The sequence below is a fragment of the Acinetobacter sp. NS-4 genome (genome assembly GCF_037402435.1).
Taxonomy (GTDB): domain Bacteria; phylum Pseudomonadota; class Gammaproteobacteria; order Pseudomonadales; family Moraxellaceae; genus Acinetobacter.
Genome location: NZ_JBBEUE010000007.1, coordinates 1 through 57,671, shown reverse-complemented (window position 1 = coordinate 57,671; position 57,671 = coordinate 1). Strand labels below are relative to the sequence as shown.

The 57,671-nt window shown below is 42.9% G+C and carries 47 protein-coding genes and 1 riboswitch (1 of these 48 running past the window's edge); of the genes, 17 read left to right on the top strand and 30 right to left on the bottom strand.

Annotated features, from left to right (window positions below; all coding sequences use genetic code 11):
• Both uvrA and WAE57_RS07325 read left to right on the top strand, forming a co-directional pair.
• Positions 1-527, top strand: partial view of an excinuclease ABC subunit UvrA gene (gene uvrA, locus WAE57_RS07330; protein ID WP_337709657.1) — the final stretch only. It extends 2,305 nt beyond the left edge of the window; only the last 527 of its 2,832 coding nucleotides appear in the window; its start codon lies off the left edge, out of view; the stop codon is at positions 525-527.
• A gap of 111 nt (positions 528-638) precedes the next feature.
• Entirely contained in the window at positions 639-1,484 is an 846-nt protein-coding gene (locus WAE57_RS07325) for a hypothetical protein (RefSeq protein WP_337709655.1), read from the top strand.
• A 287-nt stretch (positions 1,485-1,771) separates the two neighbouring features.
• On the opposite strand, the gene WAE57_RS07320 is transcribed toward WAE57_RS07325, so the two are convergent.
• On the bottom strand, positions 1,772-3,475 hold the full coding sequence (locus WAE57_RS07320) for a GGDEF domain-containing protein (RefSeq protein WP_337709653.1): 1,704 nt from the start codon (positions 3,473-3,475) through the stop codon (positions 1,772-1,774).
• Between the two features lie 1,376 nt (positions 3,476-4,851).
• On the opposite strand from WAE57_RS07320, the gene omp33-36 reads away from it, so the two are divergent.
• On the top strand, positions 4,852-5,751 hold the full coding sequence (gene omp33-36 / locus WAE57_RS07315) for a porin Omp33-36 (protein ID WP_337709651.1): 900 nt from the start codon (positions 4,852-4,854) through the stop codon (positions 5,749-5,751).
• A 193-nt stretch (positions 5,752-5,944) separates the two neighbouring features.
• On the opposite strand, the gene WAE57_RS07310 is transcribed toward omp33-36, so the two are convergent.
• From WAE57_RS07310 to WAE57_RS07300, 3 genes are all read right to left on the bottom strand, one after another.
• The gene (locus WAE57_RS07310) at positions 5,945-6,637 is read right to left on the bottom strand and encodes an ion channel (protein WP_237786902.1); all 693 of its coding nucleotides are present in this window, start codon (positions 6,635-6,637) and stop codon (positions 5,945-5,947) included.
• A 193-nt stretch (positions 6,638-6,830) separates the two neighbouring features.
• The gene (locus WAE57_RS07305; RefSeq protein ID WP_237786903.1) at positions 6,831-8,546 is read right to left on the bottom strand and encodes a cation acetate symporter; all 1,716 of its coding nucleotides are present in this window, start codon (positions 8,544-8,546) and stop codon (positions 6,831-6,833) included.
• Between the two features lie 4 nt (positions 8,547-8,550).
• Positions 8,551-8,880, bottom strand: a complete 330-nt coding sequence (locus tag WAE57_RS07300) for a DUF485 domain-containing protein (protein ID WP_237786904.1) — start codon at positions 8,878-8,880, stop codon at positions 8,551-8,553.
• A gap of 184 nt (positions 8,881-9,064) precedes the next feature.
• Here WAE57_RS07300 and WAE57_RS07295 point away from each other — a divergent pair, with 184 nt between their 5' ends.
• Positions 9,065-12,556, top strand: coding sequence for a PAS domain-containing hybrid sensor histidine kinase/response regulator (locus WAE57_RS07295; RefSeq protein WP_337709644.1), 3,492 nt, complete (start codon positions 9,065-9,067; stop codon positions 12,554-12,556).
• A gap of 415 nt (positions 12,557-12,971) precedes the next feature.
• Entirely contained in the window at positions 12,972-13,739 is a 768-nt protein-coding gene (locus WAE57_RS07290) for a hypothetical protein (protein ID WP_337709642.1), read from the top strand.
• Between the two features lie 115 nt (positions 13,740-13,854).
• Here WAE57_RS07290 and WAE57_RS07285 read toward each other — a convergent pair whose 3' ends face one another.
• Positions 13,855-14,505, bottom strand: a complete 651-nt coding sequence (locus tag WAE57_RS07285) for a response regulator transcription factor (RefSeq protein WP_086174782.1) — start codon at positions 14,503-14,505, stop codon at positions 13,855-13,857.
• Between the two features lie 378 nt (positions 14,506-14,883).
• On the opposite strand from WAE57_RS07285, the gene msuE reads away from it, so the two are divergent.
• The 5 genes from msuE to WAE57_RS07260 all read left to right on the top strand — a co-directional run bounded on the left by msuE (position 14,884) and on the right by WAE57_RS07260 (position 20,129).
• Entirely contained in the window at positions 14,884-15,618 is a 735-nt protein-coding gene (msuE, locus tag WAE57_RS07280) for an FMN reductase (protein ID WP_337709640.1), read from the top strand.
• A 35-nt stretch (positions 15,619-15,653) separates the two neighbouring features.
• Positions 15,654-16,760, top strand: coding sequence for a dimethylsulfone monooxygenase SfnG (sfnG, locus tag WAE57_RS07275; RefSeq protein WP_337709638.1), 1,107 nt, complete (start codon positions 15,654-15,656; stop codon positions 16,758-16,760).
• A 345-nt stretch (positions 16,761-17,105) separates the two neighbouring features.
• The gene (locus WAE57_RS07270) at positions 17,106-18,521 is read left to right on the top strand and encodes a sorbosone dehydrogenase family protein (protein ID WP_337709636.1); all 1,416 of its coding nucleotides are present in this window, start codon (positions 17,106-17,108) and stop codon (positions 18,519-18,521) included.
• A gap of 545 nt (positions 18,522-19,066) precedes the next feature.
• Positions 19,067-19,468 carry a hypothetical protein gene (locus tag WAE57_RS07265; protein ID WP_337709634.1) on the top strand — a complete coding sequence of 134 codons (402 nt, stop codon included), beginning with the start codon at positions 19,067-19,069 and terminating at the stop codon, positions 19,466-19,468.
• 139 nt (positions 19,469-19,607) lie between these two features.
• Positions 19,608-20,129 (top strand): hypothetical protein, encoded by a 522-nt coding sequence (locus WAE57_RS07260; protein WP_337709632.1) that lies wholly within the window; start codon positions 19,608-19,610, stop codon positions 20,127-20,129.
• Positions 20,130-20,379: 250 nt separating this feature from the next.
• Here WAE57_RS07260 and WAE57_RS07255 read toward each other — a convergent pair whose 3' ends face one another.
• Both WAE57_RS07255 and acs read right to left on the bottom strand, forming a co-directional pair.
• The gene (locus WAE57_RS07255; RefSeq protein ID WP_337709631.1) at positions 20,380-21,561 is read right to left on the bottom strand and encodes an acyl-CoA dehydrogenase family protein; all 1,182 of its coding nucleotides are present in this window, start codon (positions 21,559-21,561) and stop codon (positions 20,380-20,382) included.
• A gap of 132 nt (positions 21,562-21,693) precedes the next feature.
• Positions 21,694-23,637, bottom strand: coding sequence for an acetate--CoA ligase (gene acs / locus WAE57_RS07250; RefSeq protein WP_337709629.1), 1,944 nt, complete (start codon positions 23,635-23,637; stop codon positions 21,694-21,696).
• Between the two features lie 292 nt (positions 23,638-23,929).
• On the opposite strand from acs, the gene WAE57_RS07245 reads away from it, so the two are divergent.
• Both WAE57_RS07245 and WAE57_RS07240 read left to right on the top strand, forming a co-directional pair.
• Positions 23,930-24,511 carry a DUF805 domain-containing protein gene (locus tag WAE57_RS07245; RefSeq protein ID WP_086174678.1) on the top strand — a complete coding sequence of 194 codons (582 nt, stop codon included), beginning with the start codon at positions 23,930-23,932 and terminating at the stop codon, positions 24,509-24,511.
• Positions 24,512-24,621: 110 nt separating this feature from the next.
• Positions 24,622-25,599, top strand: coding sequence for a mechanosensitive ion channel family protein (locus tag WAE57_RS07240; protein ID WP_337709626.1), 978 nt, complete (start codon positions 24,622-24,624; stop codon positions 25,597-25,599).
• Here WAE57_RS07240 and WAE57_RS07235 read toward each other — a convergent pair.
• The 5 genes from WAE57_RS07235 to prfB all read right to left on the bottom strand — a co-directional run bounded on the left by WAE57_RS07235 (position 25,582) and on the right by prfB (position 30,638).
• Positions 25,582-26,295 (bottom strand): 16S rRNA (uracil(1498)-N(3))-methyltransferase, encoded by a 714-nt coding sequence (locus WAE57_RS07235; protein WP_337709625.1) that lies wholly within the window; start codon positions 26,293-26,295, stop codon positions 25,582-25,584. The genes WAE57_RS07240 and WAE57_RS07235 overlap by 18 nt on opposite strands.
• 204 nt (positions 26,296-26,499) lie before the next feature.
• A complete protein-coding gene (locus tag WAE57_RS07230; RefSeq protein WP_337709623.1) occupies positions 26,500-27,780 on the bottom strand; it encodes a 3-deoxy-D-manno-octulosonic acid transferase in 1,281 nt (426 codons plus the stop codon).
• Positions 27,781-27,890: 110 nt separating this feature from the next.
• On the bottom strand, positions 27,891-28,967 hold the full coding sequence (locus WAE57_RS07225; protein WP_337709620.1) for an alkene reductase: 1,077 nt from the start codon (positions 28,965-28,967) through the stop codon (positions 27,891-27,893).
• A gap of 39 nt (positions 28,968-29,006) precedes the next feature.
• Positions 29,007-29,309 carry a metalloregulator ArsR/SmtB family transcription factor gene (locus WAE57_RS07220; RefSeq protein ID WP_086174683.1) on the bottom strand — a complete coding sequence of 101 codons (303 nt, stop codon included), beginning with the start codon at positions 29,307-29,309 and terminating at the stop codon, positions 29,007-29,009.
• A 233-nt stretch (positions 29,310-29,542) separates the two neighbouring features.
• Positions 29,543-30,638, bottom strand: a protein-coding gene (gene prfB / locus WAE57_RS07215; RefSeq protein ID WP_337709617.1) for a peptide chain release factor 2 whose coding sequence is annotated in 2 segments (ribosomal slippage) — positions 29,543-30,565 and positions 30,567-30,638 — 1,095 coding nt in all. Because the reading frame shifts where the segments join, the coding sequence is not laid out codon by codon here.
• A gap of 391 nt (positions 30,639-31,029) precedes the next feature.
• On the opposite strand from prfB, the gene WAE57_RS07210 reads away from it, so the two are divergent.
• The 3 genes from WAE57_RS07210 to WAE57_RS07200 all read left to right on the top strand — a co-directional run bounded on the left by WAE57_RS07210 (position 31,030) and on the right by WAE57_RS07200 (position 33,499).
• On the top strand, positions 31,030-31,383 hold the full coding sequence (locus tag WAE57_RS07210) for a putative porin (RefSeq protein ID WP_337709615.1): 354 nt from the start codon (positions 31,030-31,032) through the stop codon (positions 31,381-31,383).
• A gap of 324 nt (positions 31,384-31,707) precedes the next feature.
• Entirely contained in the window at positions 31,708-32,496 is a 789-nt protein-coding gene (locus tag WAE57_RS07205) for a putative porin (RefSeq protein WP_337709613.1), read from the top strand.
• Positions 32,497-32,665: 169 nt separating this feature from the next.
• Positions 32,666-33,499 (top strand): putative porin, encoded by an 834-nt coding sequence (locus WAE57_RS07200; protein ID WP_337709611.1) that lies wholly within the window; start codon positions 32,666-32,668, stop codon positions 33,497-33,499.
• A 43-nt stretch (positions 33,500-33,542) separates the two neighbouring features.
• Here WAE57_RS07200 and recJ read toward each other — a convergent pair whose 3' ends face one another.
• The 10 genes from recJ to WAE57_RS07150 all read right to left on the bottom strand — a co-directional run bounded on the left by recJ (position 33,543) and on the right by WAE57_RS07150 (position 47,192).
• Positions 33,543-35,246 (bottom strand): single-stranded-DNA-specific exonuclease RecJ, encoded by a 1,704-nt coding sequence (gene recJ, locus WAE57_RS07195; RefSeq protein WP_337709800.1) that lies wholly within the window; start codon positions 35,244-35,246, stop codon positions 33,543-33,545.
• The gene (gene pdxH, locus WAE57_RS07190) at positions 35,246-35,902 is read right to left on the bottom strand and encodes a pyridoxamine 5'-phosphate oxidase (RefSeq protein ID WP_337709609.1); all 657 of its coding nucleotides are present in this window, start codon (positions 35,900-35,902) and stop codon (positions 35,246-35,248) included. The genes recJ and pdxH overlap by 1 nt, the downstream gene beginning before the upstream one ends.
• 9 nt (positions 35,903-35,911) lie before the next feature.
• On the bottom strand, positions 35,912-37,243 hold the full coding sequence (gene glmM, locus WAE57_RS07185) for a phosphoglucosamine mutase (protein WP_337709607.1): 1,332 nt from the start codon (positions 37,241-37,243) through the stop codon (positions 35,912-35,914).
• Positions 37,244-37,368: 125 nt separating this feature from the next.
• The gene (guaB, locus tag WAE57_RS07180; protein ID WP_086174690.1) at positions 37,369-38,835 is read right to left on the bottom strand and encodes an IMP dehydrogenase; all 1,467 of its coding nucleotides are present in this window, start codon (positions 38,833-38,835) and stop codon (positions 37,369-37,371) included.
• Positions 38,836-39,008: 173 nt separating this feature from the next.
• Positions 39,009-39,374, bottom strand: coding sequence for a YkgJ family cysteine cluster protein (locus WAE57_RS07175; RefSeq protein WP_237786924.1), 366 nt, complete (start codon positions 39,372-39,374; stop codon positions 39,009-39,011).
• A gap of 96 nt (positions 39,375-39,470) precedes the next feature.
• On the bottom strand, positions 39,471-40,268 hold the full coding sequence (locus WAE57_RS07170; protein WP_086174783.1) for an MBL fold metallo-hydrolase: 798 nt from the start codon (positions 40,266-40,268) through the stop codon (positions 39,471-39,473).
• Between the two features lie 179 nt (positions 40,269-40,447).
• A complete protein-coding gene (locus WAE57_RS07165; protein ID WP_086174692.1) occupies positions 40,448-41,026 on the bottom strand; it encodes a TMEM165/GDT1 family protein in 579 nt (192 codons plus the stop codon).
• Between the two features lie 74 nt (positions 41,027-41,100).
• A riboswitch (yybP-ykoY riboswitch) is annotated at positions 41,101-41,245 on the bottom strand.
• A 243-nt stretch (positions 41,246-41,488) separates the two neighbouring features.
• The gene (locus WAE57_RS07160) at positions 41,489-43,501 is read right to left on the bottom strand and encodes a 2-oxo acid dehydrogenase subunit E2 (protein WP_337709600.1); all 2,013 of its coding nucleotides are present in this window, start codon (positions 43,499-43,501) and stop codon (positions 41,489-41,491) included.
• Between the two features lie 2 nt (positions 43,502-43,503).
• Entirely contained in the window at positions 43,504-46,218 is a 2,715-nt protein-coding gene (gene aceE, locus WAE57_RS07155; protein ID WP_337709598.1) for a pyruvate dehydrogenase (acetyl-transferring), homodimeric type, read from the bottom strand.
• Positions 46,219-46,502: 284 nt separating this feature from the next.
• On the bottom strand, positions 46,503-47,192 hold the full coding sequence (locus WAE57_RS07150) for a M23 family metallopeptidase (protein ID WP_086174695.1): 690 nt from the start codon (positions 47,190-47,192) through the stop codon (positions 46,503-46,505).
• A 107-nt stretch (positions 47,193-47,299) separates the two neighbouring features.
• Between WAE57_RS07150 and WAE57_RS07145 the strand changes: the two genes are divergently transcribed.
• The gene (locus WAE57_RS07145; RefSeq protein ID WP_086174696.1) at positions 47,300-47,740 is read left to right on the top strand and encodes a DUF721 domain-containing protein; all 441 of its coding nucleotides are present in this window, start codon (positions 47,300-47,302) and stop codon (positions 47,738-47,740) included.
• A 97-nt stretch (positions 47,741-47,837) separates the two neighbouring features.
• Here WAE57_RS07145 and lpxC read toward each other — a convergent pair whose 3' ends face one another.
• The 8 genes from lpxC to gshB form a co-directional block, all read right to left on the bottom strand.
• Complete coding sequence (gene lpxC, locus WAE57_RS07140; protein WP_237786928.1) at positions 47,838-48,740, bottom strand: UDP-3-O-acyl-N-acetylglucosamine deacetylase; 903 nt, start codon at positions 48,738-48,740, stop codon at positions 47,838-47,840.
• A gap of 124 nt (positions 48,741-48,864) precedes the next feature.
• Positions 48,865-50,055, bottom strand: a complete 1,191-nt coding sequence (gene ftsZ, locus WAE57_RS07135; RefSeq protein WP_086174698.1) for a cell division protein FtsZ — start codon at positions 50,053-50,055, stop codon at positions 48,865-48,867.
• 160 nt (positions 50,056-50,215) lie between these two features.
• Complete coding sequence (ftsA, locus tag WAE57_RS07130) at positions 50,216-51,478, bottom strand: cell division protein FtsA (RefSeq protein WP_337709594.1); 1,263 nt, start codon at positions 51,476-51,478, stop codon at positions 50,216-50,218.
• A gap of 71 nt (positions 51,479-51,549) precedes the next feature.
• Positions 51,550-52,404: a cell division protein FtsQ/DivIB gene (locus tag WAE57_RS07125; RefSeq protein WP_337709592.1), complete on the bottom strand. Its 855-nt coding sequence runs from the start codon at positions 52,402-52,404 to the stop codon at positions 51,550-51,552.
• 3 nt (positions 52,405-52,407) lie between these two features.
• A complete protein-coding gene (locus WAE57_RS07120; protein WP_237786930.1) occupies positions 52,408-53,337 on the bottom strand; it encodes a D-alanine--D-alanine ligase in 930 nt (309 codons plus the stop codon).
• A 56-nt stretch (positions 53,338-53,393) separates the two neighbouring features.
• Positions 53,394-54,842, bottom strand: coding sequence for a UDP-N-acetylmuramate--L-alanine ligase (gene murC / locus WAE57_RS07115; protein WP_237786931.1), 1,449 nt, complete (start codon positions 54,840-54,842; stop codon positions 53,394-53,396).
• A gap of 13 nt (positions 54,843-54,855) precedes the next feature.
• The gene (gene murG, locus WAE57_RS07110) at positions 54,856-55,953 is read right to left on the bottom strand and encodes an undecaprenyldiphospho-muramoylpentapeptide beta-N-acetylglucosaminyltransferase (RefSeq protein ID WP_337709588.1); all 1,098 of its coding nucleotides are present in this window, start codon (positions 55,951-55,953) and stop codon (positions 54,856-54,858) included.
• Positions 55,954-56,278: 325 nt separating this feature from the next.
• A complete protein-coding gene (gshB, locus tag WAE57_RS07105; protein WP_337709586.1) occupies positions 56,279-57,223 on the bottom strand; it encodes a glutathione synthase in 945 nt (314 codons plus the stop codon).
• Between the two features lie 112 nt (positions 57,224-57,335).
• On the opposite strand from gshB, the gene WAE57_RS07100 reads away from it, so the two are divergent.
• Positions 57,336-57,527, top strand: a complete 192-nt coding sequence (locus tag WAE57_RS07100) for a DUF3565 domain-containing protein (protein ID WP_337709584.1) — start codon at positions 57,336-57,338, stop codon at positions 57,525-57,527.
• Positions 57,528-57,671 lie beyond the last annotated feature (144 nt).

Genomic DNA, 57,671 nt, shown 5'->3' with positions numbered 1-57,671 from the left:
ATGGCGACCGTTATAACCGCGAAACTTTGGAAGTGGGTTATAAAGGTAAAAACATTTCTGATGTACTGGAAATGACGGTTGAAGATGCCATGCATTTCTTTGAAGCCATCCCCGTCATTCACCGTCGCCTAGAAACTTTGACTCAAGTCGGTTTGGGTTATATCCGTTTAGGTCAATCTGCGACTACCCTTTCAGGTGGTGAAGCACAGCGTGTAAAACTGGCACGTGAGTTGGCGAAGCGTGATACGGGTAAAACCTTGTATATTTTGGATGAACCGACTACAGGTCTGCATTTCCATGACATTGCGAAACTCTTAGATATTCTGCATCAGCTACGCGACAAGGGTAATACCATTGTGGTGATTGAGCATAATCTGGATGTGATTAAAACGGCCGACTGGGTGATTGATCTTGGGCCTGAAGGTGGTGCTGGTGGCGGGATGATTATTGCTGAAGGTACGCCGGAAGAAGTGGTGAAATCTAAGGTTTCACATACAGCGAAGTTCTTGAAGCCGTTGTTGAAATAAATAATCTCCCCTAACCCCTCTTTTTAAAGAGGGGTATTCCCTCCTTTTTCAAAGGAGGGTTAGGGAGGATTAAAAAAGCATAAATAGAAAATTAGATTTATTGGGGATAGAATGCAGTTTTCTAAAAGAAATGGATACGCAAGAATTCGAGAGACTATACAAATAGATGCTATAGATCATGATTTAAAGACACGATTATGGTCTCTGCTCGATATATATCTATACTCAAAATATAAAAAGCCATTTATATTCAATCAAAGTAGCCACAATGTTTTAGATCAATTAATTCAAACTTATTGGTTTTCTTTTTTCAAAAAAGCAACAGATGAGATTCCTACCGAAAACAATCATAAAATTAGTGTACTAAAAAGAATTTTTTTAACAGAATTACCATGGTTTAAAATTTATGATTTTATCGAATTTAATATCCACCATTACCCTTTTTTAGACTTTAAAGAATCTTTTATCTCTGAAATAAATAAAGTCCTAATAGATGAAAAATCAGCTTATCAAGTTATCAATGAGCAAATAATTGAAATTACTTCAGAACAAGAAATTCAGTCCATTGAAGATGCTCTCATAAATACAAATCAATATTCAGGTATTCAACAACATTTGAATCAAGCTCTAAAACTTATGTCAGATCGCCAGAATCCTAATTACAGCAAATCAATGCATGACTCCATTAGTGCTGTAGAGGGTTTGGCACGCTTACTGTTAGAAGATGATTCAATGACTTTAGGAAAAGCAATTCCTAGACTTAGAACCAAATACGAATTACATCCAACATTAATGGAGAGCTTGAACAAATTGTATGGTTATACATCTGATGAAGCTGGCATTAGACACGGTTCAGCACAGGAATCCAATTTAAGTTATATAGATGCCAAATTCATGCTTGTTGCCTGCACCAACTTTATTAATTATTTAATAGAAAAAACCAAAGATCAAAACTGAAATCCAATCACATGACCAGCGACATGGATGTCGCCCGTTTGACTGGGGTAGCACGGACGTGCCCTCAGTCAAACAAATGGGTTTTGTCACTTTTGCCCAGTCAAAAGTGAAGCAACGCCTCTACCCAATAAAAAGCAAACCATCGACAAAATATGTGGTTGTGCTAAAAACAACCTTCTCTGTTGATAACGCAGCTTATTTTTATTATCCAGTTTTCATGAAAAAACGATGATTAAGTTATTGCAAATAACTGTTATTCAATCTAGATATGAAGATCCTCAACCCACTCACCCCGCCACTTTATTCTTGCCATTTTCCTTGGCCTGAAATAAAGACTTATCAGCTTTTTCCAGCAACGCCATCCAGGATGCTGCCCCTACCGCCACCCCAGCACTGACAGAAACATGAATATTCTCGTTCAATTCAGCGATATACAGTTCAGAACTGCCAACGTCTTGAAGAATTTTATTCGCAACAACCCAAGCATCCTCAAAAGTAGTTTGCTCAATTAAAACCAAAAATTCATCACCACCATAACGAACCACCAAATCTGAAATGCGTACATTAAATTGTAATTTTTCTGCAATCAGTTTAATCACTTCATCACCGACAATATGTCCAAAAGTGTCATTCACATGCTTAAAATCATCCACATCGAAAATGATTAAACCGGTTTGCTTAAATTGATTCGGCTTATGCTCCAGATAACGAATATATTCATCCAAAGCTAAACGGTTAGACACCCCGGTCAAAGTATCCGTATTGGCAATATTTCTGAGCTGAAATTCCAGCGCATCCCGCTGCTGTAGCACTCGCTTTAAGTCTTTAAGGGCATCCAATAACGTGACTGGCTCAGCAGATAATTGTTCCCGCTCAGTCTCTATAACCTGATGCTGTGCCAGACGAATAATGGTATTTCTGGCTTTAATTAAAGGTATAAAAACATGATTCCGCGCATAGATCATGGTAAAAATAACTGTGACCAAACAAATCAGTGCCACCAATAAAATTAAAATTAATTTTTGCTGGGCTTGTTCCTTCTGGGTTTGAGCCACCTGCACACTGTAATCCAAAACATAGTTTTGAAGATTAACCACCGTTACAAATTTATCGACCATTACTTCGGTCAATTGCGTACCAGTCAATGAGTACGCCTGATTGTGTATACTTTCATTCATCAGGCGAGCAACAATTGGAATGCCTTGATCTAAAAATTGTGCTTTTACTTGCTGATATAAAGCTGAATATTTTGGAATCTTACCTTGTTCAGGTAGTACCGTATTGACCAGCTCCCATAAATAATTGGCCTGATATTGCGTCTGTAACGACCGGGCCAAATTATCCTCAGGAATTTTTTCATTAAAAGTGACCGCGGCCATAACATTCGATGCAGTGCGACCCGCCTGATCACGCAAATCTGCCAGAATTAAAATCAATGTGTAGTAGTCCGAAACCGAAGTTCCTTTAGCTTCAGCATGTTCCACGACTTGATGTAAAATTTCATCACAGCTATCCCAGGCCTTAAACATTTGCTGAATCGCCTGGTCCAGCTGTTTTGCACTACGCGCAGAGCGTGGTAAAGCACCATAAGCATCGACTGCATTACGACCCTGTACCAAAGTCACTTTTAAATGGGAAGATAATGCCTGAGCCTGAACAATAAAACCTGCTGCATTTAAAATTGCACGAGTTTGCTCAATCTGCAAATCGACTTCTTTTCGATAAACCTCTAATTCTTTTAGATTTGCTTCAAGTTCGTCGGCATTGCTCGACATCACCTTATTGGCCGGTGCCCGTTCCCGGGAAACCTTATTGGCTAAATCTGCCACTGCACGAAGCGCAGAAATTTCAGTTAAAGCCCGGTCCGCTTTTTGATAGCTGTGATAACTACTGACAATTAAAGGAACAGATAAAAATAGAAGAGACAGGATGATAATCATCATTGACCAGAACAGTCGCCGGCTGATATGTTCCGAGCGTAATTTATACATAAATTAATTACTCACCATACATACCAAATGACCTATGATCATACTCAAATTATATATAAATATATTACACGATTTTGATCTAAAAAGAGTTAAAAATTAATCAACATTTTCAAATATTTCCATCCTATCAACCACTTATAATATTTTTTCAAATACAAGTTAAAAAAATCTAAATTCTTTACTAAAGCTTTAAAGTCCAGTGCATATTTGTAGGGTTTCAACTCCATTTTTATTCTTTCCCCAGATAGTAGCAAACCGCTTTTCATTGAGTGCAGTTAAAAACTTTGAATATCTATAAATTGCAGTTAAGCAAGCCATTTAAATAGAAAATTCTGTTTCACTTAAAGATCTCAACAAAATAATGCAGGACTATTTCTATGAAGGCCTCCAATTTATATTGTTTAAATTACATACTTATCTAAATATTGCTACTTGCCTGATAAGAAAATATTTACACATGCCACAAATATGTGCATAATGCACTACATTAGGGCAAATTAAATATATTCCTCAGCAGATTTTTTAATTTTCCCGAAAATTTTGGCGAAAAACTCCAGTTTTCTTTGAAAATTGGGGTTTTTTATGGGTGAAGCTTAATAAACACCCTAAAAACAATCATATTTTTGCACCATATTTGTGCATTATAATTTTATCTATGCTGGAATTTTAAAAATTACGATCTCATGGCTAAAAATAGGCTTTAGCTACCGTTTATTATTTTCCATTTCAATTACTGGTTCTGTTTGATCTCAAAAGCAACTGAAATATTTTTTAAACAAAAAAAACCCAACCTTGGGGAAAGTTGGGCATATAAAACAAAAACTTGTTTATGGAGAATCAGATCATCATCACATTATTTCAATGTAGTATGAATTGATAGAGATATTATGTTGAAAATATTAAAATAAGTAAAGCCTATTAAAGCACTATGATTTGAAGTTCATCACAATAATGAAATATTTATGTTAAATAAATCACAAAATAAAAAGATCCGATGGTTGTTTATTAAACAAAAAATCACTTTTATGTGATTTTTATTGTTGGAATCGGGTGAATATTTAAAATTCAATGGATAGTTCACATAATAAAAACACATTTAGATTGAATTTTACGATAATTAATAGAATATTAATCCAATTTTACATTGTAAAACATCTATTGATTTTGCTTCTTCTTAAAAAGGTAATTTTAAAAAAATTCATATTTATTTGTTCTGAAAACATTTTTTTAAAAAAATTCATTTGTATGTTTTTTGTACCTAAATCATTTAGAGCAATAACTCAACAAAATAATGTCCTTTTAGTTCATTGACTTAATGTTTTGTTACAATACAATGCTTACTGTTTAATCCATTTTTAACAGAACTGGTAATTATTATGAAAAAACTCGGTTTAGCCACTGCTTTATTATTAGCCATGACCGGTGCGCAAGCATATCAAGTAGAAGTACAAGGTCAATCTGAGTACATCGACAATACTGTAAATGACAAAAACTTTACTGGTGCTGTACAAGGTACTTACTACTTCAAAAATGTTGACTCTTCTAAAGGTCCATTGGCTGAAGCAGCGTTTTTAAACCAAGCCTCTAATGCTTCTTTAGCGTATAACTATGGCGAATACGATGTAGATGCTGATCGCACAGACGTTGTTTCTCATACTATTGGCGCTAAAGCAGAAGCTTACGTTCCAACAAAAATCGTTCCTGTATATGCTAGCGCTTCTTACAGCAACACAATTTCTGACAACAAAGCTGCTGGCGTTGCTGACGACCATGGCGACCGTTATGCTTTAGAAGTTGGTGTTCTTCCAATTAACAACTTCTTGGTTGCTGTTGGTTATACTAGCGTTGCTAACCAAACCTCTTATGATGCTTTCAACATTCTTTCAAATGGTGTTGCTAAAGCTGCTTTAGAATCTGACACAATTAATCAAGACCAAGATGCAATCACTGCACGTACTAAATACGTAGGCGCGATTGACGGTACTAACATGTCAATCGGTTTTGAGTCTGGTTTAGTTTACGGTGAAGATACTGCTTATAATCTAGGTACAACTCTTTTTGTTACCCCTAAATTAAGCGTTGGCGCATCTTACATGGAATCTAGCTTCACTGGTTCACCAGACTCAGCTTGGGGTGCGAACGTAAACTATTTCATCACTCCTGCTGTTGCAGTTGGCGCTTCTTATGTAAATGCTAACTATGAATCAGCTCTTGCAAATGATCTAACAGTTCGTGATACTCAAACTGTTGGCGTAAACGCTAAATTCCGCTTCTAATTCAGTTTAGAAAACGAATCAAAAAAGGACGCACATTGCGTCCTTTTTTATTTTAGGCATGTATTTAATGCCAAAACAACAATTGCCAGATAGATAAAAAATTACCCCTTAAAATAAATAAAAATCCCAAAGCATACAAATGCATGGTCAAAATAAAGCTTTTAGTTTTCTCCAACTTACTTAAAGTTTTATCTTATTTTTTGGATTTGTCCCGATTAGGCAAATGGGCAATGTATTGCAAAGCAATTAAACGTGAAACAATAAGCGCCAAGTACATGACCCCACAGAACATTTGCAGCAATGCCAGTACACGTGCAGGTGCACTCATGGGAATAAGATCAGACAAGCCTGTGGCAGACTGCAAACTAAAACTCAGGAACAATAGATCAAGCCAGCTTTGTAAACCTGCAACATTGGGATTCTGAAAGCTTCCTGGCACCAACAGCTGACAAACGTTATATAAAAATGCAAATCCCCAAGCCAGCAGGGTAAATACCGCTCCTGCAGCAAACAGCTCATCCTGGGTGAGATAACGGTCTTCAAACATATAACGTAACAGACCATAAGTGGCACTAAAATAGGCAGCAGCCTCAAAGCCATGCGCAGTCACTTGTATTAGAGGGTTCTCTACCCCCAATAAAATCAATGAAGAAAAAAACACTGCCCCAACCACAAAACTCAGTCCCAAGAAGGTAAACATTGGGGTTTGTTTAATAACTTTGGCAATGACCAGTAACACCAATACGCCTAATACCCAGCTTATGGTGCGGTAGGTCATGCTGTAATTGACAGCAACCGATACGATTAGAATAATGAATTGTAATGAGAGCAACCAGGCAGAAGGCAATAAGCGAAAAACTTTCCAAACATCAATAATGGCCTGCATTCACAACTCCACAATGTTTCTGTTCTGGTTTATTTAGGGGCTAGCTTTCTTTTTATGGTTTAACTTAGCATAAACTCCGCTCCCTGTAAGTAACAGATGTGTATAAAAATTTCCCATCTTCATACTCACTTTTTGATAAAGTTTTGAGCATAAAAAAAGTCCCTGACGGGACTTTTTTTAAAGTAGTGATCGCTTAGTGGTCTGACGCACCAGAGATACCAATACCTGTTTGTGAACGTACAAACTGTGCATCAAATGCTTTGCGTTCTGCATGCGCACGTGCAGAGCTGTCAGTCACAGAGAACAACCAGCAGCAGAAGAATGATAATGGCATTGCAAAGATTGCCGGGCCATTGAATGGGTTGATTGGTGTATCTGAAATTTGCAATGTATCTACCCAAACTGCTTTAGCCAGTACAATCAATACCACCGCAGTTATCAAACCGACTAAACCGCCAATCACTGCACCACGAGTGGTCAAGCCTTTCCAGAACATTGACAATACCAGTACCGGGAAGTTCGCACACGCCGCTACCGAGAATGCCAAACCAACCATGAACGCAACGTTTTGTTTCTCGAACAAGATACCCAAAATCATTGCGAAAATTGCCAAACCTAAAGTTGCAATTTTAGACATGCGTAGTTCAGATTCAGGCGTTGTTTGGCCTTTTTTGAATACGTTTGCATACAAGTCATGCGAAATTGCTGAAGCACCAGACAATGTCAAACCAGCCACAACTGCAAGAATTGTTGCGAATGCTACTGCTGAAATGAAGCCCATGAACAAGTCACCGCCAACAGCATCAGCCAAGTGAACTGCAGCCATGTTGTTACCACCAACAAGCTCTAACTTGCCAGTAACTGCCATTTTTGCAACATCAAGGAATTGCGGATTATTTGATACGTAAAGGATCGCACCGAAACCAATGATGAAGGTTAATAGGTAGAAATAACCGATGAAACCTGTAGCCACAACCACTGATTTACGTGCTTCTTTGGCATCTTTAACGGTAAAGAAACGCATCAAGATATGTGGAAGACCTGCAGTACCAAACATCAATGCCAGACCTAAAGAAATCGCATCAATCGGGTTCGCTGCAAGTTTACCTGGTCCCATGATATTGCCTGCTTCTGCAAGGCTGATTTCATGTACTTTAGAGAATACCTGAATCGATTGTTCAAACATGTTGGTAAAGCTGAAGCCCACACCTTTCATCACCATGAAAGCCATGAAGGTTGCGCCTGAAAGTAACATCACCGCTTTGATGATCTGTACCCAAGTGGTTGCCAACATACCACCAAAGATTACGTAAGCCATCATTAAAAGGCCCACAATCACCACAGCAATGTTGTAGTTCAAACCGAATAGTAATTTGATCAGCTGACCTGCACCCACCATCTGAGCAATCAGATAAAAGGCAACAACCACCAAAGAGCTGAGTGCTGCCAAGGTACGTACTGGTTTTTCCTCTAAGCGGAATGAAACCACGTCAGACAAGTTGAATTTACCCAAGTTACGTAAACGCTCTGCCACAAGGAACAATACGATTGGCCAACCTACCATGAAACCGAGTGAGTAAAGTAAACCGTCAAAACCTGAACTGAACACAAGTGCAGAAATACCGAGGAACGAAGCGGCTGACATATAGTCACCGGCAATCGCTAAACCATTCTGGAAACCTGAAATACCGCCACCGGCAGTATAGAAGTCTGTAGTACTTGTAGTTTGCTTAGCTGCCCATTTGGTAATAAGCAAAGTGAAGCCCACGAAAATCGCGAACATAATAATCGCATGCCAGTTGGTTGCTTGCTGTTCAGCAGCGCCCAAATCTGGACTAGCCATTGCCATACCTGACATCAGTAGTGTAGACGCAGCAACTGCTTGCGCTTTTAATGAATTCCATTTCATCTGATTATTGTCCTTTTTCATGAGTGATTGCTTCAACTTCACGCATTGCTTCTGCATTCAATGCATCAAGTTTATTGTTCGCAATATACGAATAAACGCCACATAGAATAAAAGACAATACAATAATGCCCAAGCCTAGCGGCATTCCCCAAGTTGTAATACCACCACTAAATGAACTCATCAAGAATTCTTTGTTATAACCAACTAAAAGCATAAATCCAACATAAACAATCAACATGATGATTGTTAAAGTCCAACTTAATCTGCTTTTTCTGCTGACCATTTCTTTAAATTTGGGATTCTGTAGAATACGTTCTACTTGTGCCTCATCCATAATCATACTCCTGTGTGCACCCAGCCATAGGTGAATCTTTTTAATTCGAATTATTTCGTTGTCTAACTTAACAATCTTCTTGGGTTATTGTAATTAATACTTTGGTCGTTAAATTTTGATCAATTAAAGCGGCAAGATTATTAGATAGGGTATCATTACGACATAAATTTACACTGTAGGCAATATGAACAGTTGGCTCATTATTGGGGTTCTCGCCCTTTATATCGCAATACTTTTTATCTGTGCTTTTTTTGGTGAAAAACACGCGAGTCGATTAAGTACCCGCGGCCGCATGTTACTCTTTAGTCTAACCTTAGGGGTGTATTGCTCCTCCTGGACATTCTACGGTGCAACCGGGGCTGCTGTTCGTGAAGGAATTATCTTTCTTCCCATATACTTGGGCCCCTTAATTTTTGTCTGGGTCGGTTATGATATCTGGCGACGCTTAGGCCGCGTGCGTCAGCATCATGCCATTTCTTCGATTGCAGATTTTGTTGCCGCACGTTATGGCAAAAGCGGTCCTTTGGCATCTTTAGTTACAATTCTTGCAGTCATTGCCATTATTCCCTATCTGGCCTTGCAGCTTAGAGCGATTGCCTTGAGTGCTGCAGTGGTTTTGCAACAAAATACCGGCATACAGGGCACCACCAATAGCGTGCTTTTCCTGACCGGGGTTTTAGCCATTTTGGCCATGATTTTCGGTACCCGGCAAATTGCCAATACCGAACAGCATGGCGGTTTAATGCTGGCGGTAGCATTTGAGTCTTTTGTTAAACTGTTTGCCTTGCTGTGTGTGGCATTATTTTTTGTCTTTGACGCACCCGAAAACTTGGGACAGATTTCCAGTGATGTGGTCGATACCTTTAAACAGGTTCAGCTTTTTGGTGTGCCTGAAACCTTTTGGGTACAGACCTTATTAGCCGCACTGGCTGTAATTTGCTTGCCGCGACAATTCCATGTGGCTGTAGTGGAACTGCGTGATGAAAAGCATATTCGCGGCGCACGTCGCTGGTTTGCCACTTATCTGATTCTGACTACGGTTGCTATTATTCCGATTGCCAGCTGGGCCTTGCATGCGGCACCGCACTTTCTAGCGATCCCTGATGTAGCAGTGCTGTCACTCCCCCTGAGTTATGACCAGGAATGGTTGACGCTTTTGGCTTTCTTGGGGGGCTTTTCTGCTTCCACAGGTATGCTGCTGGTCTCTTCCGTGGCCCTGTCGATTATGCTCAGCAATGACCTGATTATGCCGGCCTTATGGCGTAGCGGCTTACTTTCACGTCATGACAAACGTCTGCCTCTGGTGCTGAAATTTACCCGTCGGGTGTGTATTTTAGCCGTCATGCTGCTCGGTTTCTTGTTCTTCCATTTCTTTAATGACATCGACCAGCTATCCGTATTTGGTCTACTGGCCTTCAGTGCCGTGGCACAATTTGCTCCAGCCTTGATTGGTGGCCTGTATTGGCGCGGTGGCAGTAAGCAAGGCGTATATGCCGGTCTGATTGCCGGCTTTGTCATGTGGGCCTATACCTTGTTATTGCCTACCGTACTGCGCAGTCTGCCAGCTGAATACAGTCATTTTAGCCAGCATTTCCTGCTTGCGGGACCTTTTGGTATTAATTGGTTACGTCCGGAAGCCCTGTTTGGTTTTCAATCTTTTGCTCCCCTAACCCATGGCGTGACTTGGGCATTGGGTCTGAATATCCTGCTCTATGTCTGGGTGTCGCGGATTTTCCGGCCCAGCATTGCCGAGCAAATTCAGGCGGAAAGTTTTTTCTATTATGAAACCAAACCTTTGCCGACTCAAAGTAGCTCAAGTGAAATCAATTATTCCCATCAGGATGTTGCCCGTCTAAAAGTTGGCGATTTAATTACCCTGGCCAAACGGATTACTGGTGAAGGACCGGCGACTCAGGCCTTTCGTCAGTTCTGTGCTCAAAACAACGTGGTACTGAATGAAAATAGCAGTGCTAATGGCATGTGGTGGCGCTTCACTGAACAATATCTTGCCGGAACTATTGGTGCCGCTTCCGCGCGTACCCTGCTCACCACTGCAATGGTGAATAATGGTCTAGCGTTGGGGCAAGTTGCCAATATTCTGGATCAGGCCTCGCAATGGCAACGTTTTAACCAGAACCTGATCATGACCATGATTGATCATATGACCCAAGGGGTGAGCGTGGTCGATGAAAATATGTGTCTGGTAGCCTGGAACAATCAATACCTTAAATTGTTCGATTATCCCAAAGATATTGTTTATGTCGGCTGTCCTATTGCCGACCTGATCCGCTATAACGCCGAGCGTGGCGAATGTGGACCGGGTTCGGTAGAAGAACACGTGCGCAAACGGATTCACTGGATGGCCATGGGCAGTGCCCATGAATTTGAACGGATCCGTAAAGATGGTCGTGTGATTCAGATGCGCGGTAATCCGATTGAAGGGGGTGGTTTTGTCACCACCTTTGCCGACATTACGGCCTTCCGTGAAAATGAAGCCGTACTTGAAGCACGGGTACAAGACCGTACCCAGCAGCTGGCCGATGCTCTTTCCGAACAGCAACTGGCACGCGAACAGGCCGACCGTGCCAATATGTCCAAGAGCCGCTTTATTGCCGCTGCCAGTCATGACTTATTACAACCGATGCATGCGGCACGTTTGTTTAGCACTGCTTTAGAACAAAGCGTGCAGTCGGAGGAAGACCGCAAGACCCTGCAACAGCTGGATCGTGCTTTGCATGGTGCAGAAAGTATGTTGTCTGCCCTGCTGGATATTGCCCGTCTGGAAGGCGGTACCATCCAGCCGAAACGTCAACCTTATCCATTGCATGATTTATTAAGTGATTTGGAACTGCAATTTAAATCCATTGCAGCTCAACGTGGCATTAAATTCAGCGTGCATGATGCCCAGTTCTGGATCGATACCGATCCGCAGTGGATTCGCCGTATCATTCAAAACTTCGTCAGTAATGCTTTACGTTATACCGCCAAAGGACGTGTCATTGTCGGCGTGCTGCGTTGTGCCGAAAAACCGCGACATATCCGGATTGGGGTATGGGATACTGGCCCGGGCATTGCCGAAGAACAGCGCATTAAGCTGTTTCAGGAATTTGAGCGCTGCGGCCATACTTCGCCTTGGGGCGAGCAAGGTCTGGGACTCGGCCTGGCCATTGTGCAACGTATGACCAGCCTGCTGGACTATCCGGTACATGTCTATTCCGAATATGGCAAGGGTTCTTGCTTCATGATTGAAGTACCAATTGTGAATGCGCCGAAAGTGGTGACAGCTCCTGTCCAGGCGACTCCGCTGAAAAGCAAGGCCTATAAAATTCTATGTCTGGACAATGATGAAACCATTTTGGAAGGGATGTCTACCTTACTGACCAAATGGGGCTATCAAGTGTTTAAGGCGACTGAACCGGAACAGGCTTTAGAGTTGATTCAGCAAGAGAATATTCAGGTGTGGCTGGTCGATCAGCATCTGAATAACAATAAAGTTGGACTGGATTTCATTCTGGAAAATCGTCAGGAACAGGTGCCTGTGGCCTTAATTACTGCAGATTCCGATCCTGAACTGCCGCAACATTTGAAAGAACTGAATATTGTGCTGCTGAAAAAACCGTTAAAACCAGCCTCACTTCGTTCATGGTTATCGGGCCTGAAAATTTCCGGTTCTTAATCCCTTAGCCTCAAATCAAACGTCCATTGCCTCGCCTGGCAATGGACGTTTTTCCTCCAAAAATCCAGCTTTTTTCCTTTAATTAACAATTTATTTTTCGCTCTAGGCAAAACTGTTCAATTTCTTTATTTTAACTGCCATTTTATTGACTAAAAATTACACATTTTTATTTACTATGGCATAGAACATCAAAATTTAAATATACACTTGTATACTTAGTTACAATTTTTCAAGCCATTATTTTTTAAAATATTTTTTACTAAAAATCACCTTCGTATAACTTTAGTCGTATACCGTTTCCGTTGCTGCCCGCGCATATATAAGAGCAAGAAAAGATCAGTTTTTAGATTTCGAGCAAGTCATAAAAAACGCAGCCTAAGAAACTGATCATCCTACACATTACAGGAATTTGAAGATGAACATTTCTGAAACCGGCCTTCATGATCTGGATCAATCGCAACAGTTTTACCGACAATACGGTGCCAATGCGCTATTACCTGAAATTCAGTGGAATGAACTATTTAAGTACAGCAAATTGGATGACACTCATATTCAGGCTTTGGACACTTTGTATCAAAGTGCAGTTCCCCTCGCCTTACAAGTCTTTGCCGATTTGAATTTCGATGTCTTTAGTCCTGCCGCCTATAAACCGCAAGGCTTAGGCTTATTTGAACGACTTGCAGAACAGGAAGACAAACTGGTTCAATCCTTGCAAACCGAGTCTCGGGACTTAAGCGATAGCGTGCGCCATCAAATCTGGAGCATGCTGTTACGCGGCGGTGCAGTGCTGGTGTTTAAGGCTTGGCTGGGTAAAGTCAAAACCGATGCCAATGTTTTAGATACCACCCAATTTGATGAATTATCCGATCTGCTGTTTATTAAAACCCCACCCTTGGATCTGGCCAGCCATCTGGGTGTTAATCCTCAGGCCAATGAAGATCATATTTTCCTGCTGTATGGCAATGATGTTTATCTGGACCGTTTTAACAGTCTGGAAACCGCAGCCTTATTTGTCGACCTCGGTGTCTATGATGCTGCATTTTTAAGTTTGCGCGATGACAGCGTGGCTGAATATCTGAAAGAAAAAGCATACGTGTCGCAGGAACAGATTGATGATCTGCAATGTGCATTAAATCCATTATTTTGCACCGACCACACCCCTAAACAAAGTTATGTGGCCTAATTTTAAAGCTTAAAACTCATTTCAAAAGCAGTTTCAAAAGCACGTAGCATAAAAAAGGCACCTCATTCAGGTGCCTTTTTTATGCAATGTTTATGTCATGCTGCATTCAACAACATTACATTTTCTTTTCTTCAATATTCAAGGCACTAATCGCCAATACTGCCTGAGTACGGTTTTGCACCCCAAGCTTACGGAAAATGGCGGTGACATGTGCTTTAATGGTTGCTTCAGAAACATCCAGCTCATAAGCAATCTGTTTATTCAGCAAACCTTCCGCCACCATCATCAATACACGGAATTGTTGCGGTGTAAGTGACTGGATACGTTCTGCCAGTGCAGTTTCATCTGCCGCACGCGGGTCAAAGTTCATGTTGGCAGGCAAGTTTGGTGGCAACCAGATTTCCCCTTCCAGTACCTGACGGATCGCTTCACCAATATGGCTTGGATGCGCAGATTTCGGAATATAGCCCATCGCACCATGGGCTATGGCACGTTGAATAATGGACACTTCTTCATGCGCAGACACCACAATAATCGGAATGGACGGATATTGTGCACGAACATGCACCAAAGCCGAAAAGCCCGAAGCTCCCGGTAAATTGAGATCCAGCAAAACCAAATCTGGTTCCGGCCCATTATCTAAGCGTTCATAAAACTCATTTACTGCAGCTGTTTCCTGAATTTGCGCTTGCGGCAAGCTGTAACGAACAGCTTGAATCAAGGCATGACGAAACAGTGGATGATCATCAACGATTAAAATATTCATAAGCAACAACATGAAGGATCTTGTGCACATTAAGCTTATTCTAACCACACAAGGACTATTAAGGATATGCAATCAATAACTTTTTTCATCTAATATGAGATTATTTTCTCAAAAAACTCCTTTTTTTAAGGTTTTTCGAAAAATCATCAAACCTAATCATATTTTGATATAAATTTTATCGATCAGCTCAAAATGCTTATTACTAATGAATATAAATATAAAAATCAAAATATTAAGAGATGTAAAAGTCCATTTTAATGAGTTTATTCTTCATATCTTAAAATAAGATAACTTTTCTTTATTTGCTTATTTTACAGAATATGCCTGCTGTTGATTAATAAACCTATTCCGAGATTTTATGTTTTAGGTTATTCGAAAATGTCTATTTTAAATGTACAAAAACCATTGAATATTGTGGCTGTATCAGGTGGATTAAACAATCCTTCTAAAACCGAAGCGTTGGTACAAGCGATTATTGATGAATTAGGTGAAGCCACTCCAATTCATGTTCACTTTATCAAATTTAGCGAAATCGGTTCTTTACTTGGCGGTGCAATTTACCGTAACCAGTTGCCACAACGTGTACAGGATGACCTAGCAGCAGTTGAGGCGGCGGATGCCCTGATTGTCGGCACACCGGTTTACCGTGCCTCATTCACAGGACTTTTCAAACATTTCTTTGATTTTGTAGAACAAACTGCGTTGGTAGATGTACCGGTATTGCTGGCAGCTTCAGGTGGTAGCGAGCGTCATGCCTTGGTGCTTGAACATCAATTGCGTCCATTGTTCAGCTTTTTCCAGGCACAAACCTTACCGATTGGTGTCTATGCAACAGACCGTGACTTTACCCCTGAATATACCATTCACAGTGAACTGCTGCGTGACCGCATTACCCTCGCTGTAGCACGTGCATTGCCAATTCTTGAATGGGCACCTGCCAAAGGCCAGCGTGCTGAAGTGGTCAAAGAGAAATCTCAGCTAGCCAACCAGAACCTGGGTATCAACAAGCAAATTGAACAGGAAGAAGTACTTCCTTCTGCTGCAGTGCCAAGCCTGGATGCCGCCGAAGCGCGCCTGCACAGCAAAAAAGCACCGAAGTCACAGGTAGCTTAAGAGCGCTAAAAAATTACATCCTGAGGGTATACAGAATGTCAGTACAAGATAAAAACATTACATTTGCTTATTGGGTGCCAAACGTCAGCGGCGGTTTGGTGGTCAGCGATATTGAACAGCGTACGGACTGGAGTTATGACTATAACGTCCGTCTGGCGCAAGCTGCGGAAAAAAGTGGCTTTGAATATGCCTTAACCCAGATTCGTTTTACTGCCGGTTATAACGCGGAAAACCAGCATGAATCGGTCAGTTTCAGTCATGGTATCCTGGCCAAAACTGAGAAACTCAAAGTGATCGCTGCAATTTTGCCGGGTCCATGGAAACCGGCACTGGCTGCCAAACAATTGGCAACCATTGACCACCTGACCAATGGCCGTATTGCCATTAACGTGGTCAGTGGCTGGTTCCGCGGCGAATTTGATGCCATTGGTGAAGAATGGCCGGAACATGACCAGCGTTACGCACGTTCTGAAGAATTTATCCGTAGCCTTAAAGGTATCTGGACTCAGGATCATTTCAGTTTTGATGGTCAATACTATCAATTCAAAGATTACACCCTCAGTCCAAAACCGGTGCAAAAACCACATATTGAAATCTTCCAGGGCGGTAGCTCACGTGCAGCACGTGATATGGCGTCTCGTGTATCGGACTGGTACTTTACCAATGGCAACACAGTGGAAGAGCTGAAAAAGCAGATTGATGATATCCGTGAAAAAGCCAAAGCCAATAACCATACCGTGAAAATTGGCGTCAATGCTTTCATTATTGCCCGTGATACTGAAGAAGAAGCGCAAGCCGTGCTGCAGGAAATTGTGGCCAAGGCCAATGTCCAGGCGGTGAAGTCTTTTGGTGATGCCACCCGTGAAGCCGGGGCAGCAACATTAGAGGGTGAAGGTAACTGGGCAAAATCGACCTTTGAAGATTTGGTGCAGTATAACGATGGCTTTAAAACCAATTTGATTGGTACACCGCAGCAAATTGCGAAACGTATTGTTGAACTGAAAGCAGTCGGTGTGGACTTGATTCTGTCTGGCTTTTTACATTTTATTGAAGAAGTTGAATATTTTGGACAAAAAGTGTTGCCATTGGTTCGTGAACTGGAAGCGCAACAGCTGGCTGTTGTCACGCCTAAGTCTGCTTAATCTCGGTAATCAAACAGACTGTACATGAACTCAAACTATAATAATCAAATGGCATTTCCAACTTTCCCTCAAGGCTCGGCTTGAGGGATTTTTTTTGCTTGTATAGCAGAAATTTTAAGCTCAATAGGAAGATAGATTCTTGCCATCCTTTCTACTCCATCCACTATATTAGCCAGTCTTGTTAAATTTTTTAGCCCTTTCTTTCAGATGAGCATTGGAATTGATACCTTGGAGCCAAAAAGCAATAACCAATCGTCAACCAGAAAAAACAAGAACCGCATGGTGGCTGCTTAAGCTAACTTTTAAAGTAAGGCGATAGCGGCAAAAAATAAGCTGGAAATAAAGATGTCTGCTCAACTTTTACTGCCCATTGCGGGCGCTGCCATTGTATTGGCACTCACCGGATGTGCATCACCATCCAGGTCTCCCATTACCGACAGTTATGGTCCTCAACCGCATCTGCCTGAACCCAAGTCAAGTTTGTTTCCTACGGTCAATATCGCCCCGGCCACAGGCTGGCCTGCCGGCACGATGCCCACCCCGGCTCCAGGTTTGAAAGTTCAGGCCTTTGCCAAAGAACTGGAACATCCGCGCTGGCTGTATGTATTGCCAAATGGTGATGTGCTGGTGGCTGAAACCGATGCACCGCCCAAACCGGATGACAGTAAAGGCATTAGGGGCAAAATCATGAAACTGCTGATGAAGCGTGCAGGCTCATCGCATCCGAGTGCCAACCGCATTCGCCTGCTCCGTGACAACAATGGCGATGGCGTGGCTGACCAAAAAACCGTATTTCTACAAAATCTAAACTCGCCCTTTGGCATAGCGCTGGTTGGCAATATGCTGTACGTGGCCAATACCGACTCGCTCATGCGCTTTCCTTACCAACAAGGTGCAACCCGAATTACAGCAAACGGTAGCAAAGTACTGGATTTACCGGGCGGCACCTTAAACCACCATTGGACCAAAAATGTGATTGCCAATGCTGCGGGCAGCAAACTCTATATTACTGTGGGATCAAACAGTAACGTGGCGGAAAATGGATTAGACCAGGAAGCTGGCCGAGCCTTGATTATGGAATTTGATATTGCCAGTGGCAAAGCACGACCCTTTGCCACAGGGCTGCGCAATCCCAATGGGATGGACTGGCAACCGCAAAGTGGCATGCTCTGGACAGTCGTGAATGAGCGGGATGAAATTGGCAATGACCTGGTGCCCGATTACCTGACTTCGGTCAAAGACGGTGCTTTTTATGGCTGGCCCTATAGCTATTATGGCCAACATGTAGACACGCGGGTAAAACCACAAAATCCTGAACTGGTCGCACGTGCGATTAAACCTGATTATGCTCTGGGTAACCATACGGCTTCATTAGGCCTGACATTTTATACGGCTCAATTGATGCCGCAGTATCGCAGTGGTGCGCTGATTGGTCAACATGGCTCATGGAACCGGAAACCCCATAGTGGCTATAAGGTTATTTTTGTGCCCTTTCAAAATGGCCAACCTTCAGGTCAGCCGCAAGATGTATTAAGCGGTTTTTTAAGCAATAAGGGAGATGCTTTTGGACGACCTGTTGGTGTAGCGGTTGATCGTTCCGGGGCTATTTTAGTGGCCGATGATGTCGGTAATATAATTTGGCGCGTATCGCCCATTGGGACAATGATGGATAACCGGCCAATCAATAAAATGATTAGCCCCGCTTCCGCGAGTCAACAGCCTGTAAGTTCACAACCTGCTGTAGAACAGGCAGCAAAGTAATCATGGCTGAATAAAATGATATAAAAAAGCCCGACATCCTGTCGGGCTTTTTCGTATGGGTTAGTTAAGCATGACTCCTGTCTTTGCTTCACGATCCTGGTGTATGAACGTTTTATTGTTGTTTTATGTTCCGGAACATCCTGTTCCTGTATGAATTCATCATAGGAAAAAAAACCGGCTGCGCCCATCCGCAAAATCCTTAAATTGATGTGCGCCAAAGCGTACAGAACCGGCCAATTTTTATGCGTAGAATATGGGCATTCTTTCTGTCCCGGAAGAATTAATAACTCACAAAAAATCATCAAATTGAATTTTTATTGATCAATTTTATTGACAGAACATTACATATCCGACTAAAAAACACACAAGTTGTTAAGATGTGTACTTTTCAATCTTTTTTATTTCGGTTTTATTTAATTAAGCATTTGATAAATAATAAATTTTAAAAATGCATTTCGTATAACGCCCATTATGTTAAATAGGTAGCATATAGCAACTAGATTAAACTATTATATTTTCAATACATACTATGAAATATATTGAAAATGGTTACTTCAGTACATACCGAAAAAGAGTTAGCCCAAGCTATTAAAAATAATGCAGATACGATTGAAATTCATGGTGATTTAGCTAAAAAGACTATAAAAATTAAAGCAGCAGGCAATGTTGCTTGGGCTATAGCATTTGGCGCAATAGGAGTAGCCATGGCTTCAGTTTTTCTTACAATGGGTTCAGGAGGCACTGCGGCTCCAGCCACAGCTACAGCCCTGGCATTCACCGCTCCTGCGGCGGCGGCAACACTTGGCTTAGGAACAACAATAACGGTTGGCTCTTTGTTTATTGCAGCAGGTAGTATTGGTGCTGCTAAACTATTGTTTGGAAAATTAAGAAAAGATTATGTAATCAAAAATAAAAGAGATAATTTTATTGTATTGAAGAAAAAATAATTTTTTAATTTTTCTAAAATTAACATAATACCCGTTATAAGAGTTTAAAAAATTGAGGCTATAACCTTAGTTTTTATGTATTTTTTTAAAATTAGTGTATTGTTTTCATAGAAAAATCATATATTTCAAGGGGGGTAATATGGGACTATTTAGTTTCATTGGTGATGTAGCTAGTGCTACGTTTGATGTAGTCAGTGATGTAGCTAGTGCTACAGCTGACGTAGTTGGTGATGTGGCTAGTGCTACGTTTGATGTAGTCAGTGATGTAGCCAGTGCTACAGCTGACGTAGTTGGTGATGTGGCTAGTACTACAGCTGACGTAGTTGGTAGTGCAGCTGATATTATTATTGAAAATCCAGGTAAGACAGCATTAGTTATTGGTAGCACAGTAGCCACGGGTGGATTAGCTTTTGTTGCCGCTCCAGCAATTGCTACTGCCGCAGGTGCAGCAGGCTTATTGGGTGCTACAGCTACAACAGGTGCTACGATCAGTACTTTAAGTGGTGCAGCATTGACTAATGCCTCTCTAGCAGCTTTGGGGGGAGGAGCTTTAGCAACGGGAGGAGCAGGTATGGCTGGAGGTACAGCTGTAATAGCTGGAGCTGGAGCAGTAACAGGAGCTGGTTTATCAACAGTCGTAGTAAAAAACCAACTAGATTAAGTTTTAAAATGCATTATAAGTATTATGTTACTTTCTAAATTTATTAAAGTTTTCCTAAAATTAACATAATACACCTTATACGAAATTAAAATTTATTTTATATAAATCATTAATTTAAATCTTATTAAAAGCCTAATTTTCACAAATTAGGCTTTTAAAGTGATTTTTCACGTTCCACGCTCTTAATTCATTTTTTAAACCGAGAAGCAAAAAAGACCTCTATTTCGTAAAATGGCATTTTCTTATTTCATCACGAATAAAAACTCGGATCGGGCACTTTAGCCGTTAACACCCACTCCCCAATTTCCTGATATTTATAATCAACCGGGTCATGCAAAGTTTGGGTACGCACATTGCGCCAAAAACGGTCCAGATTTAATTGGGCTGTGGTGGCACGTGCACCCATCACTTGAAAAATATTTTGTGTGATATACAACGAGGTATTGGTCGCCGCAATTTTGGCAGTCGCAATTGCAATAGACACTTCACCGCGCTGTTCAGCAGTGAGGTCATTGCCTAGATCCCATGCCGTCTGTAAGCTCTGAACCGCTTTAGCTGCCAGTAAACGTACCCCTTGCAGCTGCACATAAAACTCGGCAAAGTGTTTTTGCGTAAACGGGTCATTCACGGCATTTTCAGCCAAAGATTTGGACCAGGCTTTTTGACTTTGCACGGTTTGTCTGGCCGTTTCAAAAGCCCCTTCTGCGACACCTAAAAACAGATGCACAAAAATCAGTTGGGCAATCAGCGGACGTAGGCTCGAATACGGCGTACTGAGTGGTCCCGGATTGAGCAATAACTCATCTTTTTGAATTTTGACCTGCTCAAAATGACTGGTACCGCTGTCGGTCTGGCGTTGCCCCATATTATTCCAGTCACCTAAAAAACTCACCCCTTCGCGCGCAGTAGGAATCACGCCAATCAGTAATTTGCCTTCGTCGTTATAGCCCGAGCATAGCAAGATGTCGGAATCCATCGAACCTGAGCAGAAGCTTTTATCGCCATGAAACACATATTCGGTTTCCGAAATTTTTTCTGCTGTAGTTCGTCGGTCTAATGGATTTAAAGTATTGCCCCAAAACAGGTTTTTTTTGGCTGTTTGTTCAAACCACTTTCCATATTGTTCAGGCTGGGAAAACAGTTGCACCGTTGCAATCAGTAAATGATGAAAGCCATAAACATGCGCCAGTGAACTGTCGACCTGGGCAATGACCTGAATGGTCTGAAATACCGTTTTCCAGTCCGCACCCTGACCGCCATATTGCGATGGAATGGCAAGCCCCAGTAAACCACTTTGACGGATTAAATCACGTTCAAATTTAGGATTTCCACCTTGCTTGTCACGTTCCGCAGCGGTGGTTGCAAATTGTTCCGCAAGTTTTTGAGCGATGTGTAATGGATTTGAATTTAAAAGTGGAGATGAAGCATTCATAATATGATCTGATTATTGCTATATTTTTAGCTTAGCAGATGATGTTTTGCTGCTTTATCTGAATGCCTGCTGTGCTTATACATAAAATAAAAATACCGCCTGAACATACAGGCGGTATTTTTTATAAATCGCTTATTTGTCGGGATAGACCGTCGCGATCAGATTATCCACCACCTGTGGATCTGCCAAGGTTGAGGTATCACCCAAAGTGTCCAGCTCATTGGCAGCAATTTTTCTTAAAATACGGCGCATGATTTTACCGGAACGGGTTTTCGGTAAAGCAGGTGCCCAATGCAAGGCGTCCGGTGTAGCTACGGGTCCCAAAACCTTACGCACCCAGTTGATCAGTTCATGACGCAGCTCTTCAGATTCCTCAAAATTTGCCTGTAAGGTGACGAATGCACAGATGCCCTGTCCCTTAATATCATGCGGCATACCGACCACCGCCGCTTCAGCCACATGTTCATGTGCCACCAGAGCACTTTCCACTTCTGCCGTACCCAAACGGTGGCCGGAAACATTCAGTACGTCATCGACACGTCCGGTAATCCAGTAATAGCCATCCTTGTCACGGCGTGCACCATCTCCGGTGAAATAGCTTCCTGGATAAGTCGAGAAATAGGCTTCAATAAAACGTTCAGGATCACCCCAGATGGTACGCATTTGCCCCGGCCAGGAATCCTTGATAATCAGGTTGCCTTCGGCTTCACCTTCAAGTTCCTTGCCTTCAGCATCGACAATGGCCGGTTGTATGCCAAACAATGGTCGGGTGGCAGAACCCGGTTTTAAATCTGTGGCACCCGGCAGAGGTGAAATCAGGATTCCACCCGTTTCGGTTTGCCACCAGGTATCGACAATTGGACAGCGGCTTTCACCGACCACGGTGTAATACCAGTTCCAGGCTTCCGGATTGATGGGTTCACCTACGGAACCGATCAGGCGCAAGCTGCTGCGGTCGCTTTCACGAACAAAAGTATCTCCTTCTCGCATCATGGCACGAATCGCCGTGGGTGCGGTATAGAGAATGGAAACATTATGCTTATCGACAATATGACCGGTACGCGCCCAGGTCGGATATTGCGGTACGCCTTCAAACATCACCGTGGTGGTGCCATTGGAAAGTGGGCCATAGATCACATAGGAATGCCCGGTAATCCAGCCGACATCTGCGGTACACCAGAACACATCATCCTGCTTGATATCGAAGACTTCGCGGAAAGTGGAATTCACATAAGTCAGATAGCCACCGGTCGTATGCAACACTCCTTTAGGCTTGCCGGTCGAACCCGAGGTATACAGAATGAATAGCGGATCTTCAGCATTCATCGGTTCAGGCGGGCAGATTTCATTCACCGACATGATTTCCATGTGATACCACAGGTCACGTCCTTCCTTCAGCTCAATCGGATTACCGGTACGGTGTACCACAATCACATGTTCAACCGATTCAGTCCCGGCAATTTTCAAGGCTTCATCAACATTGGCTTTGAGCAGAATCGGCTTACCGCCGCGCATTCCGGAATCGGCGGTAATCACCATTTTGGCCTGACTGTCTTCAATCCGGCTGGCCAGAGAATCTGGTGAAAAGCCGCCAAATACCACACAATGCACCGCGCCAATCCGGGCGCAGGCCAGCATCGCAATTGCGGCTTCAGAAACCATCGGCATATACAGCACCACCCGATCGCCTTTTTTAATTCCATTTTTTTTCAGAACATTGGCAAAACGGCAGGTTTCATCATGCAGTTCTTTAAAGGAAATAATTTTATGCCGTGAAGGATGGTCCCCTTCCCAGATAATGGCCGGCTTGTGTGGATGTTCTTTTAAATGGCGGTCTAGACAGTTGGCACTCAAATTTAGCTGTCCATCGGCGAACCATTCAATCTTGAAATTGTTCTTGTCGAAACTGGTATTTTTGACCTGGGTAAAAGGTTTAATCCAGTCCAATTTTTTAGCCTGTTCAGCCCAATATTCATCAGGCTGCTCGATGGATTTCTGATAACGCTCGAAATATTCAGATTCATTGGTGCGAGCGGTTTTTTTAAATTCTTCTGGTACAGGATAGATTTCATTCATTGCTTACTTCCTTGATCTTATTCATCTCATCACGAGATGCTATGCCGCGTTATTGCTTTATTTATTGACTGCGTATTTACAGTATGGCGATTATTTTTCAACCGCTTCAATCATGCTTTGGTCGTAGTTTATTTATACAATAAAAAACACATACCCCTTATCATATTCAATCAAAAATATGGTTTTATTCGTATCTGATCTGTTCATTTAATCTTATAATTTAAGCAGAAAATACCGTTCTAACTTTGCAGAATACATCATTTTCTTATCTCTATCTTAACCGGAAAAGCGTATGAAACCGCAAGACTCCTCCCCCTTTTTTTCCCGATCTCAACCGGCCAAGGCAGATAATCCGCTTTCTCCAGAAGGGCGTTTCGGTCGTTTGAGTTCTATTGGCTGGTATGGGTTCGTGCATTTAATTGCTTTTTTTGCCACGATTGCCTTCAGTCTGGCGCTGGGTATTTTTAATGTGCATACCCTGTCTATGAGCAATCAGTTCGTCAATACTCTGACCGGAATAGCTGGACTAGGCTTTGTGGTGATACTGGTGCTGTATGTTTATTTCTTGATGGTGATTACGGTACGCCGCCTGCATGACCTGAACCGTAGTGGCTGGCTGATTTTGCTGTTTTTGCTGCCACTGGTAAATATTTTTATGGGACTGTATCTGCTTTTGGGTTCGGGCAGCAAAGGCATCAACAACTATGGCCTGCCGCGTGAAACACCGGTCTTGGAGAAAATATTGGCCTGGCTGATCATTATCATCACTGTGTTAAGTTTCTTGGCTTCAGGCAGCATCGTGTCTTATAGGTTTGGTGCCGGTGAACTGGAAATGCCACAAAAAGTAATTCAAAAAGGTACTGCATACTTTTAAACAGGCTGACAGTTTTCTCACAAAACTATAGTGAATGCCGCATATTGCTGGTTAAATTATTGCTGAGTTTCAGGCAAAATACCGGCCAATGATCATAATCCGGAATATCTGTGGCTGAACAAAACAATGCCTTGAGTGAAGTGACCCAAGGCACCTCAGACCTGTTGCACGAAGCAGGTGAAAAAACGGCACAGACCGTGCTCGAACATACCGCAAAATACAATGATGCCTACTCGACCATCGATAAATTTGTCGAGGCATTCTGGGAACGTTTACCTTACATCTGTATTGCACTGGTGGTTTTCACCATTTTCTATTTACTGTCAAAACTGTTTAAATTTTTTGTCCGTAAAGCCTTGGCCGACCGCAGCTATACCAAACAGAATCTGGTCCTGGTGCTGAACCGGGTCGGTAGTTCAGCCATTATCTTCTTTGGCTTCTTGATTGCCATGGTGATTTCCATCCCGGGCTTTACTCCAGGTCAGCTAATGAGTGCCTTGGGGATTGGTTCGGTTGCGATCGGTTTCGCATTCAAGGACATCTTCCAGAACCTGCTTTCCGGTATTCTGATTTTACTGGGCGAACCGTTCCAGATTGGTGATGACATCATTGTCTCTGGCATGGAAGGTACTGTAGAAGATATTCAGATTCGTGCAACATTTTTACGCTCACCGGATGGCCGCCGTATCGTGATTCCAAACGCTACGGTTTATACCAGTGCAGTCACGGTAAATACCGCTTATCAGCGTCGCCGCTGTGAATTTGTGGTGGGTATTGGCTATGAAGATGATATCCAGAAAGCCAAAAGCATTATCATGAGTATTCTGGACAAAGATCCAACCATTTTGAGCCAACCAGGTTTTGCAGTGAACGTGAATGCCTTGGCAGATTTCTCGATTAACCTGAATGTGCGCTGGTGGGTCGATACCACTGAAACAACTACCGCAGCTTCCATCAGTGAAGTTCAGGAACATGTGATTCAAGGTTTTGCTGAACACGACATTTCTATTCCTTACCCGGTACAGGAAGTGAAAATGTATCGTGGTAGTAGCGATGCTGAAGCGCCTGAATCAGCTCGCGCTAAATAAGCGCCCGAGTACGTAGGGAATTACGGTTTCGGTTCGAATAATACGGTTGCCTAAGCTCACCGCTTGGCAGCCGTTTTTTATCAGTAAATCCACTTCATAGGGAATAAAACCGCCTTCTGGCCCAATCACAATGCTACATGGATGATCAATCACAAACGGCATTTTGATGTCTGCATAAGGATGGGCCACATAAGCCGGACATTCCGCAGTAATTAAACCGGGTAGGACATCTTCTACAAAAGGCTTAAAGCGTTTATAGATTTCAATTTTTGGCGCAATGGTATCGCCAGCCTGTTCCAGACCCAGTGTTATATATTGATCCAGCTGCTGTAAAAATGGGGTTTGCCAATAGCTTTTATCTACCCGATAGCTATGCAATAGAATAATTTTCTCTACACCCAGCGTGACGCTATCCATAATCAGGCGGCGCAGCACTTTTGGACGCGGCATGGCGACAATTAAAGTGACCGGTAATTTTGCCGGAACCATTTCTTCTTTAATGGGTTTTAATTTTATGGCGTGTTCTGTCACTTCGACAATTTCTGTGAGATAGCGTTGCCCTTCCCGAATCCCGACTTTTAGCGTGTCTCCGACTTGGATATCAACATGCGTGCGTAAATGCTCAAGCTGACGTTTGGCACTAATCGTCCAGATTTCAGATTCGGTTTGGCGTGGGTCAAGAAGGACGATGTTCATAGAATCCAGTACTTAAAAATATGCAATCATTCGATACGCGGAAGGCGACAGGGATGTCGCCACGTTGATCTGTACAGCAGGGATGCTGTATCAGATCAACACAGGATTTTTGCTACTTTTGATCCGTCAAAAGTAGGAATAGCCTATACAAATAACATTTAAATTTTGCACTTCAATATGAGGCAGTGACATATAAGATATCTATTATAAATACTGATCAATCACTGCAATATGCTTTGCCAATGAGCCTGTATTTTTAAGCATAATCTTCTGTGCATTTTGATTCAATTGTGCTGCAGCCATGTGATCGTTTAACAGTTCAATTAAAACCTTCGCTGCCTGCTCTGCATCATCGACAACTTTCACCCCATCCACTGCTACAAATTCATCAACAATGGTCTGGAAGTTAAAGTAATTTTTACCCAAAACCGTCGGCACATTTAATGCAATCGGTTCTAAAATATTATGCCCACCGCCCGGTTCATTCAGCGAACCACCGACAAAACAGACATGGCTTAAGGCATACCAAAACCACATCTCGCCCATACTATCGGCCAAATAGACTTGGGTATTGGGCTGAATGGATTCACCTAAACTGCGACGTTGAGTCTCTAGATTCAATACTTGTGCAATCTGAAACACTTCATTAAAACGTTCCGGATGACGTGGTACCACAATCACCACAATTTCGGGATGCTGGGTTAAATAAGGCTGTAAAGCGGCGAGTAATTTTTGCTCTTCTGGCGCATGCGTACTGGCAATAGTAATAATTTTACGTGGGGCTAAATTCCAGTCTTGCTTGAGTTGCTGAGCCTGTTGAATAAAGCTTTCCGATGCATGAATATCAAATTTAATACTTCCTAACACCTGTCCTTTATTCGCAGATAAACCTAAATGGATAAAGCGCTCTAAAGTCGCTTGGTCTTGTGCCAGTAACTGGTCTAAGCCACTGAGCATGCCTTGGCTAAGCCCTTGAACTTTGCTGTAGCCTTTGGCGGATTTTTCCGAAAGACGGGCATTAATCAGTAAACATGGCACTTTAAATTGCTGGGCCTGATCAATTAAATTCGGCCAAATTTCAGTTTCCACCAAAGCCAGTAATTTCGGCTGATATTTTTGATAAAACGCCTGAACTAGTTTTTTCTGATCGGCAGGTAAATACACGGCCTGGAACAAATGCTCATACGGGGCTTTTAAAAACAGAGACTTGGCACGAGCTTGGCCGGTCTTGGTGGTATTGGTCACTAAAACGGCATGACCTAATTTTAAATAATGTTCAATTAAAGGCTGCGCAGCATTGGTCTCACCTACCGACACCACATGAAACCAAAGCGCATGCAGATTTTTAGGCGTCTGAAAAGGACCAAAACGCTCGAGGCATTCTTGTTGCAATTGCTCCATATTCAACGCACGTTTTTTGATCCGCCATTGATACAATGGTTTAATGACTGATAATGCTGCGTTGTACCAAAAAGGAGTAGCCAAACAAGTTGCCTCAAATGATGTTCAATCGGCAAAATATAACAGAGCAGCCTCCACATGTTAATGAATTCTGCTCTGTGTAATAATTTATTCTGCTCTATTTATATATCAACTTAGCTTTCGGCTAGCTGTTTATTCAAGAAAGGATAATCGATATAACCTTCTGCCACATCGGTACCAATCATATTTTCAAACTTCAATTCATTCAGGGGTTCATCTTCCACCAAACGCTCAAACAGATCAGGATTGGCAATATAATCCTTACCAAAAGACACCGCTTCTGCTTTGCCCGATGCCAATAATTCAAGCGCATCTTCACGGCTTAAACGCATATTGGCAATATACGGCACACCATTTGAACGTGCTTTCATATCCAGGCTGATGCTGTCATCTGCCAAGTATTCACGGGTAAAGAAGAAGGCAATTTTACGCTGTCCCAATTGTTCTAGCACATAACCAAAGGTTTCTTTCGCATTGGCATCGCCCATATCATGTTCATCGCCACGTGGTGCCAAATGTACACCAACACGACCGGCGCCCCAAACTTCAATCAGCGCATCCACCACTTCCAATAAGAAGCGGGCACGGTTTTCAACTGAACCGCCGTATTCATCTTCACGCAGATTGGTTTTGCTTTGTAAAAACTGGTCAATCAAATAACCGTTGGCTGCATGCAGTTCAACGCCATCAAAACCGGCAGCTTTGGCACGAATGGCAGACTGTTTATATTGCTCAGTAATCGCTTGAATTTCTGAAATTTCCAGTGGACGAGGCACCACATATTCACGTTTTGGACGCAATAGACTGACATAACCCGCCTGTTTAACATCACTTGCAGAAACCGGGGTTGCACCATTTAACAGATCCGGGTGCGATACACGACCGACATGCCACAATTGCGCCACGATCAAACCATCTTTGGCATGCACAGCATCTGTAACCAGTTTCCAGCCTTCTACTTGCGCCTCAGTAAATAAACCCGGGGTTTTTTCATAACCATTGGCTTCTTCTGAAATCACGGTTGCTTCAGAGATGATTAAACCTGCACTCGCACGTTGCGCATAGTATTCAGCCATCATTGGTGTAGGTACACGGTCTGATGTGGCACGGCTACGTGTCAATGGTGCCATCACCACTCGGTTTTTAAGTTTAAGTTCACCAAATTGAATCGGTGTTGAAAAATCTGTCATCCAGCAATCCTCTTACAGCTTGCACGGACTGATTAAAGTCTAAAGCGCATGCTGTAAATGTTGTAAAAACTCTTCGATCAGTGCTTCATTACGCGAGAAATAAGACCATTGCCCATATTTAGTGACATGAATCAGCCCTGCCTGTTGCAGCACCGATAAATGATTGGACATGGTTGATTGAGAGATATCGGCAATTTTTTCCATCTGCCCTGCGCACACGCCACGACTAAAATCAGTTCCACATTCTTCAGCAGAAATATAGCGTTCAGGTTCTTTTAAACATTGCAGAATCTGACGTCTAATCGGGTTGGCTAAGGCTTTATAAATTGCTTCTGTGTCCATCTCATTTCACTCATGTTCATGATCAGCACCTTACCTAGAATCATTATATCGAATTTATGCGATATTAATATCGAAATTTATCGATATTGTATATTCATTTTGTAAATTGCTGCAATCTTGTACAAATTCACTCTATTCTAACATTGTCTGATCAACAGGTTGGAGGAACTCAACTCACCCAATTTTAAAGCTAAAAAAACAGAGGACCGGCCTCTGTTTTTTTGGCAATAAACTTATAAACCCTGTTTTAAACTGGCTTCAATAAATTTATCCAGATCACCATCAAGGACTGCGCCGGTGTTCGAGCTTTCTACACTAGTACGCAAGTCTTTAATACGTGAATCATCCAGTACGTATGAACGAATCTGGCTGCCCCAACCGATATCAGACTTGGTATCTTCCAGTGCCTGCGCAGCATCAGTACGTTTTTTCATCTCTAATTCATAGAGTTTGGCACGTAACTGTTTCCAGGCATGATCACGGTTAGCATGTTGTGAACGCTGGTTCTGACATGCTACTACAATACCTGTTGGTGCATGGGTTAAACGCACCGCAGAATCGGTTTTGTTAATATGCTGACCACCAGCACCCGATGCACGATAAGTATCGGTACGGACATCTGCAGGATTGATATCAATTTCGATGTTGTCATCAATTTCAGGTGAAACAAACACAGCCGAGAATGAAGTATGACGACGGTTACCCGAGTCAAATGGCGATTTACGCACTAAACGGTGGACACCTGATTCGGTACGTAACCAGCCATAGGCATACTCACCTTCAACGCGGATTGTTGCCGATTTAATCCCCGCAACATCACCGTCAGACTCTTCCATCAATTCTGCTTTAAAGCCGTGACGTTCAATCCAGCGCATATACATACGAAGTAGCATTGAAGCCCAGTCTTGTGCTTCTGTACCACCAGAACCGGCCTGAATTTCCACATAACATGGGTTCGGATCCATCGGATTACTGAACATACGACGGAATTCAAGTTTTGCCAGTTCAGCTTCAGACGCATCTAATTCTGCTTGTACATCTTCAAGCAAGCTTTCGTCGTCTGCTTCAACCGCTAAATCAAGCAACGCTTGCGCATCTTCAAGCTGTGTTGATAAACCTTCAAGCACATTTAATACGTTTTCAAGCTCGCCTTTTTCTTTGGCCATCGCTTGCGCACGACTTTGGTCATTCCAGATTGCTGGATCTTCTAACTCGCGGAGAACCTCTTCTAAACGCTCTTTTTTCAGATCGTAGTCAAAGATACCCCCGTAGTGTTAGACCACGGTCGTTTAAGTCTTTTAATTGGTTTAGATAAGGATTAATTTCCACGTGAATTACTCTCAATCAGAATATTAGGCTTAAATAGCCGTCGATTATAACACAGAGCGTCGATGCAATTTTAGAGGGCTTATGCGTACTAACAGTTAAACAAAATGTCTTTTTTATTAAAAATGTGCATGTTTTTTAAGCATTATTGCAATTTTTCAACAACAATAACCTTTGGGGTTTTTACGCACCGTACACTATTAGCGCTCGGTCTTGCTGCAATTGCTTGTTCAAGTTTTGCTTATAATGCTCAATTAAATGGTGGGTTCACTTACACTGATCATGATGATAATTTTACCGATATAGACAATCAATTTGAGCTAAAAGGCATTTTTTACTTCAATCCTGTTTCTACTAAAAATGCACCTCTTTCGGTTATATGCCTTGATCTAATGTGCTATTCGCTGCAGGTATTGACGGCTATCAAGACGATGCTGACTTGGAAGACAACCGCTTCGCAGTACGTGCAAAATATGTAGCGCCAATGGATCAAGGTCAATTTTTAAATCTGGAAGCTGACAGTGCATTTGGCGATACAAATAGTTTGACACTTGGCGCAGACTACTATTTCGACCAAGCTTTCAGCGTAGGGGCAGCTTATAATATTCAAGATGATGGCGAAGATGACGTGGATTTCTTCTCGATTCGTTCTAAATATTTCATTAATTCCAACTTTGCAGTGGGTGGCGAAGTTGGTTTTGGTGATGATGTTCAAGCATTTACTATCAATGCAACTTATCGTTTTTAATTGCAAAACAAGCACTAAAATAAATGCTTTAAAGCACTTTCCATCGCGGGTGTTTTTTTATTATTGATGGATTATTATGTTACAAAATACTTAAAATTTTATTAAAAATTCACATAAATCCATTAACTCTCCACAATTTTAATAAAACAAAACATTTTAATAATTATATATTTTTCAAATATTTAATATTATTAAATTACATAAGATTACGTTAGCAACATTTGAGTAACCTTGCAAGGATTGACCTGCCTTCATTTTACTCTAGACTAAAAGTTGTAACAAAAAATGTATTAATTTTAACCACAAATTTGAGGGGTAGTATCCATGAAAAAATTAGCCATTGCTTCAGCACTTCTTTCTGCTCTAGCAATTACAGGTACAGCAAATGCATACCAAGCCGAAGTAGGCGCAGCAGCAGCTTATATTGACCCTGATAATGGTAGCTCAGGTAGTGCTTTTGGTGTAGATGGTACTTATTACTTCAACCCCGTACAAACTCGTAATGCGCCACTTGCAGAAGCAGCATTCCTTGACCGTGCCAGCAACGTTAATGCGCACGCAACATTTGCTGACCGTGGTGACCTAGATAACAATACCTATGGTGTTGGTGCTGAAGTTTTCGTACCAAATTCTGACTTTTATTTAAGCGGTAACATCAGTAAAAATGAAGCAGAACGTTTCAACATACTGGGTCAAAAATATGATTTTGATACCACTTATTATTCAGCTGAAGTCGGTTACCTTCCCGCTCCAGGCCTATTGATTGCCGCTGGTGTGAAAGGTTATGACAACGACAATGATGATGGTGTAGATCCTACAGTTCGTGCCAAATATGTAACTACCTTAAGTAATGGTAAAGACATCAACCTAGAAGCTGGTGCTGCATTTGGTGATCTAGATGAATACAATCTTGCTGCCGATTACTTCATTGATAAAACACTCAGTGTTGGTGCTGACTACCACAACAATGACTTAACTGATCAAAATGAATTTGGCATTAATGCCCGTAAATTCTTTACTGAGCAAGTAAGTCTTGAAGGTCGAGTTGGTTTCGGTGAAGTGGGTAATAACGACTACAACTCATTCGGTGTAGCTGCCAAATACCGCTTCTAAGCATTTCTTCACCAGTTTTCATAAATGGCCCATCTTCGGATGGGCTATTTTTTGCCCTCAAATTAAGCATTTAGGTAGAAAATGCAGATTGACTGTGCGATTGTTTAATATACAATTAGTTACAATTGTAATATAAAAATCATATTTTATAACAAAGAGAGAAATCTAAATGCTTAAAAAATTTGCTCTTGCTACAGCACTTCTTGCTGGTCTGGGAACTGCTCACGCTTACCAAGCTGAAATTAATGGGAGCTATGAAAATACCGATATCGATGACAGCGGAGATCTCGATACATTTGCGATCAGTGGCAAATATTATCTAAATGGTGTAAATGCTAAAAATGGTCCACTTGCAGAAGCAGCTTTTTTAAGCAAAGCAAGTAATATCGGTCTTGGCTATGCCAATGCCAGTACTGATGAGGATTTTGCAGACTTAGAAATCGATACTGTTGGGGTAAACGGTGAGTTTTTTATTCCTAACTCACAGTTTTATGTTTCTGGAAGCTTAAATCGTGCTGAAGTGACTGTTGAAACAGCTTTTGGCAAAGCTTCAGATGATAACGTGGGCTATGCATTAGAAGCTGGCTATCTTCCTGTAGATGGACTACTTATTGCTGCGGGTATTTCTAAAGAAAACATTGATCCGGTATATGTTTCAAAAAATGGTTTCATAGACACTTTTACCAATATAGCCTCTGTAGCAGATGAGACTGCTGTGACTTTGCGCGCAAAATACGTCACTCAAATTGGCAATCATTTTACCAATTTTGAGGGAGCAACATATTTTGGAGATGAAACTGCATATCGTCTAGGTGCAGACCTTTACCTCGATCCTACACTTAGCGTTGGTATTTCCTTGGCTGACTCAACTATTGAAGATTCAGATACCATTTTCAGTATTCGTGGTCAGAAATTCTTTACTCCAGTCATTGCTGCAGGTATTAATTACACTACAACTGATGGTGCAGACTCTTTTGGAATCAACGGTACTTTCCGCTTCTAAGCTTTAAGATTAAAAACAAAAACCGCTCAATTGAGCGGTTTCTTTATTGCTCCAAATGGATCACGCGTAGTTGTAAGCTGACGTTGCCATTGAATTCATTTTTATCAATTTCATAAACCAGTCGTACACTGCTCTGCATGGCATCAAATTCAAATTTGTCTCGCGCATTAAATGCGATTGCTTCTACAATTTGACCATTTTGCAAAGCCAGACGCAACTTTAAATGCATTTCTTTCAGCCAGCGATAATCCAAAATTTTAAACACCCCTTCAAAAATCGGTGATGGGAATTTTTGTCCCCAAGGGGTTAAGTTTTGCAAAAAATCGACTGTTTGAATGTGAAAATGTTCTGTCGGTAATTCACCATCGGTCCATAAAGTAGCGTGAAACAGTGACTCATCCATCGTTGAGATTAAAGCTTCAAGGGCCTGCTTAAATTCATCAAAATGCTGTTTCTGAATGGTCAAACCGGCAGCGGCGGCATGTCCGCCAAAATGGCTGACCAAATGAGGATACTGTTCGGCAATCATTTCAATAGCATCGCGTATATGTACGCCTTCTATAGAGCGGGCAGAGCCTTTAATATGTATACCATCTTCATCGGAGGCAAAAACAATACTGGGGCGATGAAACTGTTCTTTTAAACGGCCGGCCACAATACCAATCACACCCTGATGCCAATGCGGTTCAAACAGAATGAGTGCAGCTGGTAAATGTTCTTGATCCAGCTCAAGCTGAGTAAGCTCAGACAAGGCCTCCTGCTTCATTTGGCTCTCGACCTGTCGGCGCTCAGTGTTCAATTGATTTAATTGTTGTGCCAAGGGATAAGCGGTTTGCAGATCGGCAGCCAACAGACATTCAATACCGATATCCATGGTTTCCATGCGTCCAGCCGCATTGATACGTGGACCTAATACAAAACCCAAATCTTGAGCCTTTAAGGAAGCTGGATCACGTCCGGCAATATCCAGTAATGCACTAATCCCTGCACGACACTGATTTTGCCGTATGCGCTTTACTCCAGCATCGACCAGAATGCGGTTGTTATAATCCAGGCTGGCCACATCGGCATAGGTGCCTAAAGCTACCAGATCCAGATATTGAGCCACTTTTGAGGTCGATTTGCCTAATTGGCTGCGATAACTGGACAAATTGGCAAGCAGGTAAAACGCCACCCCTACTCCAGCCAGAGCTTTGCTGGGGAATTCACAGCCCAACTGATTCGGATTGACCACCGCTTCTGCTTTAGGGGTTTCTTTGGTGGTTAAGTGATGATCGGTAATAATCACCTGCATGCCATGTGCTTGAGCCTGTTCTACCCCGGCATGACTGGAAATGCCATTATCAACGGTAACCAGTAAATCTGGCTGAAAACTTGTAAAAGCCAAATCGGCAATGGCTGGTGTTAAACCATAGCCATATTTAAAACGGTCCGGCACCAGATACTGAACATCAGCCCCCATATCGCGCAGCGCTAGAATCATTAATGCGGTACTGGTGGCACCATCGGCATCATAATCTCCCACAATCACAATTTTCTTTTGCTGATCAATCGCCTGATCCATCAACTGAATGGCTGCATCCAAACCTTTGATGGTCGGTGCTAAAAGATGCTTCAGTTTCAGTTCAAGTTCTTGTTCTGATTGCACACCGCGACGCGCCAAAATTTGTGCAATAAACGGCGACACGCCCTGAAAATTTTCAGGGCGTGTAATAAACGGTCTTTGCTGAATCAGTGTTTTTGGCATTAAGGCATGAGTCGTTGTAATTTCCACTTACCGTCGATTCTTTCATAACACAAGCGGTCATGTAAACGGTTTGGACGACCTTGCCAGAATTCATAATAATCTGGCGTCAAGCGATAGCCGCCCCAGAATTCAGGTTTTGCCAATTCCGCTTTTTCCGCCACCTGATCTTGCAAAATCTGAAAACGAGTCTGCAGTTCCTCACGACTGGCAATCACACCACTTTGTGGCGTACTGATATGCGCTGCAATCTGGCTATCGCGTGGGCGTTTATGATAATAATCCGTTGATTCCTCTAAAGAGATTTTTTCAACGCAGCCACCGACACGAATTTGGCGTTCTTGCTCAGGCCAATAGAACAGCAGTTCGGCATAGGGATTGTCTGCCAAATCCAGGCCTTTTTGACTGTCGTAATTGGTATAAAAATCATAACCCGCTTCAGTCGCACCACGTAATAATAGGGTACGCACATGCGGACGGCCTTGTGCACTCGCAGTTGCCAATGACATGGCATAGGGTTCATGCAGTTTCGCTTCTAAAGCATGGTTAAACCAATTCAAGAATTGCTCATGCGGGTTTTCAGCTGCATGAGTTTCGTGTAATTCCCCTTTTTGGTAACTTAAGCGCAGTTCGCTTAAGTCTTTAATCAGATCATTCATATTGTTCCCTTATGCTGCGTTAGAGCGTACACGATCTGCAAGCTGATTGGCTAAATCGGTTACTTCCTGAAGATTGTCACCTTCTACCATCACCCGAATAACCGGCTCTGTTCCTGATTTACGGATCAGTAAACGACCACGGCCCTTCAATTGTTCTGCTGCCTGATCAAATTCAGCCACCAATGCCGGCACAGAGTACGGGTCAAACATTTCCGCCAGACGCACATTCACCAATACATTCGGTAATAGGGTAAAACCTTCAACCAATTCATGCAGGGCTTTATGTTGCTCGACCATCACGGTCAATACTTGTAATGCCGCAATAATGGCATCACCTGTGGTGCTCTTATCTAAAGTCAGAATATGCCCGGAAGGTTCACCACCAATCACCCAGCCATTTTCATCCAAAGCTTGCAAGACATAACGGTCACCTACTTTGGCACGCACAAATGGAACTTGCGCTTTTTCCAAAGCCAGTTCAAGCGCCATATTGCTCATGACCGTACCCACAATACCTGCAGGTTTGCGCTTGCCCTGAGTAGCCAAAATATACAGGATATGGTCGCCAGTGATTTGCTCACCGTTTTTATCCACCATAATCACGCGGTCTGCATCACCATCAAAGGCAATACCCAAATCTGCCTGATGTTCAAGCACTGCCTTTTGCAGGTTTTCCGGATGGGTTGAACCGCAGTCCTGATTGATGTTTAAGCCATCTGGTTCATTATACAGTGCCACAACTTTGGCACCCAGTTCTTTAAATACCGATGGTCCCACGTTATAGGCAGCACCATTGGCACAGTCCACCACAATTTTTAAATTACTGAGATCAAAATGGTATGGAAAGGTAGATTTACAGAATTCAATGTAACGGCCATTGGCATCTTTAACACGCACACTTTTACCCAGGTTTGCGGTATCTTCAATTTTTAACTCGTTTTCCAGTTCCTGGTTAATCGCATCTTGAATCTCATCGGGAAGTTTCTTGCCTTCACTGGAGAAGAACTTGATTCCATTATCAAAATAAGGATTGTGCGAAGCTGAAATCACGATTCCCAGGCTGGCATGTAAAGCACGGGTTAAATGTGCAATTGCAGGCGTGGGTAACGGGCCAAGCAAATGCACATATACGCCCGCCGCATTTAAACCTGCCTGTAATGCAGATTCTAGAATATAGCCCGATAAACGGGTATCTTTGCCTAGAACAACGATGGGTTTATTTTTATTGCTATATTGTTTTAATACTTTGCCCGCAGCAAACCCAAGCTTGAGTGCAAATTCAGGTGTAATTGGAAGTTCCCCGAACTTTCCGCGGATGCCATCTGTACCAAAATAACTCATTCTTTACTCACTTCTTATACATGTAGATGGGATTGATCATCCAATTTTAGTCTTAATTACTTTACACCAAAATCAAAAAAGCCGTCATATAAATGACGGCTTTTCCTGAATTTGATTACTAAAAATCAACCAACACGGTAGTTAGGTGCTTCTTTGGTAATAGTCACGTCATGCACATGCGATTCAGACATACCTGCCGCTGTGATTTTCACAAACTTGGCATTTTGACGAAGATCGTTCACGGTTGCAGAACCGGTATAACCCATAGAAGAACGCAGGCCACCCATCATCTGGTGCACAATGTTACCCATAGGGCCTTTGTAAGGTACGCGACCTTCAATACCCTCTGGAACTAATTTTTCAGCACCAGCTTTAGAGTCTTGGAAATAACGGTCAGCAGAACCTGTTGCACCCGCCATTGCACCCAATGAACCCATACCACGGTAAGCTTTGTAATAACGACCCTGAAAGAATTCAACTTCACCCGGTGCTTCTTCAGTACCAGCCATCAATGAACCGACCATGATTGTGCTTGCACCCGCACCAATTGCTTTGGCCATATCACCCGAGAAACGAATGCCACCATCTGCGATCAATGGAATTTGTTCTTTCAATGCATTGGCAACGCTGTCGATTGCAGAGATTTGCGGCATACCAATACCAGCAACAATACGCGTTGTACAAATTGAACCAGGACCGATACCCACTTTCACCGCATCCGCGCCTGCATCAAGAAGTGCAAGAGCAGCATCACCAGTCGCAATGTTACCGCCAATCACCTGAACTTGCGGATAGTTGGCTTTGACCCAACGTACGCGCTCAATCACGCCTGCAGAGTGACCATGTGCTGTATCCACAACAATGGCATCTACACCTGCTTCAACCAGTGCTTCAACACGGCTTGGCGTTTCTACACCCGTACCGACTGCGGCACCGACACGTAAACGACCAAGATCATCTTTACAGCTGTTTGGATAAAGTTCCGCTTTACGGAAATCAGTGACTGTAATCAAACCTTTAAGTTCGTTGTTGTCACCCACTACCAATACTTTCTCAATACGATTTTTTTGAAGAAGTGCTTGGATATTTTCTTTTGATTCGTTTTCGCGAACAGTCACGAGACGATCTTGACCTGTCATGATGTTGCTAACAGGTTGTTCCAGATTGGTTTCGAAACGTGTATCACGACCTGTCACAATACCGACTACTTTGCCATCTTTAACAACAGGTACACCGCTGATGTTGTTGGCTTGAGTGATTGCAATCAGTTCACGAACAGTGGTTTCTGGCGTTACGGTGATAGGATCTTTCACCATACCTGCTTCAAATTTTTTCACACGGCGTACTTCTGCAGCTTGTGCAGCAATATCCATGTTTTTGTGCAAGATACCAATACCGCCATTTTGTGCCATTGCAATTGCCATACGGGATTCAGTTACCGTATCCATAGCTGCTGACACAAGAGGAATATTCAGGTTAATGCCACGAGTAAGGCGTGTCTTTAAGGAGACATCTTTTGGGAGAACAGTTGAGTAGGCAGGGAGTAATAAGACATCATCGAAGGTTAGAGCTTCTTGAACGATGGTCAACATAACAGTCTCACTGGTAATTTCCGTGCGCTATTATAAACAAAAAAAACAGTTTTATTCATGCTAATTTCAAACAGCAATGCAAAATAAATTTACATTACTGAATATCGGCCAACTTTTTTATTAAAAAACAGTCATTTTAATGCATGAGCATGTAAATTTGAGCGGGTACTCAATTAGCAGACCTGATCAAAATCTTCATCATTGGTCGACTCAAAAGATTCAAGCGGCACAAAAGGGATCATGCTATGCGCCCGTCTGGCCTTATTACATTGCTCATCGGCAATTTGCACTTCTTTGCATGAGGAGCTGCGTGCCTCATACATGCCACAACTGACCTGCTTACCTATTTCACCGGTCAGGGCAATACAGCGCGGTGACTTTTGATTGGTTCCCGCCATACACGAATATACTGCTGTTACAGGTTCCGTATAGTGTTCGGGCATGGCAAGCCCTTCTGCCCAATAAAATGAAACTCGAAAATAGGCGCAGCAAGCGCCACAGCTTAAACAGGCATCCTGAGTGGGTACTTGAGACAACATTCTTATAAGTTCTCGTCATCTAACATATTTTTTAGTGCAAAAATCTTAAAAAATGTTGCGCTTTAACTCAAGCTTTTTTCATCTATTTAAGATTTATTATTCGGGATAGGTAAATACGGTTTCATCCATTAAATCGACACCGCATTCCAGAGTTTCAATCCAGTCCAGAAATTGATTCACCTGCTCTGTGCCAATGAATGGCGTACCATGCTGCGGCACAATCATTTCCACGTCCATGGTACGAACCATTTGTACCCAAAGACGGATCACTTTATTGCAACACATATAACGTTGATGGAAACCTTTCATCTTCGGGATATGTGCAGCAAAATTTTCCAGCGGTTTAGAGGCATCATCTACCATGGATGCGCCCATATCACCAGAAAACAGAATTTTAGCAATCGGATCATAAAACTGGAAATTACCGACCGAGTGCAGGAAATGTGCCGGAACAGCAACAATGCTCGATTCACCCAACGGAATCACCTGACCATGGTCAGGCAGCTCAACCAGACGATCCAGCCAGTTCCCTTTCATCCGGTCGCTCATGAAAGCCGAGTTCAAATGCGGCAAGAAACGTGCCCATAATTTGGATGCTACCACTTTGGCCTCGGTATAGACCAGCCAGCGTGGCATAGAAGTAATAATGTCAGGGTCCTGATGGGATGCCATGACATAATCAAGATTGGTTAGACGGGTATATTTGTTCAGTTCCATTGTCAATGGAACATAGGTCAAGTCACCCCCTGGATCAAGCACTGCAGCACGTTCATGATCTAGGATTAGAAACTGGTTTGCCTGTACACCTTCACCTTTCACTAAACTGGTAAAACTAATACATTTATGCGTACCATTATCAAATAGTACCTGTGATGTGGTGCGATCAAACGCCATACCCATTCCCCAAAATATCGTTTTTAGACTAAATTTTTAATTCCTCTCAACATATAGGGATTCATGGAAATTTACAACAAAATAACATCTGAATATTGGTAGATTTATCAGTAAATTGTGCGGTATTTCACAATAAAAAATCCCGACAAAAATGCCAGGATTTTTAACGCTATTCAAATTTAAAAGAAATAATGTTGCACCAGTGCCACCACACCAATCACCAAAAACACAACTGCACCAATTTTATGAATCAGTGAAATCGGTAGTTTTTCTGCCAGTTTGTTACCAATAAAGACTGCAGGTGCATTGACCAGCATAATCCCGAGGGTGGTACCCAATGTCACCCAGCCTATACTGTCAAAGCGCGCGGCAAGGGCCACGGTAGCAATCTGGGTTTTATCACCAATTTCTGCCAGAAAGAATAAAACAAACGTGGCACCAAAAACGCCATATTTTTGCCATTTATTAATGCTTTCAGTTTCATCATCCAGTTCATCTGGAATCAGCATCCACGCCGCCATCCCAATAAATCCCAGGGAAACAATCCATAACAATACGGTCGGGCTCAGCACAGTGGTAATCCATTGACCCAGTACAGCGGAAACACCATGGTTAACCACGGTCGCCAGGAAAATTGCGATCAGAATTGGCACAGGTTTACGGAAACGCGCAGCCAGCAGCAAAGCCAGCAATTGAGTTTTGTCACCCATTTCGGACAAGGCAACAACAGCTAAAGAAATCAGGAAGGCTGAAAGCATGATGTATTTCTCTGGCTAGCATAATAAAACCTATGACTCACCCCTCCTGCTAGCCAAATTGAGCAGAGTGGTAAATCAAAGGTCTTGCCAACAAAAAGAAAATCATGATCAAAAGATCATTTGGTTCTTTGCTATGATGACCATGTTCTGTGGAACAATTATGTTGACCATCACCTTTTTACATTGCGTAAAAAGCGGCTACTCCCCAATGAAGTGCATGTATTTTAAGCTGAAAGATAATTTTTTTCAAATGACTTTAAAAATATCATTTCAGGATAATGCTAAACATTGCTATCCATGGCTAAAATTGCATTAAAAATCATTTTAAGCCAAGCAATATTTTACAGGCTGCACTCACCTTCTTATTCATGCCATATGGATGAGCATGTTCATTTCTCAACACCAAAATCTTTTACAAAAAAACCCTGCCGAAGCAGGGTTTCATCTTCCCATAAACTCAAATTAAAGTAATAAGCTACGAATATCTGCCAATAATTTGGTCAGCTTATGGGTAAAGCGTGCTGCATCTGCGCCATTAATCACACGATGGTCATAAGACAATGACAACGGCAACATCAGCTTAGGATCAAAACCTGTACCATTCCAAACCGGTTGCATGGTGGCAGGTGAAATACCCAAAATCGCCACCTGAGGCCAGTTCACCAATGGGGTAAATGCAGTACCGCCAATTGAACCCAGGCTGGTAATAGTGAAGTTGGCGCCCTGCAAGTCTTTCGGTGACAATTTCTTGTCACGTGCCTTCTTGCTCAGTTCACCCAATTCAACTGCAATTTGCTTAATTGATTTTTGATCTGGATTACGCAGTACCGGCACAGTCAAACCATCCGGCGTTGCCACGGCAATCCCCATATGGATTTCATTACGCAGCAATACCGATTTTTGGTCGTCCGCCAAATGGCCGGCAAAATACGGCTCTTCCTTCAACAGATGAGCGACTGCTTTGGCAATGAAAGCCAGAATCGTCAAACTAATGCCATCCTGTTTAAACTTGGCCTTGAGCTCTCCGCGCCATGCTTCAAGCTCGGTAATATCCGCCAGATCAAACTGGGTCACCTGTGGAATGTAGTTATTCAACGACAACTGCGGTACAGATACTTGCTGTAAGCGTGTCATTACTTTTTCTTCAGTACCGCCAAAAGCACTAAAATCAGGCAATTTAGGTAAACCAGAAACTTGGGTTACAGTCTGTGCAACAGGAGCTGCTTGCTGAGCTGTCAGACGTGTTTTCACATAAGCAAAAACATCTTCTTTCATCAAGCGGTCATGAGCACCCGAAGCTTTGACTTCAGCCAAGACCACACCCAACTCACGAGCCAGCTTACGTACCGCAGGCCCAGCATATACCTTGGCATTAGCAGCACTTTGCTCTTTAGTCAGCTTATCAGCCGATTGAACCGGTACTTGCTCTACAGATGTAGCTGCTTGTGGCGCTGCTGTCGGAGCAGGTGCTGCTTTGGCTGGCTGAGCTACAGCAGCTGCTGCCTGTCCTTCCGCTTCGATGGTCACCAAAGCCACACCTTGTGAGACATTTTGCCCCACTTGTACGTGAATGGCTTTAATCACCCCTACCGATGAGCTTGGCACTTCAACGGTGGCTTTATCGGACTCAACCACAATAATGCTTTGATCTGCTTCGACCGTGTCACCAACTTGAACTAAAATTTCCGCGACTACAGCTTTATCTACACCCAGATCAGGCACAGCAATTTCAATGTTTCCGCTTGGTGCAGAGGTTGCAGGCGCCTGAACCGCCGCTTCTGCTTTTGGCACGGCCAAAGCTGCTGTTTCTGTAGAAGATGCTGTTGTAGAAGCTGTACTTGGCGCTGCTTCAACAGCTGAAGATGCTGTTTTCACTTTGAGCAGAACCACACCTTCTTTGACTGTGTCGCCTGCCCGAACTTCAACGCTCTCAACCGTACCTGAAACAGTACTTGGCACTTCTACAGTGGCTTTATCAGATTCCACCACCACAATGCTTTGATCGACAGCGATTTCATCACCTACCTGGACCAAAATTTCGCCGACCAGGGCTTTTTCTACCCCAATGTCAGGTACTTGCACCTCAACCACTGAAGAGCTGCCAGTTGGAGCCTTCGCTGCTGAAGCTGCTGGTTGACGGGATGCCAGTTCCTGCATAATTTCCTGATCAGGCAGCGAGGTCGGAGTATTTTCCGAAGTCTTCTGTGAAGCATCTGCTTCCTGGACTTCAGTCGCGCCCGTTGATCCGTCCTCAGCTTCCAGTTCAATCAGTACCGAACCTTCTGAAACCACATCACCTACTGCAACCGTAATACTTTTCACAATCCCTGCCGAAGTGCTTGGCACTTCAACAGAGGCTTTATCCGATTCAAGCAAAACCAGGCTGTCATCTACCGCAACGCTATCGCCCACTTTCACCAAAATTTCTGCAACGGTGGCTTTATCTACCCCAATATCAGGTGTTTTGATTTGCATGCTTAGTTCTCCTCACCTGATTGTTCTTTATAGTCCGCAACTGCCTGAACTTCAGGGTGTGCTTGAGGTGCCCAAGCGACTGGACGATCAGTATCAAGTTCGAAGCTGGAGATGGCATCTTTCACCAAACGCGCATCTACTTCACCTTCATCGGCCAGTTTCTTCAAGGTTGCCACGACAATGTGCGCGGCATCTACACCGAAGTAACTACGCAAATTGCCACGGGTATCTGAACGGCCGTAACCATCGGTACCCAAGGCTACGAATGGACGGTTGTCTGGAAGATAGGCACGGATCTGTTCGCTGTATGCACGCATATGATCAGTTGCAGAAACCACAATACCGTCAGTATCACGCAATTGTTGTGACACCCAAGATTCCTTCGCTTCTTCAGTCAATGGATGCAGGCGGTTGTATTCTTCACATGCCATACCATCACGTGCCAATTCGTTGAAGCTGGTGACACTCCACACGTTTGAGTGAATCTGGTATTCATCACGCAAGATTTTCGCTGCTTTAATCACTTCTCGAAGAATCACACCTGAACCCATCAGCTGGACAGTCGCTTTTTCATCTTCTTCAAGCAGATACATACCACGCTTGATGCCTTCTTCAACGCCTTGCGGCATTTCAGGATGCTCATAGTTTTCATTCATCACGGTCAGGTAATAGAACACGCGTTCCTGATTGACATACATACGTTGCAAACCATCGTGTACGATGACCGCAAGTTCATAACCGAAACATGGGTCATAAGACACGCAGTTTGGAATGGTGTTGGCCAGAATGTGTGAATGACCATCCTGATGCTGCAAACCTTCACCGTTCAATGTGGTACGGCCGGCAGTCGCACCGAGCAAGAAACCTTGTGCCTGTGCATCACCGGCTGCCCAGGCAATGTCACCAATACGCTGGAAACCGAACATCGAGTAATACATGTACATCGGAATCATTGGCAGGTTATTGGTTGAATAACTGGTTGCCAAGGCTGCCCAGGCACTCATCGCACCAGCTTCGTTAATCCCTTCCTGCAACATGTGGCCATCTTTGGCTTCACGATAGTTCATCAGCTGTTCTTGGTCTTCAGGGGTATATTTCTGACCATGAGCAGCATAAATACCGAGCTGACGGAACATACCTTCTAAACCAAAAGTACGTGCTTCATCCGGTACGATTGGCACCACACGGTCTTTAATTGCTTTTTCTTTCAGTAACGCTGAAATTAAGCGGACCATGACCATCGTGGTTGATTGCTGCTTGCCATTTGAACCTTTTAATACGGCATCAAACACTGAAAGTTCTGGAATTGCCAAAACTTCACTTTCTTTACGACGTGCAGGCAGATAGCCACCCAATGCTTCACGACGCGCCTTCATGTATTTAATTTCAGGCGAATTTTCACTTGGACGGTAGAATGGAACTTCTTCAAGCTGCTCATCGGTAAATGGCAAGTTAAAGCGATTACGTACATACTTTAATGATTCAAGCTGCATTTTCTTGATTTGGTGGGTTTTGTTCACCGCTTCAATTTCTTCAGATAAGCCATAACCTTTTACCGTCTTGGCTAAGATAACTGTGGGTTGACCTGTCGATTTCATCGCTTCAGCATACGCAGCATAGACTTTGTATGGATCGTGACCACCGCGATTTAAGTTATCGATATCTTCGTCACTTAAATCTTTTACCAATGCTTCTGCTTCTGGGTATTTACCAAAGAAGTGTGCACGGGTATACGCACCACCTTTTACTTGGTAGCGCTGGTAATCACCATCCACCGCTTCTTCCATCACAGCTTTCAATGCACCGGAATTATCTTTTGCCAGTAACGGATCCCAATGACGACCCCACACGACTTTAATCACGCGCCAGCCGGCACCACGGAATAAAGATTCAAGTTCTTGAATGATTTTACCGTTACCACGTACCGGACCATCGAGACGTTGTAAGTTACAGTTCACAACCCATACAAGATTGTCTAACTTTTCACGGCCAGCAAGTGAAATCGCACCTGTACTTTCTGGCTCATCCATCTCACCATCGCCGAGGTAAGCCCAGACTTTACGGTCTTCTTCTTTAATCAGGCTGCGGTTCATCAGGTATTTTTGAATATGCGCCTGATAGATCGACATGATCGGACCCAGACCCATGGATACTGTCGGGAACTGCCAATAATCCGGCATCAAGTACGGATGCGGATAACTCGGTAAACCATTACCACCGACTTCACGGCGGAAATTGTTCAGTTGATCTTCAGTCAAACGGCCTTCAAGGAATGAACGTGCATAAATCCCTGGTGCACAGTGACCTTGGTAATAGATCATGTCACCACCAAAGTGGTCGCTATTGGCACGGAAGAAGTGGTTAAAACCGACATCATATAAAGTTGCAGAAGATGCAAAACTGGCCAAGTGACCACCGAGGTCGTCACCGGTTTTATTGGCACGTAACACCATCGCCAAGGCATTCCAGCGAATCAATGCACGGATACGGCGTTCCATATCTTGGTCACCTGGCATGGCCGGAGTTTCATCCACAGAAATGGTATTTAAGTAAGGAGTATTTAGACGCTGAATGGGAACATGCTTGGCAATCGCGCGCTGATAGAGTTTTTCTAATAAAAATGCAGCACGCTCTGTACCCATATGCTGCAAAACCGAGTCAAATGCATCTTGCCATTCTTGGGTTTCTTGCGCGTCGGTATCACCATAAAACGCCATATTTCACCTGTTCCTTGAGCTTATTTATAGTCTCTATATGTACCATACTTTAGAGAGCATCAGTTATTGCTACAGCTGAATACGGAATAGCACTATTATTTAGATAATAAATACTTGTTGACCATTCTTTACGCAATAAAACAAAAAACCGCCAATATAGGCGGTTTTTTATACAATAACTATTCTCTTGAATGATACTCTTATATTCGAAAGCTCTAAATGCCCATAGAGTTACTCTTTAATGAACATGCAAATACCTGTAGTTATCAACTGCAGTTATCCACTTATGGCAGCATTGCTAAATAAGGGGATGGATTTTTACGTTGTCCATCTTTGACTACTTCATAGTGTAGATGCGGGCCGGTACAACGACCAGTACAGCCTACATTGGCAATTTGCTCGCCTGCTTCCACACGATCGCCAACACGGGCAATCAAACGGGATGCATGTGCATAACGGGTTAGATAACCATTGCCGTGATTAATTTCCACGTATTGGCCATAACCGGTACCCCAACCTGACTTAGTCACTACACCCGGGCCAGTCGCATAAATAGGCGTACCACTTGGAGCAGACAAATCTAAACCTGAATGATGTTCAGCTCGCCCCGCCATGCTACGGCCACCAAAGTCTGAGCTCACACGTTTCATGGCTGGAAGAGGATGAGATACTAGCCAGGAGTAAGCATTAGCAGAATAAGTTTGTGAATTCTTTGAACCATATTTTTTAGCCAATGATTCATTGTTTAATTCAATTGTTTTTTCACGCAATTGAACATTCATTCTAGTATCAGCAGGAAGATCAATGTCATTTGATTCTGCATAAGACCCTTGAGCCAAAGTACGGGTCAATTGTTCAATGCGATCTACCGATGCATTGTTGGAGCTAGGATTTAATTCGACTAAATCTGCAAAAGCTACAGATGCGGCAGAAGCTGCCAATGAAAACGCTAATAAAATACGTCGCGTATGCATAAAAACCTCTTTTAACTGTTCTTAGTCAATGTCCTTGCGTGATCTCTTCCTTGATATCCACTAAAAGAAGTGCGTAAGATTAAGACACAAATATGTAGGAACAATGTATGTCGGAACCAGTGAACGTCTTTCAACAAACAAGAAAACACTTAAAAACAGGAAACTTTACGTTTCTCTCTACACAAGTTGCTGCATGGCAGAAACTTACAAAACTCATTCAACCGCTATTGCCCCAACCAGAGCAATGGCAAGTTGTTTGTTATCAACATGGCATTTTGACAATTACAGGTGCAAATCAAGCTATGATTAGTCAACTTGCATATCTTCAAAAGCAATATATCGCCCAATTGTTACAATTACCTGAATTTAAAGACTTACAAAAACTGCAAGTACGTTTAAGAATTCAGACGCAAGCCCCTCTAAAACCCCAATCTCTGTCCCGATCCCTTAGTCCAGATACTCAAGACTTACTTCGTGGTGCTGCCGACTTTGTAAGCGATCCTAAGCTTAGCCAAGCTATGCTACGTTTGGCAAGCAATAAAAAGTAACCAATACGGGCATACCTTTGAATTAATAAAAAAAATATGTGAACTGTTTAACAATTCATTTTGTTATATTATAACACTCGCATTAAAAGACAATGACTTATGTCACACTTACATAAGAAATAGGACATTGAGTAATGTCATCAAATGTTACAATTTCGTAATTACTTGGATCACTTTTAACATTGCGTAATAATTGATTATTTAAGGCATGGCCAGACTTATAGCCATCAAATTTGGCAATAATCTGGTGTCCCAAGAGATATAAATCTCCGACTGCATCCAAAATTTTATGCCGCACAAACTCGTCCGAGAAACGCAAACCTTCTTCATTGACTACACCGGTTTCATCCACTCCAATGGCATTTTCCAGACTGGCACCTAATGCCAGATTGTTGGCTTTTAAATAATCCAGATCTTTCATAAAACCAAAGGTACGTGCTCCACTGACTTCGTAGACAAAAGTTTCAGTAGAGAAATCGATGGTTGCGGACTGGTATTCTTTTTTAAATGCAGGATGATCAAAATCGATGGTGAAGTTGAGTTGAAAACCGTCATGAGGATGAAATACAGCGCGTTTATCATCAATGAGCGCTTTAACAGGTTTTAAAATCTTTATAAATTTCTTCGGCGCATTTTGTTCAGCCAGACCACCTTGCATTAGCAAGTAAATAAATGGGCCGGCACTACCATCCATAATCGGTACTTCTGAAGCAGAAACTTCAATAATAAGATTATCAATTCCCAGTCCGGCAATTGCACTCATGACATGTTCAATAGTACCGACTTTGGCATTTTCCTGAACCAGATTAGAACACATGAATGCTTCTTGAATCAGCATAGCATCTGCTGGAATATCCACCGGCGGATTTAAATCGATACGTCGAAATACAATGCCCCCATCCACATGGTGCGGCACAAAGTTAATTAAGACTTTTTGCCCACTATGAAGACCAATACCGCTCGCTTTCACGACACGCTTTAGGGTGCGCTGTTTCAACATGTTTTTCTATCATCTGCTCATCAAACCGCTATACGTTAGCATATTTAGCCATTGATAAAAAACAAAAAGGTAGCCTTAAGACTACCTTTTCTGCTGAATCTATACAGATTACCTAGCTCTATCTTTACTTACGTTGCTGATTTTTCAAGTAATCTTGAATACTCATTGGGGTTGGACGTGCTGAACCCACGGTTGGAGCAGGTGCGGCACTAGTCTCGTTGTGTTGACGTTGAATTGCCGGAACATCATCATCCTCAACTACAGCCTGAGCGACATGACTAGAAGGGCGTGTCACAGGCTGGGAAGTTGGACGTTTTACCGCATCTGCAGAATCGGCTGAATTTCGGGTTAAACCTGTTGCAATCACAGTCACGCTAATTTCATCACGTGCATCCGGATCAAATACAGTACCGTAGAACACCTGACCTTCATCCAGATCGACTATCTGATTGACTACATCGGTAATTTCTTCAATTTCACCGAAAGTCACGTCATCACCACCGGTCACGTTAATCAAGATACCTTTGGCATTCATGATCGTCACGTTATCGAGCAATGGACTGCGAATTGCCTGTTCAGCCGCCTGACGCGCACGGGTTTCACCACGACCTGAACCCACACCCATCATGGCATAACCACGCGTACTCATGGCAGTTTTCAAATCGGCGAAGTCAAGGTTGATGTGACCTGGGCGAACCACAAGGTCGAAGATACTGCGCACTGCATTCAGCAATACATCATCTGCTTTTTTGTACGCATCTTTCATTGAAATGTCGCGGAACACTTTAAGCAAACGCTGGTTAGGAATAATAATCAGTGAATCGACATGCGCTTCTAAAGCTTCTATGCCTTTTTCAGCAGACTGTTGGCGACGTTTCCCTTCAAAGTTGAAAGGTGTAGTCACCACACCAACGGTCAAAATACCCATTTCTTTCGCAATTTCAGCGACCACTGGCGCAGCACCGGTACCTGTACCACCACCCATACCGGCAGTGACGAATACCATATCGGTACCTTCCAGATGCTGGCGAATGATTTCACGGCTTTCTTCAGCAGCAGTTTGACCCACTTGAGGATTTGCACCTGCACCCAAACCACGTGTGCTTTGCTCGCCTAACTGGATTTTGAATTGGGCATTCATACGGTCTAAAGCTTGTTTGTCGGTATTGGCACAAACAAATTTTACCCCTTGAATGTCGGATTCAAGCATATGTTGTACAGCATTACCACCAGCACCACCAACACCAAATACAGTGAAACGGGCTTGACCGTTGCTATCGTTTTGATCATCTTCTAAAAATTCAAATGAGGCCATGACCTTTGGATTTCCTAATTCGTAATTGGCAGTCACTTAAGCCCGTATACTGCCTTGATCTTAATAAAAATTGTGTTTTAGGATGCTGTCCAACTACATGCTTGTCAAGTACAAGCCGTTAGACGTACAACTTCCCAACAATATTCCCAATAAATTTCACTTAAAATATCGATTTTAACTGATTGTTTAACGCCGACCATGCCCGACCTACCCGCTTAAAGACAGTCAGTTTTTCAGGGTCTGTCGCTTCTACAATGGTATCTTGCGTATCACTTTGGCTAAACATCAACAAACCGGCAGCAGTCGTATATTGTGAACGACGTAAAGCAGCCTGATTCTGTTCGTCAGCATGCACTTGTACTGGTGGATTACCCAAATGCGCTGAAACACCTAACATATGACGTGCCAAATTTACCATGCCTTCAATTTGACTGGCATCACCAGTCAGTACCACACCATGATACAAACCATGAATGGCCCCATTACGCTGTAACTCCTGATGAACCTGAGTCAGAATTTCTTCATAACGCGCAATAATGATTTCCGCCAGTTCAATGCGGCTGATGGTTTGCGGTCCATCAATGCCCTGAAATTGAATCATATGGTCAGGTTTGACCACTTTCAGGTCAACACAGCCATATAACAACTTCAGGCGTTCAGCTTCTTCGGTCGTGGTTTGCAATACCGCAGCAATATCACGAGTGACATGTTCACCACCACGTTGCAAAGTATGCGTCAATGCCAGACGACCATCCAGATACACGGCAATATTGGTGGTACCGGCACCGATATCGACCAAGCATACACCATATTCTTTTTCATCTTTCAGCAAACTGGCTTCAGCAGTCGCCAAACAGGAGACCACCATTTTCTCGACGCCAATATTGGCCCCTTTCAATGCACGATCCAGGTTCTGCATGGTGCTGATTGGCAACATCATGAGCTGATAATGCCCCATCATGCTATGTGCAGACATGCGAATCGGATTCTGCACCCATTCAGTAGAATCGTCCAATTCAAAACCTAAAGGTACTGCGCTGACCAGATAATGATCTGAAGTCAGATGGCTGGCTTTGGCCAACTCGAGCGCACGGACCACTTCGCTTGTTGTAATTGTATGGTCACTATTTTCAATAGGTGTACGACCTGAGGCATAAAAGCTTTTTAATTCTGCACTTGGAATGGAAATCCAAGCGGAATGCACCCGGCATTCAGCCATATCTTCTGCTTCTTGTACGGCATTTTTAATTGCAGTGATGACCTTGTCGAGACTAACAATTTTCCCTTTATTCATGCCTCGGTTACGAGCGGTTGCCATCCCAATCACTTGGATATTGTCTGGCGCATGTACCTTACCAATCAAAACTGAAACTTTGTGTGTCCCAATGTCAATCGCAACAACCGAGGGAACAGCTTCATTCATTATCTACTACTACCATTACGTGTTTAGTTAATTTATGGCCTTAAGCCTCTATTTTATATAAAGCCGCTCAATTATGGCTTTACCATTCTCGCATCTGCAATGCTTGTGTCATCAATCGTTACAACAAAATGACCATTTACAATATTCGGGGATGCTGAATTCTTCCATTGTATGGCCAATCCATTTCGATAACGCAAGTCCACTGACGAAATTTTAGCCCAAACCGGTTTTAAATCGCTTTGTGCCAGATGACTCAAGCGTTGAAGTTTACCCATGGTCTGATCCTGATCCACAATAATGCGTAAACCTGAATCAAACTGCATGAACCAGGTCATACGTTCTGTTAAATATAATTCTTTTAAACGAACATTGACTGGCAGGAATAACTGATTAATTTCATTGTAGCGACGCATCATCATTTTTGACTGAGAAGCAGGGCCATGCAGCAAAGGTAATTTCTGGTTATTTTGCGGAACCACTTCTGCAAAAATATCACCACTATCACTCAATAATCGCCCGGTTCCCCAACGGGCAATGGCATGACGAGGCATCACTCGCACACGAATTGAATTTGGCCATGCGCGTGAGACCACCACACGATCAACCCAAGACAACTCTAAAGCCTGATCCCGGATTTGTTCCAGATCAGAAGTAAAATAATTTTCCGTTACTTTGGGTGCCACATGGGTCGTGACCTGGCGATTTTCAGCCTCTGAACGGGTACCCACCACATTCAGTTCTGCCACCCGCGCATCAGTCATGACGCCATACAGACCATATATCCCCACAGCCAATACTACAAGTGCAACCAGCATCAATAACCAGCCACCCAGATTCGTAAGCTTTTCCTTACGTGTAGGTGGCTTATCATGAATTGAAGTAATTGCTGCTCGTTTACGACGCATTGAAGCAGGGAGTTGAGCCATAGTTTAGTGAGCCGCAGCCGTTAAAGTTTGTTCTAAAATAGCCACACACAATTCATCAAAACTATAACCAACAGCTTTGGCAGCCTTTGGTACGAGTGAATGACTGGTCATGCCCGGAACAGTATTCACTTCCAATAACCAGAAGTTGCCCTGTTCATCCTGCATGGCATCAATACGCCCCCAACCACTTGCACCTACGGCCTGAAAAGCACGTAAACACAAAGCTTGCAGACGCTTTTCCTCATCTTCGCTTAAACCGCATGGAATGCCGTACTGCACGTCATTACGGTTATATTTGGCTTCATAATCATAGAATGCCACATCTTTTGGTGGTTCCAAGCGAATGATTGGCAAAGCCTGACCATTTAAAATCACAATGGTGAATTCACGGCCAGTGATCCATTTTTCCGCCATCACCACCGCATCATGTTCAGTCGCCTTGGCAATCGCATCAGCAAAGTCCTCTTTACGTTCAACTTTGCTCATGCCAATACTTGAACCTTCATGTACCGGCTTGATAATGAATGGCAAACCGATACTGTCCACAATGGCATCCAGGTCAGAATCTTTGGTCACAATGCGATATGGCGCAGTTGGCAGTTCTGAACCTTGCCATACCTGCTTGGTTTTTACCTTGTCCATACCGATAGCAGAACCTTGTACACCGGTACCAGTATAAGGCAGGTTCAACCATTCCAGCGTACCCTGAATTTGACCGTCTTCCCCACCACGACCATGCAGCACAATAAAGGCACGGTCATAGTTGACCAGTTCAGTCACACTGCGTTCTTGAGGATCAAAAGCTTCGGCATTCACCCCCGAGCGTACCAATGCTTCAAGCACCGCCTTACCACTATCTAGAGAAACCTCGCGCTCAGCCGATTTACCACCAAGCAACACGGCAACTTTGCCGAATTTTGAAGCATTTGCCACGTTTATATCCTTAAACTTTATAACTGAACGATCACATTCAAAATCACACAAGGTGATTATTTTAAATACAAATTATTTTGTGCAAGATCAACCGAGATCGCACCCACATTACCTGCGCCTTGGGTTAATAACAAGTCATTCGCCTGTAACACTTTTTGCATCGCATTGGGTAAATTGCCATCTACAGGATCAATTAAAATCGGTTCAACATCACCGCGTAAACGAATGCTACGTGCCAAGCTACGGCTATCTGCACCCACAATCGGTTTCTCACCCGCAGGATACACCTCCAGCAATAACAATTGGTCAACTTGTGACAATACATCGACGAAGTCATCAAAGCAGTCGCGGGTACGGCTAAAGCGGTGTGGCTGGAAGATCATCACCAAACGACGGTCTGGATGACTTTGACGCGCAGCTTTAATGGTGGCTTCCACTTCTTTAGGATGGTGACCATAGTCATCCACCAGTTTCACATTACCGCCTTCCAGCTCAAATTCCCCCTGAACCTGGAAGCGACGACCTACCCCACTAAAGCCTTCTAATGCACGGCAAATCGCGCCATCAGAAACGCCTTCATCGGTTGCGATACCAATTGCCGCCAAGGCATTCAGTACATTATGCAGACCCGGCTGATTGACAGTCACACGAAGCGGTTCACGACCTTTACGCAATACGGTAAAGTGAGTACGCATACCGTCCTGATCAACATCGACAGCACGAATGTCATTATCTTCATTAAAACCGTAGGTTAAAAGTGGACGGCCAATACGCGGCATAATTTCACGAATGTTGGCATCATCACCACATACTACAGCCAGACCGTAGAATGGAAGTTTCTGCAAGAACTGTACAAAAGTATCTTTTAAAACATCAAAACTACCACCATAAGTATCCATATGATCGGCATCAATATTGGTCACGATGGTGGCCATAGGCTGCAAGTGCAAGAATGAAGCATCCGATTCATCTGCTTCTGCTACGATATAACGACTGGCACCCAACGCAGCATTCACCCCGGTACGGTTCAGCAAACCACCAATCACATAGGTTGGATCAAGGTTTTCTTCCGCCAACATACAGGTGACTAAACTGGTGGTTGTGGTTTTACCATGGGTACCGGCAACAGCAATACCATGACGATAGCGCATCAGTTCGCCGAGCATTTCTGCACGACGTACTACTGGAATACGGCTTTCAATAGCTGCTTTAATTTCTGGATTTTCAGGATCAATTGCGGTTGAAACGACAAGCACATTGGCATCTTTAATATTATCAGCAGCATGGCCGATGTACACTTTAATGCCATTTTCTTCCAGTTGTGCCGTGGTTTTAGACGCTTTGATATCAGAACCAGAAACTTTGTAGCCCTGGTTTTTTAATACTTCCGCGATGCCACACATCCCTGCACCACCGATCCCGACAAAATGAATGTGTTTGATACGGCGCATTTCAGGCACTTTAATTAACTTTTTTGCTTGGTCAGCAGGAGTAGATGGGGACATATATTACTCTAATTTACAATTCTTGAATTAAACGAACCACGTGTTGGGTTGCATCTGGTTGAGCCTGTTGGCGGGCCTTCACTGCCATTTCAGACAATAATTGACGATTCATCAACGGTGCTAAAAGTTCTTTTAAACTGTCTGGGGTTAAAGTGCTTTGCGGACAAATTTTAGCGGCACTGCTATTAGCCAAGAATTTGGCATTGGCAGTTTGGTGATCATCCACGGCACTTGGCAGTGGAACAAAAACGGCAGCCACACCCGCAGTAGCAATTTCAGTCACAGTAAGCGCCCCAGCACGACAGATAATTAAATCTGCATTGGAATAGGCTTGAGCCATATCTTCAATAAAGGGCTGTACCTCAACCTTTAACGATGCCGATTTATCAACATAGCGTGCCTGAGTGGCATCGGCATGGTTTTGACCACATTGATGATAAACATTCAACGGCACATTGAGCTGTTTTAATGCTTCAGGCACACGCTCATTCAGCGCTTGTGCACCCAAGGAACCCCCAACAATTAAAATACGCAGCGGTAAACCTGCTTTCTCACGTTCTTGATAACGCCAGGACGGACTTAAAATTTCAGTAATTTCTTTACGTACCGGATTGCCTGTAGTGACTATTTTGGCACTTGCCGGAAAAGTATTGGGAAAAGCCTGACACACTGTTTTTGCAATACGCGATAACTGGGTATTGGTAAAACCGGCAATGGCATTTTGCTCGTGAATAATCACGGGAATACCCAAGGCACGAGCCGCCAAACCACCAGGACCAGCCACATAACCGCCAAAACCGGCTACGGCATCGACTTTTAGCTGTTTCATGTAACGCATGGCACTTAAAGTGGCTTTTAAAATTTTAAAAGGGGCCAGTAACTTACGTACTGCACCATTACCCCGTACACCTTGAATATCAATCTGATAAATTGGAATGTCGTGATTTTTTAATAAGCGGTTTTCCATGCCGGTTGGTGTTGCCAGCCAAGACACTTGAATCCCTTGCTGCTGTAATTCTTTGGCAACAGCAAGTGCTGGAAAAACATGCCCGCCGGTTCCGGCAGCCATCATCATCACATGTTTCGGCTTTGTTTGCGTTGCTTGGGTCACAGTCTAATTCTTCAATTCTAAAATAGGGATAACGAGATTTGATTTTAAGCCAACAATTGTAATCACAAACGCATAACCGTGAAAGGTTATTTACTTTTTTTCAACATGCGTTTCATTGTTTTTTTCTTCAGATTTTAAAGTTTAAACTAGTTTTATTATTAATCGAGCAAAAATATGCATTTTTCACCGCATTTTATGCGCTATTTTTTACCCGGTTCATAAATTCGCACCAATCTCCCCCGATCCAAATAAAAAAAATCGGATAAATAAATAGGACAAATAAAAAGAGCCCCTTCTTAGGAGCTCTGATGGATCAAAATAATGCTTAAGCTTTTATACCTGCTTCCAAAACGGCAAATAAATCGTCGGCAATTGAAGTTCCAAACTGGTTATCAATTTCACGAATACAGGTTGGACTGGTGACATTAATTTCCGTCACATAATTGCCAATCACATCCAGGCCCACAAAAACCAAACCTTTTTCACGTAAATAAGGTCCCACCTTTGCTGCAATGGCTTTATCATTTTCAGAAAGTGGACGAGCTTGCCCCAAGCCCCCGGCGGCCAGATTGCCTCGCACTTCACCATTTTGTGGAATACGTGCCAAACAATACGGTACAGGCTCGCCATTCACCATCAGGATACGTTTATCCCCTTCCACAATTTCCGGAATATAACGCTGTGCCATAATCGGTCGGGTACCGTTATTGGTCAGCATTTCAATGGTAGATCCAATATTGATGCCATCTTGATACAAGCGGAAAATGCCTGTACCGCCCATGCCATCCAGTGGTTTTACAATTACATCTACCTGTTCTTTCAGAAACTCGCGAATCAAACTGTCTTGTGAAGTGACCAAAGTGGGAACCTGAAGTTCTGGGAACTGGGTGGCGAAGAGTTTTTCATTACAGTCACGCAGGCTTTGCGGCTTGTTGATAATCCACGCCCCTTCACGTTCGGCCTGTTCCAGAATGTAAGTGGTATACACGAAGTTCATATCGAACGGTGGGTCTTTACGCATCAACACCACGTCATAAGCCGCGATGGACTCTTTTTTCTTTTCGCCTAGCTCAAAATAATGATCGTAATCTTCAAATACTTTAAGTGGTGAAATTAAGCCAAAGGCTTTACCTTGTTCGATATACAAGTCTTGCTGCAATGCATAACCCAGTTCATGCCCACGGCGTGATGCTGCCCAGAGCATGGCCATAGAGGAATCTTTTTTCAGGTTGACATTTTCGATGGGATCCATCACAACAAGTACACGCATATCTTTGCTCTTTTAAAATTAATCTGCTTAAGAGTATAACGGAGATTATTCTTTTCTTTTTCTGAATTTCGGTAAAGCTTTATCTATTATTTTGAGTTGTCAGGATGTTTTTATGCAGCAAGCGATTATTGGTTTTCACCAGGATGAAGAACAGCATTGGGTTGCAGATTTGGCCTGTGGCCATACACAGCATGTACGGCATGATCCGCCGTGGCAAAAACGTCCCTGGGTGATCACTGAACAAGGACGAAAAGAGAAATTAGGCGTGATGTTGGAGTGTAAAAAGTGTGAAGAAAAAATTTAGTTAATCCTATATAAAAAATAAATAATAAACCATTTATCTAGAATATAATATCTATAGACTTCTTTCATAAATTATTTTAAAAACTAAAAATTGTTCGTAAAGCTGAAATTGAAAATAGATTTTAGTCGATATTAGAGTCATGAG

Excerpts from the sequence above, each read along its gene's own strand:
- WAE57_RS07325 (WP_337709655.1), top strand. The coding sequence starts at position 639 with ATGCAGTTTTCTAAAAGAAATGGATACGCAAGAATTCGAGAGACTATA.
- WAE57_RS07320 (WP_337709653.1), bottom strand. The coding sequence starts at position 3,475 with ATGTATAAATTACGCTCGGAACATATCAGCCGGCGACTGTTCTGGTCA.
- omp33-36 (WP_337709651.1), top strand. The coding sequence starts at position 4,852 with ATGAAAAAACTCGGTTTAGCCACTGCTTTATTATTAGCCATGACCGGT.
- WAE57_RS07310 (WP_237786902.1), bottom strand. The coding sequence starts at position 6,637 with ATGCAGGCCATTATTGATGTTTGGAAAGTTTTTCGCTTATTGCCTTCT.
- WAE57_RS07305 (WP_237786903.1), bottom strand. The coding sequence starts at position 8,546 with ATGAAATGGAATTCATTAAAAGCGCAAGCAGTTGCTGCGTCTACACTA.
- WAE57_RS07300 (WP_237786904.1), bottom strand. The coding sequence starts at position 8,880 with ATGGATGAGGCACAAGTAGAACGTATTCTACAGAATCCCAAATTTAAA.
- WAE57_RS07295 (WP_337709644.1), top strand. The coding sequence starts at position 9,065 with ATGAACAGTTGGCTCATTATTGGGGTTCTCGCCCTTTATATCGCAATA.
- WAE57_RS07290 (WP_337709642.1), top strand. The coding sequence starts at position 12,972 with ATGAACATTTCTGAAACCGGCCTTCATGATCTGGATCAATCGCAACAG.
- WAE57_RS07285 (WP_086174782.1), bottom strand. The coding sequence starts at position 14,505 with ATGAATATTTTAATCGTTGATGATCATCCACTGTTTCGTCATGCCTTG.
- msuE (WP_337709640.1), top strand. The coding sequence starts at position 14,884 with ATGTCTATTTTAAATGTACAAAAACCATTGAATATTGTGGCTGTATCA.
- sfnG (WP_337709638.1), top strand. The coding sequence starts at position 15,654 with ATGTCAGTACAAGATAAAAACATTACATTTGCTTATTGGGTGCCAAAC.
- WAE57_RS07270 (WP_337709636.1), top strand. The coding sequence starts at position 17,106 with ATGTCTGCTCAACTTTTACTGCCCATTGCGGGCGCTGCCATTGTATTG.
- WAE57_RS07265 (WP_337709634.1), top strand. The coding sequence starts at position 19,067 with ATGGTTACTTCAGTACATACCGAAAAAGAGTTAGCCCAAGCTATTAAA.
- WAE57_RS07260 (WP_337709632.1), top strand. The coding sequence starts at position 19,608 with ATGGGACTATTTAGTTTCATTGGTGATGTAGCTAGTGCTACGTTTGAT.
- WAE57_RS07255 (WP_337709631.1), bottom strand. The coding sequence starts at position 21,561 with ATGAATGCTTCATCTCCACTTTTAAATTCAAATCCATTACACATCGCT.
- acs (WP_337709629.1), bottom strand. The coding sequence starts at position 23,637 with ATGAATGAAATCTATCCTGTACCAGAAGAATTTAAAAAAACCGCTCGC.
- WAE57_RS07245 (WP_086174678.1), top strand. The coding sequence starts at position 23,930 with ATGAAACCGCAAGACTCCTCCCCCTTTTTTTCCCGATCTCAACCGGCC.
- WAE57_RS07235 (WP_337709625.1), bottom strand. The coding sequence starts at position 26,295 with ATGAACATCGTCCTTCTTGACCCACGCCAAACCGAATCTGAAATCTGG.
- WAE57_RS07225 (WP_337709620.1), bottom strand. The coding sequence starts at position 28,967 with ATGACAGATTTTTCAACACCGATTCAATTTGGTGAACTTAAACTTAAA.
- WAE57_RS07220 (WP_086174683.1), bottom strand. The coding sequence starts at position 29,309 with ATGGACACAGAAGCAATTTATAAAGCCTTAGCCAACCCGATTAGACGT.
- WAE57_RS07205 (WP_337709613.1), top strand. The coding sequence starts at position 31,708 with ATGAAAAAATTAGCCATTGCTTCAGCACTTCTTTCTGCTCTAGCAATT.
- WAE57_RS07200 (WP_337709611.1), top strand. The coding sequence starts at position 32,666 with ATGCTTAAAAAATTTGCTCTTGCTACAGCACTTCTTGCTGGTCTGGGA.
- recJ (WP_337709800.1), bottom strand. The coding sequence starts at position 35,246 with ATGCCAAAAACACTGATTCAGCAAAGACCGTTTATTACACGCCCTGAA.
- pdxH (WP_337709609.1), bottom strand. The coding sequence starts at position 35,902 with ATGAATGATCTGATTAAAGACTTAAGCGAACTGCGCTTAAGTTACCAA.
- glmM (WP_337709607.1), bottom strand. The coding sequence starts at position 37,243 with ATGAGTTATTTTGGTACAGATGGCATCCGCGGAAAGTTCGGGGAACTT.
- guaB (WP_086174690.1), bottom strand. The coding sequence starts at position 38,835 with ATGTTGACCATCGTTCAAGAAGCTCTAACCTTCGATGATGTCTTATTA.
- WAE57_RS07175 (WP_237786924.1), bottom strand. The coding sequence starts at position 39,374 with ATGTTGTCTCAAGTACCCACTCAGGATGCCTGTTTAAGCTGTGGCGCT.
- WAE57_RS07170 (WP_086174783.1), bottom strand. The coding sequence starts at position 40,268 with ATGGCGTTTGATCGCACCACATCACAGGTACTATTTGATAATGGTACG.
- WAE57_RS07165 (WP_086174692.1), bottom strand. The coding sequence starts at position 41,026 with ATGCTTTCAGCCTTCCTGATTTCTTTAGCTGTTGTTGCCTTGTCCGAA.
- WAE57_RS07160 (WP_337709600.1), bottom strand. The coding sequence starts at position 43,501 with ATGCAAATCAAAACACCTGATATTGGGGTAGATAAAGCCACCGTTGCA.
- aceE (WP_337709598.1), bottom strand. The coding sequence starts at position 46,218 with ATGGCGTTTTATGGTGATACCGACGCGCAAGAAACCCAAGAATGGCAA.
- WAE57_RS07150 (WP_086174695.1), bottom strand. The coding sequence starts at position 47,192 with ATGCATACGCGACGTATTTTATTAGCGTTTTCATTGGCAGCTTCTGCC.
- WAE57_RS07145 (WP_086174696.1), top strand. The coding sequence starts at position 47,300 with ATGTCGGAACCAGTGAACGTCTTTCAACAAACAAGAAAACACTTAAAA.
- lpxC (WP_237786928.1), bottom strand. The coding sequence starts at position 48,740 with ATGTTGAAACAGCGCACCCTAAAGCGTGTCGTGAAAGCGAGCGGTATT.
- ftsZ (WP_086174698.1), bottom strand. The coding sequence starts at position 50,055 with ATGGCCTCATTTGAATTTTTAGAAGATGATCAAAACGATAGCAACGGT.
- ftsA (WP_337709594.1), bottom strand. The coding sequence starts at position 51,478 with ATGAATGAAGCTGTTCCCTCGGTTGTTGCGATTGACATTGGGACACAC.
- WAE57_RS07125 (WP_337709592.1), bottom strand. The coding sequence starts at position 52,404 with ATGGCTCAACTCCCTGCTTCAATGCGTCGTAAACGAGCAGCAATTACT.
- murC (WP_237786931.1), bottom strand. The coding sequence starts at position 54,842 with ATGTCCCCATCTACTCCTGCTGACCAAGCAAAAAAGTTAATTAAAGTG.
- gshB (WP_337709586.1), bottom strand. The coding sequence starts at position 57,223 with ATGCGTGTACTTGTTGTGATGGATCCCATCGAAAATGTCAACCTGAAA.
- WAE57_RS07100 (WP_337709584.1), top strand. The coding sequence starts at position 57,336 with ATGCAGCAAGCGATTATTGGTTTTCACCAGGATGAAGAACAGCATTGG.